Source organism: Streptomyces sp. NPDC048389 (genome assembly GCF_040706335.1).
GTDB lineage: Bacteria > Actinomycetota > Actinomycetes > Streptomycetales > Streptomycetaceae > Streptomyces.
Genome location: NZ_JBEZKP010000044.1, coordinates 1 through 56453, shown reverse-complemented (window position 1 = coordinate 56453; position 56453 = coordinate 1). Strand labels below are relative to the sequence as shown.

The 56453-nt window shown below is 72.0% G+C and carries 51 protein-coding genes and 1 pseudogene (1 of these 52 running past the window's edge); 25 read left to right on the top strand and 27 right to left on the bottom strand.

The features are described from left to right. Window positions 1–336: the 3' portion of a cupin domain-containing protein gene (locus AB0903_RS25550; RefSeq protein WP_366706558.1), read on the top strand. 159 nt of this gene lie to the left of the window's left edge; 336 of the gene's 495 nt are visible here — the last part of the coding sequence; the start codon falls outside the window, past its left edge; it ends in the stop codon at window positions 334–336. Window positions 337–490: 154 nt separating this feature from the next. Then, window positions 491–1771, top strand: coding sequence for a S1 family peptidase (locus tag AB0903_RS25545; protein ID WP_366706556.1), 1281 nt, complete (start codon window positions 491–493; stop codon window positions 1769–1771). A 63-nt stretch (window positions 1772–1834) separates the two neighbouring features. Here the strand turns inward: AB0903_RS25545 and AB0903_RS25540 are convergent, their stop codons facing one another. Genes AB0903_RS25540 through AB0903_RS25530 form a run of 3 tightly spaced genes read right to left on the bottom strand, consistent with a single transcriptional unit; the run spans window position 1835 to window position 5441 of the window. Next, window positions 1835–4159: an FtsX-like permease family protein gene (locus AB0903_RS25540; protein ID WP_366706554.1), complete on the bottom strand. Its 2325-nt coding sequence runs from the start codon at window positions 4157–4159 to the stop codon at window positions 1835–1837. A gap of 2 nt (window positions 4160–4161) precedes the next feature. Further along, window positions 4162–4938, bottom strand: a complete 777-nt coding sequence (locus tag AB0903_RS25535; protein WP_366706552.1) for an ABC transporter ATP-binding protein — start codon at window positions 4936–4938, stop codon at window positions 4162–4164. Beyond that, window positions 4935–5441: a PadR family transcriptional regulator gene (locus tag AB0903_RS25530; protein WP_366706551.1), complete on the bottom strand. Its 507-nt coding sequence runs from the start codon at window positions 5439–5441 to the stop codon at window positions 4935–4937. Before AB0903_RS25530 ends, AB0903_RS25535 begins: the two co-directional genes overlap by 4 nt. Window positions 5442–5608: 167 nt before the next feature. Here AB0903_RS25530 and AB0903_RS25525 point away from each other — a divergent pair, with 167 nt between their 5' ends. From AB0903_RS25525 to AB0903_RS25505, 5 genes are all read left to right on the top strand, one after another. Then, on the top strand, window positions 5609–6883 hold the full coding sequence (locus tag AB0903_RS25525) for an ABC transporter substrate-binding protein (RefSeq protein ID WP_366706549.1): 1275 nt from the start codon (window positions 5609–5611) through the stop codon (window positions 6881–6883). A 216-nt stretch (window positions 6884–7099) separates the two neighbouring features. Further along, window positions 7100–8782: a glycoside hydrolase family 13 protein gene (locus tag AB0903_RS25520; RefSeq protein WP_366706547.1), complete on the top strand. Its 1683-nt coding sequence runs from the start codon at window positions 7100–7102 to the stop codon at window positions 8780–8782. Window positions 8783–8808: 26 nt separating this feature from the next. Continuing rightward, a complete protein-coding gene (locus tag AB0903_RS25515) occupies window positions 8809–10146 on the top strand; it encodes an ABC transporter substrate-binding protein (protein WP_366706545.1) in 1338 nt (445 codons plus the stop codon). A gap of 11 nt (window positions 10147–10157) precedes the next feature. Beyond that, window positions 10158–11519, top strand: a complete 1362-nt coding sequence (locus AB0903_RS25510; RefSeq protein ID WP_366706543.1) for an ABC transporter permease subunit — start codon at window positions 10158–10160, stop codon at window positions 11517–11519. Beyond that, window positions 11516–12448: a carbohydrate ABC transporter permease gene (locus AB0903_RS25505; RefSeq protein WP_366706541.1), complete on the top strand. Its 933-nt coding sequence runs from the start codon at window positions 11516–11518 to the stop codon at window positions 12446–12448. The genes AB0903_RS25510 and AB0903_RS25505 overlap by 4 nt, the downstream gene beginning before the upstream one ends. Before the next feature lie 475 nt (window positions 12449–12923). Here AB0903_RS25505 and AB0903_RS25500 read toward each other — a convergent pair whose 3' ends face one another. After that, window positions 12924–13388, bottom strand: coding sequence for a MarR family transcriptional regulator (locus tag AB0903_RS25500; RefSeq protein ID WP_366706539.1), 465 nt, complete (start codon window positions 13386–13388; stop codon window positions 12924–12926). Between the two features lie 120 nt (window positions 13389–13508). Here AB0903_RS25500 and AB0903_RS25495 point away from each other — a divergent pair, with 120 nt between their 5' ends. Further along, window positions 13509–13925, top strand: a complete 417-nt coding sequence (locus AB0903_RS25495; RefSeq protein ID WP_366706537.1) for an organic hydroperoxide resistance protein — start codon at window positions 13509–13511, stop codon at window positions 13923–13925. A 375-nt stretch (window positions 13926–14300) separates the two neighbouring features. On the opposite strand, the gene AB0903_RS25490 is transcribed toward AB0903_RS25495, so the two are convergent. From AB0903_RS25490 to zapE, 3 genes are all read right to left on the bottom strand, one after another. Then, window positions 14301–15683, bottom strand: coding sequence for an alkaline phosphatase PhoX (locus AB0903_RS25490; protein WP_366706535.1), 1383 nt, complete (start codon window positions 15681–15683; stop codon window positions 14301–14303). A 148-nt stretch (window positions 15684–15831) separates the two neighbouring features. Then, entirely contained in the window at window positions 15832–16260 is a 429-nt protein-coding gene (locus AB0903_RS25485; protein WP_366706533.1) for an OsmC family protein, read from the bottom strand. Window positions 16261–16296: 36 nt separating this feature from the next. After that, window positions 16297–17373: a cell division protein ZapE gene (gene zapE / locus AB0903_RS25480; RefSeq protein ID WP_366706531.1), complete on the bottom strand. Its 1077-nt coding sequence runs from the start codon at window positions 17371–17373 to the stop codon at window positions 16297–16299. A gap of 37 nt (window positions 17374–17410) precedes the next feature. Between zapE and AB0903_RS25475 the strand changes: the two genes are divergently transcribed. The 4 genes from AB0903_RS25475 to msrB all read left to right on the top strand — a co-directional run bounded on the left by AB0903_RS25475 (window position 17411) and on the right by msrB (window position 20871). Then, a complete protein-coding gene (locus tag AB0903_RS25475; protein WP_366706529.1) occupies window positions 17411–18250 on the top strand; it encodes a pyrimidine reductase family protein in 840 nt (279 codons plus the stop codon). A gap of 131 nt (window positions 18251–18381) precedes the next feature. Next, complete coding sequence (locus AB0903_RS25470) at window positions 18382–18852, top strand: indole-3-glycerol phosphate synthase (protein WP_366706527.1); 471 nt, start codon at window positions 18382–18384, stop codon at window positions 18850–18852. Between the two features lie 191 nt (window positions 18853–19043). After that, entirely contained in the window at window positions 19044–20450 is a 1407-nt protein-coding gene (gene murC, locus AB0903_RS25465; protein ID WP_366706525.1) for a UDP-N-acetylmuramate--L-alanine ligase, read from the top strand. A gap of 13 nt (window positions 20451–20463) precedes the next feature. Further along, window positions 20464–20871, top strand: a complete 408-nt coding sequence (gene msrB, locus AB0903_RS25460; RefSeq protein ID WP_366706523.1) for a peptide-methionine (R)-S-oxide reductase MsrB — start codon at window positions 20464–20466, stop codon at window positions 20869–20871. 64 nt (window positions 20872–20935) lie between these two features. Here the strand turns inward: msrB and AB0903_RS25455 are convergent, their stop codons facing one another. Both AB0903_RS25455 and AB0903_RS25450 read right to left on the bottom strand, forming a co-directional pair. After that, window positions 20936–21433 (bottom strand): peptidylprolyl isomerase, encoded by a 498-nt coding sequence (locus AB0903_RS25455; protein WP_366706521.1) that lies wholly within the window; start codon window positions 21431–21433, stop codon window positions 20936–20938. 63 nt (window positions 21434–21496) lie between these two features. Continuing rightward, window positions 21497–21922: pseudogene (locus AB0903_RS25450) on the bottom strand (response regulator transcription factor); the annotation flags it as partial. A 207-nt stretch (window positions 21923–22129) separates the two neighbouring features. Here AB0903_RS25450 and AB0903_RS25445 point away from each other — a divergent pair. After that, window positions 22130–23074: a hypothetical protein gene (locus AB0903_RS25445; protein WP_366706519.1), complete on the top strand. Its 945-nt coding sequence runs from the start codon at window positions 22130–22132 to the stop codon at window positions 23072–23074. A gap of 18 nt (window positions 23075–23092) precedes the next feature. Here the strand turns inward: AB0903_RS25445 and AB0903_RS25440 are convergent, their stop codons facing one another. The 3 genes from AB0903_RS25440 to AB0903_RS25430 all read right to left on the bottom strand — a co-directional run bounded on the left by AB0903_RS25440 (window position 23093) and on the right by AB0903_RS25430 (window position 24626). Then, window positions 23093–23311, bottom strand: coding sequence for a hypothetical protein (locus tag AB0903_RS25440; RefSeq protein WP_366706517.1), 219 nt, complete (start codon window positions 23309–23311; stop codon window positions 23093–23095). 227 nt (window positions 23312–23538) lie between these two features. Next, the gene (locus AB0903_RS25435) at window positions 23539–23793 is read right to left on the bottom strand and encodes a DUF397 domain-containing protein (protein ID WP_366706515.1); all 255 of its coding nucleotides are present in this window, start codon (window positions 23791–23793) and stop codon (window positions 23539–23541) included. Continuing rightward, entirely contained in the window at window positions 23790–24626 is an 837-nt protein-coding gene (locus AB0903_RS25430; protein ID WP_366706513.1) for a helix-turn-helix transcriptional regulator, read from the bottom strand. The genes AB0903_RS25435 and AB0903_RS25430 overlap by 4 nt, the downstream gene beginning before the upstream one ends. Window positions 24627–24789: 163 nt before the next feature. Between AB0903_RS25430 and AB0903_RS25425 the strand changes: the two genes are divergently transcribed. From AB0903_RS25425 to AB0903_RS25415, 3 genes are all read left to right on the top strand, one after another. Further along, the gene (locus AB0903_RS25425; RefSeq protein ID WP_366706511.1) at window positions 24790–25227 is read left to right on the top strand and encodes an ATP-binding protein; all 438 of its coding nucleotides are present in this window, start codon (window positions 24790–24792) and stop codon (window positions 25225–25227) included. A 267-nt stretch (window positions 25228–25494) separates the two neighbouring features. Further along, window positions 25495–26556, top strand: a complete 1062-nt coding sequence (locus AB0903_RS25420) for a MoxR family ATPase (protein ID WP_366706509.1) — start codon at window positions 25495–25497, stop codon at window positions 26554–26556. Next, window positions 26553–28361 carry a hypothetical protein gene (locus tag AB0903_RS25415; protein ID WP_366706507.1) on the top strand — a complete coding sequence of 603 codons (1809 nt, stop codon included), beginning with the start codon at window positions 26553–26555 and terminating at the stop codon, window positions 28359–28361. The genes AB0903_RS25420 and AB0903_RS25415 overlap by 4 nt, the downstream gene beginning before the upstream one ends. A gap of 195 nt (window positions 28362–28556) precedes the next feature. On the opposite strand, the gene AB0903_RS25410 is transcribed toward AB0903_RS25415, so the two are convergent. The 4 genes from AB0903_RS25410 to AB0903_RS25395 form a co-directional block, all read right to left on the bottom strand. After that, a complete protein-coding gene (locus tag AB0903_RS25410) occupies window positions 28557–29732 on the bottom strand; it encodes a GDSL-type esterase/lipase family protein (RefSeq protein WP_366706505.1) in 1176 nt (391 codons plus the stop codon). A gap of 342 nt (window positions 29733–30074) precedes the next feature. Further along, the gene (locus AB0903_RS25405) at window positions 30075–30311 is read right to left on the bottom strand and encodes a DUF6368 family protein (protein WP_366706503.1); all 237 of its coding nucleotides are present in this window, start codon (window positions 30309–30311) and stop codon (window positions 30075–30077) included. Window positions 30312–30367: 56 nt separating this feature from the next. After that, on the bottom strand, window positions 30368–30706 hold the full coding sequence (locus AB0903_RS25400) for a DUF6368 family protein (protein ID WP_366706501.1): 339 nt from the start codon (window positions 30704–30706) through the stop codon (window positions 30368–30370). A gap of 273 nt (window positions 30707–30979) precedes the next feature. Then, on the bottom strand, window positions 30980–31369 hold the full coding sequence (locus AB0903_RS25395; RefSeq protein ID WP_366706499.1) for a VOC family protein: 390 nt from the start codon (window positions 31367–31369) through the stop codon (window positions 30980–30982). 44 nt (window positions 31370–31413) lie between these two features. On the opposite strand from AB0903_RS25395, the gene AB0903_RS25390 reads away from it, so the two are divergent. From AB0903_RS25390 to AB0903_RS25380, 3 genes are all read left to right on the top strand, one after another. Continuing rightward, window positions 31414–32043 (top strand): nucleoside/nucleotide kinase family protein, encoded by a 630-nt coding sequence (locus tag AB0903_RS25390; protein WP_366706497.1) that lies wholly within the window; start codon window positions 31414–31416, stop codon window positions 32041–32043. 210 nt (window positions 32044–32253) lie between these two features. Continuing rightward, window positions 32254–33228, top strand: a complete 975-nt coding sequence (locus tag AB0903_RS25385; RefSeq protein WP_366706495.1) for a hypothetical protein — start codon at window positions 32254–32256, stop codon at window positions 33226–33228. A 238-nt stretch (window positions 33229–33466) separates the two neighbouring features. Next, entirely contained in the window at window positions 33467–33961 is a 495-nt protein-coding gene (locus AB0903_RS25380) for a hypothetical protein (RefSeq protein ID WP_366706493.1), read from the top strand. 153 nt (window positions 33962–34114) lie between these two features. Here the strand turns inward: AB0903_RS25380 and treZ are convergent, their stop codons facing one another. Then, window positions 34115–35860: a malto-oligosyltrehalose trehalohydrolase gene (gene treZ, locus AB0903_RS25375; protein ID WP_366706584.1), complete on the bottom strand. Its 1746-nt coding sequence runs from the start codon at window positions 35858–35860 to the stop codon at window positions 34115–34117. A gap of 109 nt (window positions 35861–35969) precedes the next feature. Between treZ and AB0903_RS25370 the strand changes: the two genes are divergently transcribed. After that, entirely contained in the window at window positions 35970–37340 is a 1371-nt protein-coding gene (locus tag AB0903_RS25370) for a GH1 family beta-glucosidase (RefSeq protein WP_366706491.1), read from the top strand. A 213-nt stretch (window positions 37341–37553) separates the two neighbouring features. On the opposite strand, the gene AB0903_RS25365 is transcribed toward AB0903_RS25370, so the two are convergent. Continuing rightward, window positions 37554–38450, bottom strand: a complete 897-nt coding sequence (locus AB0903_RS25365) for a GNAT family N-acetyltransferase (RefSeq protein ID WP_366706490.1) — start codon at window positions 38448–38450, stop codon at window positions 37554–37556. Window positions 38451–38763: 313 nt separating this feature from the next. Here AB0903_RS25365 and AB0903_RS25360 point away from each other — a divergent pair, with 313 nt between their 5' ends. Further along, the gene (locus AB0903_RS25360; RefSeq protein WP_366706488.1) at window positions 38764–39312 is read left to right on the top strand and encodes a DUF1707 and FHA domain-containing protein; all 549 of its coding nucleotides are present in this window, start codon (window positions 38764–38766) and stop codon (window positions 39310–39312) included. Window positions 39313–39559: 247 nt separating this feature from the next. Here the strand turns inward: AB0903_RS25360 and treY are convergent, their stop codons facing one another. Together treY and glgX are read right to left on the bottom strand one after the other, a co-directional pair. After that, window positions 39560–41914 carry a malto-oligosyltrehalose synthase gene (treY, locus tag AB0903_RS25355; protein ID WP_366706486.1) on the bottom strand — a complete coding sequence of 785 codons (2355 nt, stop codon included), beginning with the start codon at window positions 41912–41914 and terminating at the stop codon, window positions 39560–39562. A gap of 315 nt (window positions 41915–42229) precedes the next feature. Further along, the gene (gene glgX / locus AB0903_RS25350) at window positions 42230–44350 is read right to left on the bottom strand and encodes a glycogen debranching protein GlgX (RefSeq protein ID WP_366706484.1); all 2121 of its coding nucleotides are present in this window, start codon (window positions 44348–44350) and stop codon (window positions 42230–42232) included. A 377-nt stretch (window positions 44351–44727) separates the two neighbouring features. On the opposite strand from glgX, the gene AB0903_RS25345 reads away from it, so the two are divergent. Both AB0903_RS25345 and AB0903_RS25340 read left to right on the top strand, forming a co-directional pair. Then, a complete protein-coding gene (locus tag AB0903_RS25345) occupies window positions 44728–45963 on the top strand; it encodes an SAV2148 family HEPN domain-containing protein (RefSeq protein WP_366706482.1) in 1236 nt (411 codons plus the stop codon). A 110-nt stretch (window positions 45964–46073) separates the two neighbouring features. Further along, on the top strand, window positions 46074–46796 hold the full coding sequence (locus AB0903_RS25340; protein ID WP_366706480.1) for a 3'-5' exonuclease: 723 nt from the start codon (window positions 46074–46076) through the stop codon (window positions 46794–46796). Window positions 46797–46961: 165 nt separating this feature from the next. Here AB0903_RS25340 and AB0903_RS25335 read toward each other — a convergent pair whose 3' ends face one another. Continuing rightward, window positions 46962–47813 carry an aminoglycoside phosphotransferase family protein gene (locus AB0903_RS25335; protein WP_366706478.1) on the bottom strand — a complete coding sequence of 284 codons (852 nt, stop codon included), beginning with the start codon at window positions 47811–47813 and terminating at the stop codon, window positions 46962–46964. 198 nt (window positions 47814–48011) lie between these two features. Here AB0903_RS25335 and mgt point away from each other — a divergent pair, with 198 nt between their 5' ends. Continuing rightward, a complete protein-coding gene (mgt, locus tag AB0903_RS25330) occupies window positions 48012–49211 on the top strand; it encodes a macrolide-inactivating glycosyltransferase (RefSeq protein ID WP_366706476.1) in 1200 nt (399 codons plus the stop codon). A gap of 562 nt (window positions 49212–49773) precedes the next feature. Continuing rightward, a complete protein-coding gene (locus AB0903_RS25325) occupies window positions 49774–50322 on the top strand; it encodes a DUF1697 domain-containing protein (protein ID WP_366706474.1) in 549 nt (182 codons plus the stop codon). A 400-nt stretch (window positions 50323–50722) separates the two neighbouring features. On the opposite strand, the gene AB0903_RS25320 is transcribed toward AB0903_RS25325, so the two are convergent. The 6 genes from AB0903_RS25320 to cysD all read right to left on the bottom strand — a co-directional run. Further along, window positions 50723–51463 carry a sirohydrochlorin chelatase gene (locus AB0903_RS25320; RefSeq protein WP_366706472.1) on the bottom strand — a complete coding sequence of 247 codons (741 nt, stop codon included), beginning with the start codon at window positions 51461–51463 and terminating at the stop codon, window positions 50723–50725. A gap of 4 nt (window positions 51464–51467) precedes the next feature. Beyond that, window positions 51468–52376, bottom strand: a complete 909-nt coding sequence (locus AB0903_RS25315) for an ABC transporter permease (RefSeq protein ID WP_366706470.1) — start codon at window positions 52374–52376, stop codon at window positions 51468–51470. After that, a complete protein-coding gene (locus tag AB0903_RS25310; protein ID WP_366706468.1) occupies window positions 52363–53157 on the bottom strand; it encodes an ABC transporter ATP-binding protein in 795 nt (264 codons plus the stop codon). Before AB0903_RS25310 ends, AB0903_RS25315 begins: the two co-directional genes overlap by 14 nt. Before the next feature lie 35 nt (window positions 53158–53192). Further along, window positions 53193–54302, bottom strand: coding sequence for an aliphatic sulfonate ABC transporter substrate-binding protein (locus AB0903_RS25305; protein WP_366706466.1), 1110 nt, complete (start codon window positions 54300–54302; stop codon window positions 53193–53195). A gap of 226 nt (window positions 54303–54528) precedes the next feature. After that, on the bottom strand, window positions 54529–55875 hold the full coding sequence (locus AB0903_RS25300) for a GTP-binding protein (protein WP_366706464.1): 1347 nt from the start codon (window positions 55873–55875) through the stop codon (window positions 54529–54531). A gap of 2 nt (window positions 55876–55877) precedes the next feature. Next, a partial coding sequence (cysD, locus tag AB0903_RS25295) for a sulfate adenylyltransferase subunit CysD (RefSeq protein WP_366706462.1) occupies window positions 55878–56453 on the bottom strand: 576 nt, incomplete at its 5' end.

The window sequence follows — 56453 nt, the reverse complement described above, 5'->3', positions numbered from 1 at the left end:
GTCGAACCGGACCTGGACGTGCTGGTCTGCGTCGTCGACGGCGGTGGCGAGCTGGCGATCGGCGGTGAGCGGCAGCCGCTGGAACCGGGATGCGTGGCCTGGCTGCCGCACGGCATGGAGCGCGCGCTGTCCGCCGGCCCCGACGGCCTCGCCTACGTCACGGCGCACCGCCGCCGCCCCGGCATGGCCATCGGCAACGCCTCCGCCGTCCGTGCGGCGGCCCAGGCCGGGGAGCCGGCCTGCATGCTCAGCAGTGTCTGCCCCGAGTGCGGCCACCCGGCCGAGGACACCGGGGCGAGGTACTGCAGCCGGTGCGGCGCCCGGCTGCCCGCGTGAACCGTGCGGCGGTGCAGTGCCGTTGACAACCCGTCAAGCACGAATTCCGCAGTGGCGATGAGTACAACTCCCCCCTCTTGCGTATCTACGGTCGGACGCGTCCCCCGGTCTGTCGTCGGCAACCGGATTCCGTATCCCCGCAGGAGGCGGCGAGTTGAGTCACAGGCGAATACCCAAGCGAAAGGCCGTGCTTGCAGGCGCGGGGGCGGTGGGCGTCGCCGCGGCAGCCGTGCTGCTGCCCCACGCCAACGCATCGCAGTCCGGTTCCGGTCCGCAGGTGAAGGCCGAGGCCAGAACCCTGAGCGCCGCGGCGGCCCAGGACCTGGTCTCGCAGCTCGGCCCCGAGCTCGGTGACGCGTATGCCGGTGCGTACTACGACGCACAGAAGCAGCAGGTCATCGTCAACGTCAGCGGCGACAGCAACAACGTGATCGTCCAGGTCAACGAGGCCGGCGCCGTCGCGCGGCCCGTCGAGAACAGCATGAGCGAGCTGAAGTCCGCGGCGGACGACCTGGCCCGGAAGGCCACCGTCCCGGGCACGGCCTGGGCCGTCGACCCCAGGACCAACCTGCTGATGGTCACCGCGGACCGCACGGTCTCAGGTGACCGCTGGAACCGGCTGGAGTCCGCCGTCGCGTCACTCGGCTCCGGCATGGCCCGTATCCAGAAGTCCGCGGGCGAGTTCAGGCCCTTCCTGGAGGGCGGCGACGCCATCTTCGGCGGCGGGTCGCGATGTTCCCTCGGCTTCAACGTCACCACCGGCGACGGGCGGCCGGGCTTCCTCACCGCCGGACACTGCGGCGTCGCCGACGACCAGTGGTCCGAGGAACCGAACGGCGCCCCGATCGGCACGGTCCAGGCGGCGACTTTCCCCGGCGAGGGGGACTTCGCCCTCGTCACGTACGACGACCCCGGCACCGAAGCCTCCGGCACGGTCGACCTCGGCAACGGGCAGACGCTGGACATCGTGCGTGCGGACGACGCGGCGGTCGGCCAGGAGGTGTTCCGCATGGGCAGCACCACCGGTCTGGACAGCGGGCAGGTCACCGGTCTGAACGCCACCGTGAACTACCCGGAGGGCACCGTCACCGGCCTGATCCAGACCGATGTGTGCGCGGAGCCGGGCGACAGCGGCGGTGCGTTGTTCACCCGGGACGGCAGCGCGATCGGGCTGACCTCGGGAGGCAGCGGCGACTGCACGTCGGGCGGTGAGACGTTCTTCCAGCCGGTGACGACGGCGCTGGCGGCGGTCGGTGCGCAGCTCGTCGAGGGCGGCGGCGACCAGGGACAAGGCCAGGGGCAGGGCCAGGGACAAGACCAGGGCCAGGGCGGCCAGGAGCAAGGAGACCAGGAGCAGGGCGGCCAAGGGCAGGGACAGGGGCAGGCAGGCCAGGAGCAGGCCGGCAGGGACCAGGACGGCTTCGGCGGCAGCTGATCCCGTGGCGTTTCCCCCAGCGGTCCGGGGGCGTGCGGCACTCCGCACGCCCCCGGACCGTGCTCAGAGCGTCTCGCTCAGCGAATCCGCCAGCCGCCGCCGCGCCGTCCGCGTCGCCGGCAGCGAGGCCGCCGCCACCGCCCCCGCCACGGCGCCGGCCACCACCCCCACCAGTACCGGCCACGGGGGCAGATGGGCGATGCCCGCTCCCATTCCGCTGGAGCTGCCCTGGGCGTCCACCAGCCACACCCCGGACAGCGCGCCGAGCGCCGTCCCCGCCACGGCCGCCACCAGCGCCGTCAGTGAGGCGCCGGTCACGATGACCGAGCCGATCTGGCGGGGCGTCAGCCCGATCGCCTTCAGCGCGAGCAGGTCCCGGCCCCGGTCGCGCACCCCGGTGCCGATCAGCGTCAGCAGCTCGGTCAGCCCGATCAGCGCCAGTACGGCGATCAGGGCCGCGATCACCCCGCGCGCCGGTTCCAGCCGGTCGGCGGGGTTCGGTGTCTCACGGATCTCCAGAGTGCCGCCCGCCGCCTCGTCGAGTGCGGCCCGTACCGCCCGAGGGTCCGAGTCCTCGGCCAGTACCAGTGCGTGGAAGTCGGGCCGCAGGAGCGGATCGCGGTCCCGCAGGGCGTCGAGGGTCGTCGAGATGATCCGTCCGCCCGACTCGGGTTCGATGCTGCGGCCCACGATGTGCAGGATCTGCGGCCGGCCCTCGACCGTCATCCGCACCCAGTCCCCGACCCGCACGCCCAGCAGGTCGAGCAGCCCCTGTCCGGCGACGGCCTCGTCCGCGCCGCGGGCCGCCCGGCCCTCCGCCACGGCCGACGGATACGGGTCCTCCGCGGTGCCGAGCCCGCGCAGGGTGATGGTGCCGGTCTGCCCGGGGACCAGTGCGGCCATCTCGGCGCCGGGATGGACGGCGGCCACCTCCGGGACCTCGGCCAGGGTCCGCAGCAACTCGTCCTCCGTGGGCCCGCCGGGCTGCTGCGCCCGTACGGTCAGTGCCGCGGGCAGTCCCATCTCGGCGGGACGGCTGCGGAACTGGTCCAGCGTGGACCAGGCGACCAGCGCGACGGTGATCAGCACCAGCGGCAGCGCGAGACGCCCCACGGCGACGGCCGTACGGCCCCGGCGGGAGAAGGCCGAGCGCCAGCCCAGTACCAGGGCCGGCGGCACCCGCATCCCCAGCGCCCGCCGCCCGAGCACGGTCATCGGCGCGGCCGACGGCTGTGCGGCCCGGGCCACCGGGACCGGCGGGACGCGCCCCGCGCGCCAGGCCGCGAGCCCGGTCGCGGCCGCGATCAGCAGGACCGCGCCGCACGGCACACCGGTCATGAGCGCCGCGTATCCCGGCAGGTCCTGCCAGAGAGCGGCCGCATCGCCGATCCGGCCGGGTATCCGCGCCCCGAGGAGGGCGATCGCCGTCGTTCCGAGGGCGACGCCGAGCAGGGCGAAGGCCAGGTGCTGCACCAGGAAGCCGCGCACCACCTGCCCCGGTGTGAAGCCCACGGCCTTGAGCACGGCGATGTCCCGCAGCTGCCCGCGGACCCGGGCGCCGATCGCCCCGGACGCGGCGAGCGCGGCCGCCAGCAGCGCGCCGAGGCCGAAGACGGCGAAGAGCTGGCCGAGCAGGCGGTCGTCGCCACCGGCCTCCGCCCGCGCCTGCTGCCACTTGGTGACCGTCTCGACCCGGTCGGCACCGAGCAGGGTCACCGCCCGCTGGACCATGAAATCGGTGTCGCCGGCGTCGTCCAGCCGAAGCCCGACGCTCTGCCCGGCGCCGCCGGGCGCGACGGCGTCGAGCGAGTCCGGCAGCACCCAGCCGATCCCGGGCCCGCCGCCCGGCCGGTAGGCCGGCTCCGCCGCCTCCGCGACGCCGGTCACACGCAGGGTCCGCGGCGCGCCGTCCTGCCCGGTGACCCGTACGGTGTCACCGGGCTCGGCCCACAGCGCCCGGGCGACGGAGGTCTCCAGTACGACGGTGCCCGCCGTGCCGCCGCCGTCGGGCGGTGAGAGCCAGCTCCCCGAGGTCACGAGCGGCCGCGCCACCTCCGGCGGCCGGGTCCCGGCCGCCCGCAGCGCCAGCGTCGCCCGCGTGCCCTGCGACTCGACGGCGGTGGTGGCGGTCCGGAAGGGGCCGGAGAGCCCGGCGACGCCGTCGAGCTCCGCGAGGGCGGCCGTGTCGGTGCCCGCCCGGGTCTGGAGCCAGACGTGCGCGCCCTGGGACTGGTTGAAGATCCGCTGCCAGGGGTTGGCGGCGTAGCTGAACAGCGCGCCCGCGAGCAGCAGTGAGGCGATGACCCCGGCGCTGGCGAGGACGACGAAGAGGGCCTCGCCGCGGTGTGCGCGGAAATCGGCGTGTGCCCAGCGCAGAGTGGCCCGCACGGTCAGTCCCTCAGTTCGAGCACGCCGGACACCCCGCCGCCCGGGCCGCGGCGTCCGGCGCCGAGCTCGGCGTCGTCCGCGATCCGCCCGTCGAAGAAACTGATGACACGGTCGGCGGCGCTCGCCATCCGGGCGTCGTGGGTGACCATCACGATGGTCTGGCCGCGCTGGTGGAAACGGGAGAGCAGCCGGAGCACCTCCCGGGTCCCCTTGCTGTCGAGGCTGCCGGCGGGTTCGTCGGCGAGCAGCAGGGCCGGGTGGTTGACCAGTGCCCTGGCGAGCGCGACGCGCTGCTGCTCTCCTCCGGAGAGCTCGCCGGGCATGGACTTCTCGCGGCCTTCGAGGCCGAGCTCGGCGAGGAGTTCGGCACGGGAGTCGCGCGCGGCCCTGGGGGAGGCGCCGGCGAGCAGGGCGGGCAGTTCGACGTTGTCGGCGACGGTGAGGTTCGAGACCAGGTTGAAGAACTGGAAGACGACGCCGATGTGGCGCCGCCGCAGCACCGCCCAGCGGGCTTCGCGGTACTCGTCGACCCGTCGGCCGTCGAGCCACAGCCTCCCGCTGTCGGGCCGCTGGAGGCCGCCTATGAGATGCAGCAGCGTCGACTTGCCCGCGCCCGAGGGGCCGGTGACGGCGACGAACTCGCCGGGCCGGACGGTCAGGTCCACACCGCGCACGGCGTGCACCGGGGCGCCTTCGCCGCGGTGCGTCTTGGTCAGGCCCTCGGCACGTACGATCGGCTCGGCGCCGGCTGCGCCCGAAGGGGCCGCTGTGTCGCTCATTCCAGCTCCTCCTGGCAGCGCTCCAGCCAGTCGAGGTCTGCCTGCAGATGCAGCATGGCTCCCTCGATCAGCAGTTGGGAGATCTTGTTGTCACGGTCCTCCGCGGCGGCCAGTCTGGACAGGTCCCGCATGGTGTTGAGGTACTGCCGCCGCTGTTTGTTGATCAGGGCGACCGGGTCGGCGCATCCCGACTGGGGGGCGAGCGCGAGCTTCATGAAGAACTCGTCCCGCACCCGCGGCTCGTCCGTGGTCTCCTCGAACCAGGCCCGCACCGCCTCACGCCCGGCGTCGGTGAGCCGGTACGTGCGCTTGTTGGGCCGGCCCGACTGCTCGACGTCCTCGCCGTCGATCAGACCGCTCTTCTCCAGCCGGCCCAGGGTGACGTAGACCTGGCCGACGTTCGGCTGAGGGTACGCGGCACCGAGGAGCTGTTCAAGGTCCTGCTTCAGCTCGTAGCCGTGCGCGGGGCCACGGGTCAGGAGTGCCAGGAGCGGCAGCCGCACGTGCTCCCCTCCCTCCCGTTGACATGGTTTCCTGTTGCCCCGGCCGCGGCGTGTGTTCTGCGGCACTCGCCTCGTCTGCCTGGACGTCTAGTATCGCCCATGCCTAACGGGTATATATAGGCCACGATGCTCGGCAGCGCAGCCGGATCGTGCCCTGGGAGGAACCTGTGCGGTGGATGCGTGCCGCGGGTAGAGGACTCCTGGTCGCGGCGGTGGTGGTGGCCGGCTATGCCGGTGTGGATGTCGGCGGCCAGGGTGGCGCGGACACTCGGGGACGCGGGCCCATGACGCTCGTGACGGCGGGCGATCTGACCGACTATCTCTCGCCGCTGCTCGACGACTGGAACAGTGCCCACCCCGACGAGCGGGTGACGCTGGTCGAGCTGCCGGACTCGGCGGACGAGACCCGGGCGCAGATGATCAGCGAGCTGCGCTCCGGCAGCGACCGGTTCGACGTGCTGAACATCGATGTGGCGTGGACGTCCGAGTTCGCCGCGGCGGGCTGGATCGCCCCGCTGCAGCGCGACCGCTTCCCCCTGAAGAGCTTCCTGCGGCCGGTCGTCGACACCGCCACCTTCGACGGGCGGCTGTACGCGGTGCCGTACGTCACCAACGCCGGGCTGCTCTACTACCGCAAGGACGTCCTCGAGCGGGAGGGCGAGAAGCCGCCGCGCACCTGGACCGAACTGGCCCGCCAGGCCCGCACGGTCGCCCCCCGGCACGGTCTGGACGGGTACGCCGGCCAGTTCCTGCCGTACGAAGGGCTGACCGTCAACGTCGCGGAAGCCGTGCACTCGGCGGGCGGTTCGATCCTGCGGGACGACGGAGAGCGGGTCACCGTGGACTCCGCCGCGGCCCGAGAGGCGCTGACGTTCCTGGCGGACGGAGTGCGGGAGGGCTGGATCCCCCGCGAGGCGCTCCGGTACAAGGAGGAGGAGTCCCGGCAGGCGTTCCAGGACGGCAGACTGCTCTTCCTCCGCAACTGGCCCTATGTCCACTCGGACGCGAGCGCGAAGGACTCGAAGGTCGCGGGGAAGTTCGGTGTGGTGCCGCTGCCCGGACCGAACGGGCCGGGCACCAGTGTGCTGGGCGGCTCCAACCTGGCGGTGAGCAGCCACTCCCGGCATCCGGCCTCCGCCGCCGACCTGATCGCCTACCTCACCAGCGAGCGCGTCCAGCGCCAGGTGCTCACCGAGGGCTCCCTGCCACCGGTCCGTGCCGATCTGTACGAGGACCCGGAGCTCGTGCGGGCCCATCCCTACCTGCCGACGCTGCGCCAGAGCGTGCTGTCGGCGGTGCCGCGTCCCAAGAGCCCGCGCTACGACCAGGTGAGCCTGGCCGTGCAGGCGGTTGCGCAGGACGTCATGGCGCTCCGGCAGACACCCGCGGATGCGGTGGAGCGGCTCGCGCGCGAGCTCGCCGCGATCTCCCGTGGGAACTGATCCCGTCATCTCGTTCATTCCCGAGAGGTCCCTACCTACATGTTAGGTAGGGACCTCTCCTCTTCAGTTTCTGTATTACGGGACAAAACATCCAACATTATGGCAGTTTCCGGACACACCGTTGACACCGTCCAGTCGCTGCTACTTAACATGCATGCATAACAGCGCACCCGATCCGGGGCGCCCTCGCATCCAGCAGAAACAGGTCGACGCGAGATGCTCAGCACGCTTCCAGCCGCCATCGGCGACCCCTCCCGCCCCGCCACCGCCCCCGACCCCTGGTGGCGTGATGCGGTGATCTACCAGGTCTACGTCCGCAGCTTCCTCGACAGCACGGGGGACGGCATCGGCGACCTGGCAGGCGTACGGGCCGGGCTTCCCTATCTCAGGAAGCTCGGCGTCGACGGCATCTGGCTCAGCCCGTTCTACCCGTCCCCGCAGCACGACCACGGCTACGACGTCGCCGACTACACCGGCGTCGACCCCGTCTACGGCGACCTGGAGGAATTCGACCGGCTGATGGCCGACGCCCGCCGCCTCGGGCTCCGGCTGCTGCTCGACATCGTCCCCAACCACTGTTCCAGCGAGCACCCGTGGTTCCGTGCGGCGCTCGCCGCCGGCCCCGGCGGCGCAGCCCGCTCCCGTTTCCACTTCGCGCCCGGCCGAGGCCCCGGCGGCGACGAGCCGCCCAACAACTGGCGCGCCATGTTCGGCGGCCCCGCCTGGAGCCGCGTCACCGAACCCGACGGCACCCCCGGCGACTGGTACCTCCACCTCTTCACCCCGGAGCAGCCGGACCTCAACTGGCGCGACCCGGCCGTCGGCGACGACTTCGAACGGGTGCTGCGCTTCTGGCTGGACCGCGGTGTCGACGGCTTCCGCATCGACGTCGCCGCCGGGCTCTTCAAACACCCCGGACTGCCCGACTCCGACGATCCGTACGCCGACGAGCGGTCCCGCGACTCGGTCAACCCGCTCGCCTGGAACCAGCCCGAGGTCCACGACGTGTGGCGCCGCTGGCGCTCGGTGTGCGACGAGTACGCCGAACGGGACGGCAGGGACCGCCTCCTCGTCGGCGAGGTCTCCGTGCCGACCGCGCGGGAGCACGCCGAGTATGTCCGACCCGACGAACTGCACCAGGCGTTCTTCTTCGACCTGCTGTCCGCGCCCTGGGACGCGGACGCCTTCCGCTCGACGATCGAGACGGCGATACGCGACATCGCCGGCACCGGGTCGACCGTCACCTGGGTGCTCAACAACCACGACCAGATCCGCACCGTCACCCGGTACGCGGGCGAACCCGGTGTGGAGGGCAGCGGCCTCGGAGCCGCCCGCGCCCGCGCCGCGGCCCTCCTGATGCTCGCCCTCCCCGGCGCCGCCTACGTCTACCAGGGTGAGGAACTCGGCCTCCCCGAGGTCCTCGACCTGCCGGACGAGGTGCTCACCGACCCGATCTTCCACCGCACCGGCAGCCGCAAGCGCATCCGTGACGGCTGCCGCGTCCCACTGCCCTGGTCCGGCCACGCTTCCCCGTTCGGCTTCAGCCAGGGCGCGGCCGGGGCCCGGCCGTGGCTCCCGCAGCCCGAGTGGTTCGCGGAGCACGCCACCGACCGGGCCCTGGCCGACACCCGCTCCTTCTGGCACCTCTACCGCGACGGCCTGCAGCTGCGCCGCAGCCTGCCGCAACTCGGCGAAGGCACCCTGCGCTGGCTGGACGCGCCCCCGCAGGTACTCGCCATGGCCCGCGGCGACGGGCTGATCTGCGCCGTCAACTTCGGCACGGAGCCGGTGCCCTCCCCCGTGACCGGAACCCCTCTGCTCGCCAGCGGCCCCTGCCCCGACGGTGTGCTCCCCGGAGCCACCGCCGCCTGGTGGACCGGCGACCACCCCGCCTCCTGACCCTCACCCCTGGAAGGACCCTCACCATGCGACGCACCGCCAGAAGCACCACCCTGCGCACGACGGCCGCGGCCTCGGCCGTACTCGGCCTCACCCTCGGTGCCACCGCCTGCGGCGGCGGCACCACCGGACCCGCGAGCGGCGGCGAACTCGACGGCAAGACCGTCACCGTCGCCGGCGTCTGGACCGGCAGCGAGCAGAAGAACTTCAAGAAGGTGCTCGACGCCTTCAGCGAGAAGACCGGCGCCAAGACGGTCTTCGTCCCCTCCGGCGACAACGTCTCCACCTTCGTCGGCAGCAAGATCGAGGGCGGCAACGCCCCCGACGTCGTGATGGTGCCCCAGGTGGGCGTCATCCAGCAGTTCGCGAAGGAGGGCTGGCTCAAGCCGCTGTCCGACGAGACCTCCAAGACGGCCGACGCGGGGCTCGCCCCCGTGTGGAAGAACTACGGAACCGTCGACGACACCTACTACGGCCTCTACTTCAAGGCCGCCCACAAGTCCACCGTCTGGTACAGCCCCGAGGCGTTCACCCAGGCCGGCGTCAGCGCGCCCAAGACGTACGAGGACCTCCTCAAGGTCGGCCACACCCTCGCCGACTCCGGCCGCCCCGCCTTCGCGGTGGCCGGCGAGGACGGCTGGACCCTGACCGACTGGTTCGAGAACATCTACCTCTCCCAGGCCGGCCCCGAGAAGTACGACCGGCTCGCCAAGCACGAACTCAAGTGGACGGACGAGAGCGTCGTCACGGCACTGACCACACTGGGCGAACTGTTCAAGGACGACCGGCTGGTCGCGGGCGGCGCGAAGTCCGCGCTGCAGACCGACTTCCCGGCCTCCGTCGAGCAGGTCTTCGGCCCCGAGCCCAAGGCGGGCATGGTCTACGAAGGGGACTTCGTCGGCGGCATAGCCAAGGACGAGTTCGGCCGCAAGCTCGGCGAGGACGCCGACTTCTTCCCGTTCCCCGGGGTCGACGGCGGCAGGGCCCCGGTCGTCAGTGGCGGAGACGCGGCCGTCGTCCTCAAGGACGGCAAGAACAGCGAGGCCGGCATGAAGCTCCTCGAGTTCCTCGCCACCCCGGAGGCCGCGGAGGTCTGGGCCGGTGCCGGCGGGTTCCTGTCACCGAACACCAATGTGAGCTTCGACGCCTACGGCGACGACACCACCCGCTCCACGGCCGAGTCCCTCGTCGCGGCCGGCAACTCCGTCCGCTTCGACATGTCCGACCAGGCGCCGGCGGCGTTCGGTGGCACCAAGGGCGCCGGCGAGTGGAAGCTCCTCCAGGACTTCCTGCGCGACCCGTCCGACCCGAAGGGCACCGCCGCGAAGCTCGAGGCCGCGGCCGCCAAGGCGTACGGGAACTGAGGCAGACCGCCATGGCCGACACTCTCAAGGCGCGGGCCCCCGGGGCCCGCGCCCGCCGGACCGGCGTCGCGGGCAACCCGCGGCGCCGGGCCCAGCGCGGCAAACGCCGCCTCGCGGTCCTGTTCGTCCTGCCGGCGCTGCTGCTCCTCGGGGCGCTCGTCGTCTACCCGGTCGTCTTCTCCGTCGGGCGCAGCCTGTTCGACGCGAGTGGCGAGCAGTTCGTCGGCGCGGCGAACTACACCGAGATCTTCCAGGACCCCGCCACCCTCAAAGCCCTCCGCAACAGCACCATCTGGGTCGTCGTCGCACCGGTCCTGCTGACCGGCCTCGGCCTGATGCTGGCCGTCCTCACGGAGAAGGTGCGCTGGGCGACCGCCTTCAAGCTGGTGCTCTTCCTGCCCATGGCGGTCTCCTTCCTCGCCGCGGGCATCATCTTCCGTCTCGCCTACGAGCAGGACCCCGACCGCGGTGTGATCAACGCGGCCGTGGTCGCCGTCCACGACACCTTCGAGGACCCGGCCGCCTATCCGACGGCCCGCGCCCGCGAGGACCAGGGCCTGGCCGGAGGCGCCGGCGGCCCCTACACCACGACGGAAGCCGTCCGTCCCGGCGGCTCCGTCACCCTCGGCTTCGTCGGCGTGGCACCCGACGCGATCCCGGCGCAGGCACGGGCCGCCGCCGCACCCAGCCCCGGAGCGGACGAGATCGGCGGCGTCGCCTACCTCGACTTCGCACCGGGCGGCGGCGGCACCCAGGGCAAGGTCGACCCGTCGGAGAAGGGCCTGCCCGGCATGACCGTCGAGGCCCTGCGCGACGGTGAGGCGGTCGCGCGTGCGACCACCGCCGCCGACGGCTCGTTCCGCTTCACGGGCCTCGCCGACGGCGAGTACACCCTCCGGCTGCCCGCCTCGAACTTCGCCGCGCCCTACCAGGGCGTGAACTGGCTCGGGCCGGCCCTGGTCACACCGGCCATCATCGGCGCGTATCTGTGGGTGTGGACCGGGTTCGCGATGGTGCTCATCGGCGCCGGGCTCGCCGCGATCCCGCGCGACGCGCTGGAGGCGGCCCGGATGGACGGCGCCTCCGAGGGGCAGATCTTCCGCAAGATCACCGTGCCGCTGCTGGCGCCCGTGCTGACGGTCGTCTTCGTGACGCTGGTCATCAACGTGATGAAGGTCTTCGACCTCGTCTACATCATCGCGCCGGGACCGGTCCAGGAAGAGGCCAACGTACTCGCCACCCGGATGTGGCTGGTCTCCTTCGGCGGCGGCAACGACCAGGGGCTCGGCAGCGCCCTGAGCGTGCTGCTGCTCCTGCTGGTCGTCCCGGCCATGATCTTCAACGTCCGGCGCTTCCGAAGGAGCCGATCATGAGCGGCCGCACCACCGTCGAGCGCCGTCCGGCCGATCGGACCGCCGCCGTCCGGCCCGTCCCCCTGCCGCCGTCCGCCCCCCGTCGCCGCAAGAGCCGTCTCACGGCCTGGCTGAGCAGCGGAGCCGTCCAAGCCGTGCTCGTCCTGGTGGCGCTCGTCTGGATCACACCGCTGGCGGGTCTGTTCCTCTCCTCGATGCGCTCCGAGCGGGACAACGCGTCCGACGGCTGGTGGACGGCGCTGACCGACCCGTCACAACTGTCCCTGGACAACTACACGGCACTCTTCCGGGACTCCGGAATCGGCGAGGCGTTCTGGAACACGGTCCTCATCTCGGTGCCCACGACCCTGCTCGTCGTCGGCATCGCGGCGCTCGCCGGATACGCCTTCGCCTGGCTGGACTTCCCGGGCCGCGACGCGATCTTTCTGGTGGTCGTCGGCCTGCTCGTCGTCCCCGTCCAGATCGGGCTGCTACCGGTCGCCAAACTGTTCGGCACGATCGGTCTGTTCGGCACGGTCGCGGGTGTCGTGCTCTTCCACGTGGCCTACGGACTGCCGTTCGCCGTCTTCCTGCTGCGGAACTACTTCGCCGAGATCCCGAGGGAGATGCTGGAGGCCGCGCGGATGGACGGCGGCTCGGAGTGGCGCATCTTCTCCCGGCTGGTCCTCCCGCTCGGCCGGCCGGCCATCGCGAGCCTGGCGATCTTCCAGTTCCTGTGGGTGTGGAACGACATGCTCGTCGCGCTGCTCTTCGCGGACAGCGAGTCCCAGCCGCTGACGGTGGCTCTCCAGTCCCAGATGCGCCAGTTCGGCAGCAACATCGGCGTCCTGGCGCCGGGGGCGTTCCTGTCCCTCGTCGTCCCGCTGGTGGTGTTCTTCGCCTTCCAGCGGCACTTCGTGCAGGGCGTGATGGCGGGGTCGGTGAAGTAGTGAAGCGGGGGATGGCGGGGCGGGTCCGGGCGGAGCCCGCTGCGCGGAGCCCGTCCCCTCCCCTCCCCGCCCCTCCCCTCCCCGCCCCTTCCCGAACCGGGGCAAGCCCCGACCCCGCCACGCCCTTCGGGAGTGGTCCGGGGCTCCGCCCCGGGCCCGGTACCGCGCGGAGCGCGGTGGCCTCGAACCTCCTACGGCCTGGCGGCCGTGGGAAGTGCCCCCAGCCGGGCCGACGTCGCGCAGCGAGATTCAGCCTCGCCGGCGTTCGAGGGGAAGGGGTCCGGGGCGCAGCCCCCGGAAGTACCGTGCGAGACGCGTTACGGGGGTCCGGGGCGGAGCCTCCGGAGGTACCGCGGGAGATGCGGTACGGGAGTCCACGGCGGAGCCCCGAGGACACCGCGCTCCGCGCGGTGGGCGGGTCCGGGCGGAGCCCGGTTTCGGGAAGGGGCGGGTAGGGGACAGCCCGCCGCAGGCGTTACGCGCTCGTGTCCAGCCTCGTCGTCAGCGCGTCCAGTTCCTCCCGCAGCGCACGGATCCGCTCCAGTGAGAGCCCCGTCGCCTCCGCGATCCGCCGCGGCATGCCGATCGCCCGCTCCCGCAGCGCGCGACCCGCGGCGGTCGGCCGGGCGGCGACCGAGCGTTCGTCCTCCGCGCTGCGCCGGCGCTCCACGTAACCCGCCGCCTCGAGGCGTTTCAGGAGCGGTGACAGCGTCCCCGAGTCCAGCCGCAGGTGTTCGCCGATCTGCTTGACCGGCAGTTCGCCGTGCTCCCAGAGGACCAGCATCACCAGGTACTGGGGGTAGGTGAGCCCCAGCTCCTTGAGCGCGGTGCGGTACACGCCGTTGAAGGCACGCGACGCGGCGTGCAGCGAGAAGCAGATCTGGTGCTCGAGGCGGAGAAAGTCCTCGTCCGGAACGTCCCGCAGTGTCTTCTTCTCCATGGTCTCACCATACCAAGCTGCGCCCCACTAAGTTGTGCACAACTTAATTGTGTGCTTCCATTCATGGAGTCGGTTTCCGATCCGACCACGACCCCGATCGAGATGAAGAGGGATTCACCCATGGACGCGCTGTACACCGCTGTCGCCACCGCCAACGGCCGCGAGGGCCGTGCCGTCAGCTCGGACGGCCAGATCGACCTGCCGCTCGCCTTCCCCGCGCCCCTCGGCGGCAACGGCCTCGGCACCAACCCCGAGCAGCTCTTCGCCGCCGGGTACGCCGCGTGCTTCGCCAGCGCCATGGGCGCGATAGGCCGCCAGGAGAAGATCGACGTCAAGGACGCCTCGGTGACCGCGGAGGTCAGCATCGGCAAGGACGCCGCCGACGGCGGCTTCGCCCTCTCCGTGATCATGCGCGTCGAGCTCCCCGACCACCTCCAGGGCGAGGCGGGCCAGGACCTGCTGAAGAAGACCCACGCGTACTGCCCCTACTCCAAGGCGACCCGCGGCAACCTCCCGGTCGAGATCGTGGTCGAGTAACCGGTGGGCGAGTAGCCGCAGGGCATACGGGGCCGAAACGGCCGCCGGCGAGCCGGCAACGCCGTCCGTGACGGCGCCATGCCGCTGTGGCAAGAGCTCATCCGCGGCCGGACCCGCACCTGTGAGATCCACGGCACCGGTCCCCGCCACGCCAGGACGGCCGACGGGGGTGGGCGAGGACTGTTCCTTCGGCCCGGCTCGCCGGCCAGTGGGGCACCCACTGCGCCGGGGCGGCCGGTCATGCGGATCGAGCGGCCCCTGAAGCTGCCGGACCGGTCGTAACCCGGCGGGTGTACGCGCACCGGCCGGCCAGGGGTGCGCGTACACCCGCCGGCCGCCGGGCGGCCGGTCAGGTGCCGGTCGGACCGGAACCGCTCAGCACCACGGCCCCGTGACCGCGAACGTCGTGCCGGGCGTGTAGCAGTTCACGTACATGGTGCGCCCGTCCGGCGAGAACGCGACGCCGGCGAACTCGCCCCACTCGGGCTCCTCCGGAGTGCCGCCCGCCGCGGCAGCGGCCGATGTCAGAGCCTGCGCGTTCCGTGCCAGGGGGTAGACCTCGCCGCGTTTGGTCAGTCCGTACACGTGCTGTGCGCCGTCGCCGTCCTCGCAGACCATCAGGCCGCCGCTCGGCGCCAGGCAGATGTTGTCCGGGGCCTCGCCGGGCAGTTGGACGTCGGTGTCCGGGCCGAAGACGACGACCAGGGTGAGGCGCCGGCGGTGCGGCTCGTACTTCCACACCTGGCCGTAGTGGTCACCGGCGGAGCCCTGCGAACTGCGGGCGAAGCTGGAGACGAAGTACACCGATCTCCCGCCCCAGTAGCAGCCCTCCAGTTTCTGGGCATGGGTGATGCCCTTCGGCCCGAAGTCCTGGAGTCTGATCGGGGTTTCCTTCGCCTGACCGTCCGGTACGGGCACCCATTCGATCCGGTCGAACGACGCGCCGATGTCCATGATCTCGGACAGGTCCGGCACGCCCGGTACCCGCATCGCCTCCAGCTCGCCGCCCGCGCGCAGTGAACCGGTGCCGCCGAGCGGCTTGTTCGGCAGGAAGCGGTAGAAGAGGCCGAAGGGCCGGTCGAACGCGTCCTCCGTCTCGTACACGATCCCGCTCCTCGGGTCGACGGCGATCGCCTCGTGCTGGAAGCGGCCCATCGCGGTGAGCGGCACGGCTCCGGTGCGGTGCGGGTCGGCGCCGTCGACCTCGAAGACGAAGCCGTGGTCCTTGGTGTAGCCGTTGGTACCGGCCCGGTCCTCGTTCTCCTCGCAGGTGAGCCAGGTGTTCCAAGGGGTGGGACCGCCCGCGCAGTTGACGGCCGTGCCGGCGACGGCGACGCGTTCGCCGAGGACGTTGCCGCGGCCGTCGAGTTCGAGGGCCGTGCAGCCGCCCCTGGCCGCCGGATCGTAGGTCAGGCCCTCGACGGTCGGTACGCCGATCCTGGCGGTGTGGCGGTTCTCGTGGTTGCGGATGAGGCGGACCCGCCCCCGACGGCCGGGGAGGGCGGCCATGCCGTCATGGTTGGACGGGACCGGGCCTTCACCGGAGCGCAGCGGGTCGCCCTCGCGGGACAGGACCCGGTAGCGGAAACCTTTCGGCAGGTCGAGCAGCCCGTCCGGGTCGGGGACGAGCGGGCCGTACCCGCGGTGACCCCGGGCGGCGGCGGTGCCGACGAAGAGTTCGGACAAAGCCCCGGTGAAGGCGATCCCCGCGCCGAGCGCGCCGGTACGGGCGAGTAATTCACGTCGTGTCGCGGTCATGTGAGGCAACTCCCTGTGGGGTACTCCCATGCCCGCGCAGGCCATGGGGGACGGACAGGAGATGTGACCCGCACGGTGTATCACGCGGAGAACGCGGGACGTAACCGCGCGGGCCACTGTGCCTCAAGGTGCCTCAATCGCCTCTGTGCTAGGCGAGCGACGCGCTGAGGGTGATGTTCGTGGCCTTCAGCGCCTGGCTGACCGGGCAGTTCAGCTTGGCCTCCTCGGCCGCCTTGACGAAGGCCGCCTCGTCCAGACCGGGGACCTCGCCGACGACGGTGAGGTGGATGCCGGTGATGCCCTCGCCGGGCTGGAAGGTCACCTCCGCCTTGGTGTCCAGGCGGGCCGGCGGGTTCCCCGCACCGGCGAGCGCGTGCGAGAACGCCATGTTGAAGCAGCTGGAGTGTGCCGCCGCGATCAGTTCCTCCGGGCTGGTCCTGCCGCTCTCGGCGGGCTCGGTCCGAGCCGCCCAGGTGACCGGGTACTCGCCGATGCCGGAGGAGTCGAGGGTGACGACGCCCTTGCCCTCGAGCAGGCTGCCTTCCCAGACGTTGTGGGCCTGGCGGGTGGTGGCCATGATGGTTCCCTTCAGATCGGGTCTACGGCCCCAAACCTACTGCGCCACCAAGGGCTTTGCGTCACGTGCCAGCGCGGTGAGCCGCGAGATCGCCCGGAAGTACTTCTTCCGGTAGCCGCCGTTCAGCATCTCTTCACTGAACAGCCGGTCGAACGGCAGGCCGGAGGCGAGCACCGGCACCTCCCGGTCGTACAGCCGGTCGGCGAGCACGACCAGCCGCAGTGCGGTCGACTGGTCGGGCACCGGCCGGACATCGGTGAGGCACACGGCCCGCACCCCGTCGGTCAGAGCCCCGTAGCGGCTCGGATGCACCTTCGCGAGGTGCTCCAGCAGGTGCGGGAAGTCGTCGAGGGACGCCTCTTCGGTGGCGTACGCGGCCCTGGTGACCTGCTCGTCCGAGTACGGGGGAGGAGCCTCGGGAAGACCGCGGTGGCGGTAGTCCTCGCCGTCGATCCGCAGCGGGCGGAAGTGGGCCGACAGGCCCTGGATCTCGCGCAGGAAGTCGGCGGACGCGAAGCGCCCCTCGCCGAGCTTGCCGGGCAGCGTGTTGGAGGTCGCCGCGAGCGCCACGCCGGCCTCGACCAGCCGGCTCAGCAGCGAGGACACGAGGACGGTGTCACCCGGGTCGTCCAGCTCGAACTCGTCGATGCACAGCAGCCGGTGTCCGCTCAGCGTCTGCACCGTCTGCTGGAAGCCCAGCGCGCCGACCAGGTTCGTCAGCTCCACGAAGGTGCCGAACGCCTTGAGCGACGGGGCCGCGGGGGTGGCGTGCCACAGCGACGCGAGCAGGTGGGTCTTCCCGACGCCGTAACCGCCGTCGAGGTAGACACCGCGGGGGGCCGCGGGGGCCCTGTTCTTGGGGGCTCTGGAGAACCAGCGACGCCGGCCGCTGCCGGTGGCGTGCGCGCCGCCGAGGCCGGAGGCGAAGTCGCTGAGCACCTTGACCGCCTCGACCTGGCTGGGCTGCTGAGGGTCGGGCACGTAGGTGTCGAAGCGGACCGAGTCGAAACGCGGCGGCGGCACCATCTCCGCGACCAGTCGGTCGGCGGGGACGTGCGGCTCGCGGGCGCAGAGCGACAGGGGAGCGGCTTCGGTTATCGGGCTGGTCGGCACAGTACTCCACTGTAAGGGTCGTGCCAGACTGCACCGTATGCGACGCCTGTTCCCTGTGACCGACCAGACAGCGGCAGCCGACGACCGGCAGTGGTCGCTGGACGAGCTGGCCGCGGCCTACGCGTACCCCGAGCGGGGCGCCGCCGCGGGCGGTGAGGCCGGCGCCGGCGGCAGCCCCGGCCACGGGGCGGCCGAGGCCCGCAGCTCGGGCACCGGTGTGTGGCTGCGCGCCAACATGGTCTCCTCGCTCGACGGAGCCGCCCAGCACGACGGCCGCTCGCAGCCGATCTCCTCCGACGCCGACATGCGGATCTTCGGCACCCTGCGGGGCCTGGCCGACGCCGTGGTGGTGGGGGCGGAGACGGTCCGGCTGGAGGGCTACCGGCCCGCCCGGGCCCGCGACGCCTTCGCAGAGCGCAGGGCCGCCGCCGGGCAGGGGCCGGCCCCCGCGATCGCGGTGGTCAGCGCCTCGCTGAACCTGGACTTCTCGCTCCCGCTGTTCACCGAGCCGCTGGTGCCGACCCTGGTGCTGACCGGCGCGGCCGCCTCCCCGGATCGGATCCACGAGGCGGAGAAGGCCGGGGTGGAGGTGGTCGTCGCCGGAGACGGGCCCGGCGTGGAGCCCGCCAGGGCGGTGCACGCGCTCGCGGAGCGCGGACTGGTGCGGCTGCTGACCGAAGGCGGCCCGAGGATGCTGGGTCAGTTCGCGGCCGCCGGGGTACTGGACGAGCTGTGCCTGACCGTGTCGCCGACGATGACCGTGGGGGACGCGCAGCGGATCGCGGGCGGGCCGGGGCTGCCGGATCCGGCGCGCTTCGCCCTGCATTCCGTACTGGAGGAGGCCGGATTCCTGTTCACGCGTTACCGGCGCCTTTGAGAGGCACATCCGGCAATGAGCGGAATTTACCGTTCTGCTTGGCCTGTGGCGGGCACACTTGATTGCGCACGCTCCCCGTGCGGGCACGGGGGAAGGATGGTTTCCGCAGTTTCCCCAGAAGGGCTCCTGAGGTGTTCACAAGCGTATTGATGATCGAGAAGCCCCTGACCGAGGAGGACGTGGACTTCGTCACCACCCTGCACGGCGAGGAGGGCGTCGCCTTCATCGTCCTCATGCAGCCGCGCGGCGACCAGGCCGATGTGCTGCTGCGCGCGATCGACGACGTGGCGGTCGGTGAGCTGAAGGAAGCGGTCCGCGAGGGCGAGGAGCCCGAGGGGACGGAGGCCAAGGCGCCCGCCCAGCGCGCACTGGAGCACTCGCTGGCCGCCCTGCGCGCGGCGGGCTGCGAGGCGGTCGGCCACCTCGTCGAGGACCATCCGCTGAACAAGCTGAAGTCGGTCGTCGACGAGGCGGACGCCGACGAGGTCATCGTCCTGACCGAGCCGCACTACGTCGAGGAGTTCTTCCATCGCGACTGGGCCTCGAGAGCCCGCCACAAGGTCGGCGTGCCAGTCCTGAAGCTCTTCGCGCACAGCGAGTAGGCCCGCAGGCGATACGGCGAGCAGACTCGCAGGCACGCGGGCGAGCGGACCCGCAGGCAGGCGGGCGAGCGGACCCGCAGGCGGACGGGCGAGCGGACCCGCAGGCAGTAGGGCGAGCAGGCCCGCAGGCAATAGGGTGGGCAGCCGCACGCAGTCGTGCAGCACGTAGTCGTACAGCTTGGGGAGAAACCATGGCACCCGCCGTTCCTGCCGGCGTTCCCGGCGCGATGGAGCGCCCGCACTTCATCGGTATCGGCGGAGCCGGCATGTCGGGCATCGCGAAGATCCTCGCCCAGCGCGGCGCGAAGGTCGCCGGCAGCGACGCCAAGGACTCGGAGACCGCCGAGGCCCTTCGCTCCCTCGGCGCCACGGTGCACATCGGACACGCGGCCGAGCACCTGGCCGAGGACGCCACGAGCGTCGTCGTCTCCAGCGCCATCCGCGCCGACAACCCGGAGCTCGTGCGAGCCGCCGAGCTGTCCGTCCCGGTCGTCCACCGCTCCGACGCGCTGGCCACCCTGATGACCGGGCTGCGCTCCATCGCCGTCGCGGGTACGCACGGCAAGACCACGACGACCTCGATGCTGGCCGTCGCCCTGACCGAGCTCGGCCTCGACCCGTCGTACGCGATCGGCGGCGACCTCGACGGGCCGGGCACGAACGCCCGGCACGGCGACGGCGACATCTTCGTCGCCGAGGCGGACGAGAGCGACCGCAGCTTCCAGAAGTACGACCCCGAGGTCGCGATCGTCCTCAACGTGGAGCTGGACCACCACGCCAACTACGCCTCGATGGACGAGATCTACGAGTCCTTCCAGACCTTCGTCGGCAAGGTCGTGCCGGGCGGCACACTGGTGATCTCCGCCGACCAGGCGGGCGCCGCCGAGCTCACCCGCCGGGTGCGCGACGTGTCCTCGGTGAAGGTCGTCACCTACGGCGAGTCGGAGGGGGCCGACGTCCGTGTGCACAAGATCACACCACGCGGACTGACCAGCGAGGTCACCGTCCTGCTGAACGGCAGGCTGCTGACCTTCACGGTGTCCGTCCCCGGCCGCCACTACGCGCTGAACGCCGTCGCCGCGCTGGCCGCCGGTACCGCCCTCGGCATCCCCGCGCACAACCTGGCCTCCGCCATCGGCACGTACACCGGCGTCAAGCGCCGCCTCCAGCTCAAGGGTGAGGCCGCCGGCGTCCAGGTCATCGACTCGTACGCCCACCACCCGACCGAGATGACCGCCGACCTGGAGGCCATGCGCGGCGCGGCGGACGGCTCCCGGCTGCTGGTCGTCTTCCAGCCGCACCTCTTCTCCCGCACGCAGGAGCTGGGCACCGAGATGGGCCAGGCGCTGGCCTTTGCCGACGCTTCGGTCGTCCTCGACATCTACCCGGCCCGCGAGGACCCGGTCCCCGGCGTCACCAGCGAACTGGTCATCGACGCGGCCAGGGCCGCCGGCGCGCAGGTCACGGCCGTCCACGACAAGGCAGCGGTGCCGGACGTGATCGCGGGAATGACGAAGCCCGGTGATTACGTTCTCACCATGGGCGCGGGAGACGTCACGGACCTCGGTCCGCTGATCCTGTCCCGTCTGTCGAACTGAGGGAGGCGCACCGATGGCGTACGACGTGGAGAAGCCGGAGGAGCAGTGGCGGGCGGAGCTGACCCCCGCCGAGTACGCGGTGCTGCGCCAGGCCGGCACGGAGCCCGCCTTCGTCGGCGAGTACACCGACACGAAGACGGCCGGCGTCTACGCGTGCCGGGCGTGCGGGGCCGAACTGTTCCGCTCCGACACCAAGTTCGCGTCCCACTGCGGCTGGCCGTCCTTCTACGACCCGAAGGACAGTGACGCCGTCGAACTGGTCTCCGACACCTCCCACGGCATGGTCCGCACCGAGGTGCGCTGCGCGCGGTGCGGCTCCCACCTGGGCCATGTCTTCGAGGGCGAGGGCTACCCGACCCCGACCGACCAGCGGTACTGCATCAACTCGATTTCGCTGCGGCTGGAGCCGGACGAGACGTGACGTGAACGGCCGAGGGCCCGCCGGCGTGCGCCGGCGGGCCCTCGTGCATATGCGTGGGGGCCGGTCAGCCCTCGACGACGCCCGACTTGGCGATGGTGACCTTCGCCGAAGGGGTGCCGGAGCGCGAGCCCAGACCCTCGATCTTCTTCACGATGTCCATGCCCTCGACGACCTCACCGAAGACGACGTGCTTGTTGTCGAGCCAGTCGGTGACGATGGTCGTGATGAAGAACTGCGAGCCGTTGGTGTTCTTCCCGGCGTTGGCCATCGAGAGCTGGCCCGGCTTGGTGTGCTTGAGCTGGAAGTTCTCGTCGGCGAACTTCTCACCGTAGATGCTGCGGCCACCCGTGCCGTTGCCGGCGGTGAAGTCGCCGCCCTGGAGCATGAAGTCGGGGATGACACGGTGGAACGAGGAGCCCTCGTAGCCGAAGCCGTGCTCGCCGGTGGCCAGCTCGCGGAAGTTCTTCGCGGTCTTGGGGACCACGTCGTCGAAGAGCGTGAAGACGATCCGGCCGGCGGGCTCGTCGTTGATGGTGATGTCGAAGAAGACGTTGTTACTCATTGCCTCATCCTGACATCCGAGGTCACCCGGACGCACATCCGCCCCGTCATCCGGCGGGCCGGTTCACCCCGATACCGACACCAGCCCCGTCTCGTACGCGATGATCACCAGTTGCACCCGGTCCCGGGCGCCGAGCTTGGAGAGCAGCCGCGTGACGTATGTCTTGGCGGTGGCGACGCTGATGAACAGGGTCTCGGCGATCTCCGTGTTCGACAGTCCGCTCCCCACCAGCGTCAGCACCTCGCGTTCCCGGTCGGTGATGCCGGTCAGCTCCCGCCCGGTTCCGGTGCTCGTGGGACGGCCGGCGAACTCGCGGATCAACCGGCGTGTCACGGCGGGCGCGATCAGGCCGTCGCCGGCGGCCACCACCCGTACGGCCGCGAGGATGTCGTCCAGGGCCATGTCCTTGACCAGGAAACCCGCAGCACCGGCGCGCAGCGCGCCGTGGACGTCATCGTCGTCGAACGTCGTCAGGACGATCACCCGCGTACCGCAGAGCCGCTCGGTGATCCGCCGCGTGGGCCCGGGAGGCTGCGGGCGCGTCGCCCACGTCGGGCGTGAGTGCCGGCGTGCTGCGGGCCGGTCCGGCGCCAGCCTGCGGCCGACACGGTCAAGGCGCCGCCTGCCTGTCACCCTTGCGTGTAGTCATATGTCAAAGGCACCGCTGAGGTGTCGACTGTCCCTAGCGTTCCGATCATGGTCACTTCCTCACACGAGGCGTCACACCGGATCTTTCAGGACCGCCCGGAACTCCTGGCGCCGGTCTTCCGGATCCTGGGCGTCCCGCTTCCGGCGCCGGCGACGGTGGAGGTTCTGTCGCCCGACGCCACGGAGATCCGCCCGCTCGAGCGCAGGGTCGACAGTGTGCTCCGCATTCAGTCGGCGGCGGGCAGAGCCGGTGGCTTCCTGCTCGCCATCGAGGCCCAGGGGCGACGGGACAAGGTCAAGCCGCAGAGCTGGGCCTACTATCTCGCCCACCTCGGCGCGAAGTATGAATGCCCCGTTCTGCTGCTCGTGACTTGTCAGGACCAGGCGACGGCGCGCTGGGCCGCAGGCCCCTTCGAGCTGGGGCCGGAGGGGTGGCGAACGGCGCTCGCGGTGCATCCGCTGGTTCTGGGGCCGGAGAACATCCCGGTGATCAAAGACGCCGAGGACGCGGCGCGGGATCTGGCCCTCGCGGCGTTCTCGGCGATGACACACGCCGCGGACCCGAATGTCACTGCAATACTGGAGGCGCTGGCCTCCGCGATCGGATCCGCCGACGGCGCATCCGCCGAGTACTTCACCGAGCTGCTGGAGATCGGCCTGGGTGACAGCCCGGCCCGAACCATCTGGAGGACGTTGATGAGCAGGGGAACCTTCTTTCCCGGCCGGGGCACCATCGTCGAGGAGTCGTACCTCAAGGGCGTCGCAGAGGGCCGCGAAGAGGGACGGGAAGAGGGCCGCGAAGAGGGTCTGGAGGCCGGGCGGGTCGAGGCGCGGGCGCAGATGATCCTCCGCGTTCTCGAGAAGCGTGGGATCCCGTCCCTGCAGGGCACCCGCGACCGCATCACCGGCTGCACCGACCCGGACAGCCTGGACCAGTGGCTGGACCGGGCGCTCACCGTCACCGAGGCCGAGGACCTGTTCGCCGACGATTGAGGGACCGGAAGCCGCAGCTCACCGCACACACCGGAAGGTGAGGGGCTGTCCGGCCGTCAGAACTCGGCAGCCCGCCGCAGTGCCGCTGTTCACGTACGAGTCGACGCTGATCGAGTGACCGGTACCGGTGGTGAGGTCTGGGCGGCTCCCGTGGCCGTCCTCCGCGAGGCGCTCGGCAGTGGGGAAGACGCCCCGCAGGACCATAGCCTCGTTGGCGAAGCACAGGTCGTCGGGCAACGCTGCGGGGTCGGGGTTCTGATCCGGTTGCCGATCATCCCGTCATCGTGCCGCGCGGGTACGACAGCCGGGCCCGGAGATCCGCATCGTCGCGGCGGTGGCGTCCGCCTTCGGCGCTGCCACCCCCGGCGTGTCGTTCACCGCCGCCCGGGCGAGCCCGTCCTCCCTGGACGCCCCTGCCTGTCAAGACGCGTGGATGTGAGCGGGGTCGGGACTCGGGGTGGACATCAGACGACCGCGTCCGAGGCGAGGCGTACGAAGGCCCGCCAGGAACCCGGGGCGAGGGCGAGTCGGGGGCCTTCGGTGACCTTCGAGTCGCGGACGTGGACGGTGGTGGGGCAGGCGGCGACCTCGACGCAGGAGTCGCCGTCGCCGCCGCTGTAGCTGGACTTGTGCCAGGACAGGGCGACTTCGACGCAGGAGTCGCCGGAGCCGCCGCTGTAGCTGCTCTTGAACCAGGCCAGTTCGGTGGTGCCGCTCATACCGCTCCTCGCATCTGCCGCAGCAGGCTCAGGGAGTCCGGAAGGGTGAGAGCCTGCGATCGCATCCTGGCATACCGCATCTGGAGCATGCTGACCACTTTCCGGTCGGTGATGAGCTGCCCGCTCTCCTGCCCCTCGCAGTAGGCCAGCCACCGGTTGTCCGGGGTCTCCAGCAACTGCATGGGCCCGTCCAGGCCCGCGTGGCTCTCCCGGACCAACGGCATGATCTGGAGCTCGATGTTGCGGCGCTCCGCGACATCGATCAGATGGTCCACCAGCTCCCGTGTCGTCCGCGTCCCGTCCAGCTGCCTGCGCAGCAGATGCTCCTCGATGATGAAGCTGTACGCGGTGTTGGGCCGCTCCGTCAGCAGCCGCTGCCGCTCCTGCCGGGCCGTCATCTGCGCCTCGATCTGCTCGTCCCCGAGCGGCGGCAGCTGGTCCCGGAACAGCCGCAGCGCGTACGCCTCGGTCTGCAACAGGCCCGGAATCAGCCTGCATTCGTACGTGTAGAGGCTGATCGCCTCCGCCTCCAGCTGGGCCCAGTGGCGGAACCAGGTCGCCAGCCCCGGCTTGCGCGACAGATGCCGTGCCGCGCCCCGCAGGGTGCCGAACGCGTCGAGCACCTCTTCCGCCCGGTCCACGAAGTCGGCCGGCGGGAAGCGCCTGCCCTGCTCGATCGACGCCACCGTGGGGAGCGAGTACCGCACCAGTGGCGCGAACTGCTCCTGCGTCAGCCGTGCCCGCCTCCGGAAAGCCTTGACGACCTCCCCGAACGACTTCAGGCTCTCCTGCATCTCGGGTTCCCCACCCGATGCGCCCGCTGTCTCCGTCATCTGCGGCCCTCCCGCGTGTCCCGGCGGCCCTGAACAACTGCGGCAACGCGCCCGTGGTCACGCCGGGTTGCCCGTACCGTCCACCCTGCGCACCCGTACGCCGGCTCTGCGTACGGGCTCCTGATCTGGGACGACGCCACCGCCGGCCGCCACGGTGGCCGGTATGCAACCACCGCTCACGCCCCAACAGGCCGGAACCGTACGTGTGTTCATCCAGCGCTTCAGCTCCACCCGGCTCGGCGCCCGGCTCGCCCGCCACCTCGCCCTGCACCAACTCCACGCCTGGGGCCATCCGCACGGCTCCGACACCTCCGACACCGTCGGGCTCCTGGTGGCCGAGCTCGCGGCGAACGCGGTGACGCACGGGCGCGTACCGGGACGGGACTTCGAGCTGCGGCTCACCTGCCAACCGCGGACATCGCGCATCGAGGTCTCCGACACGCGCGGCGAGCGCCGGCCGCCTGCGCGGGCCGCCGTTCCGCCGCCGCTCGCCGACGGCGGTCGCGGTCTGCTGCTCGTCGCGGCGCTGGCCGACCGGTGGTCGGTGCTGGACCGGGTGCCGGTGGGCAAGACCGTGCGCGTGGAGCTGGACCTGAAGTGACGGCGGCCGGGCGGGCTGCGGGGCGCGTGCACATCCGCTGCGGCCGGGCGGGCGTGCGAGATTCGGCTGCGGCCGAGCGGGGTGCGCGAGATTCGGCCGCGCGGGAAGGAGGGCGCGTGAAATCAGTCCTGGGGAGGCGGGCGGGCTGCGGGGCGCGTGCACATCCGCTGCGGCCGGGCGGGCGGGCGAAAATCAGCTGCGCGTGGGCATCGGCCACGCCCACACTGGGCGGGCCCGAACTCCCGAGCCCCGAAGGAACACCTCCGCGTGCAGGCCGCCGTCACCGTCACTCCCGCCCAGATCCCCGAACTGCTCCTGGGGCTCGCCACCGTGCGGCCCGTGTTCCTGTGGGGAGCGCCCGGGATCGGGAAGTCGTCGCTGGTGCGGAGGTTCGCCGAGTCGCTGGGGCTGGAGTGCGTCAGCCTGCTCGGGACGCAGCTCGCGCCCGAGGACCTGATCGGCGTGCCGCAGATCCGCGACGGGCGGTCGGTGTTCTGCCCGCCGGAGGCCATCGCCCGCGACGAGCCGTACTGCCTCTTCCTCGACGAGCTGAACGCCGCCACCCCCGATGTGCAGAAGGCGTTCTACTCACTGATCCTCGACCGGCGGATCGGTTCGTACGAGCTGCCCGCCGGGTCGATCGTCATCGGCGCCGGCAACCGCGCCACGGACAACGCGCTGGCGCGGCCGATCGCGTCCGCGCTGGTCAACCGGCTCACCCATGTCCATCTGCGGGCGTCGGCGGCGGACTGGCTGGTGTGGGCCGGGGAGCACGGCATCCATCCCTGGGTGACGGACTACCTCATCGACCGCCCCGACCACCTCTGGTCGCAGCCGCCGAAGACCGAGGAGCCGTTCTCCACGCCCCGCTCCTGGCACATGCTCTCCGACGCCCTGCACTCCTTCGGGCCCGGCATCGACGAGGCCACTCTGAAGGTGCTCGTGCACGGCACGCTCACGCCCGCGCACGCCGTCTCCTTCTGCGGCTACGCGAAGATCGTGCGTCACACCTTCGGCATCGAGGCGATCCTCAAGGGCGATGCCTCCTGGCCCAACCGGCTCGAGGACCGGGACCTCCTCTACTACCTCGCGGACGCGTTCCGCGGGCGGCTCGTGAAGGACCTGCCGCGGCAGAAGGAGCATGTCTCGCCGTCCCTGCGCCAGACCGTCCACCGCTCCAAGTCGCTGCTCGTGCAGCTCGCGGAGATCTCCGTCGAGGTCGCCCAGACCGTCATCGCCGACGACGCGGACGGGCAGCCGGTGCTGCCCGCCTGGTTCCTGGTCGAGGCCGCACGGGACATGCCCCGGCTGGTCGAGGCCCGCCGGTGAGCACCGCCCGGGGGAAGAAGAAGGGCAAGCCGGACCCGGCAGCGGAGGCTTTCGCGGCGGGCCTCGCGCTGGTCAAACGGAACTCGGCCTTCGCCGCCGTCACGGCCGACTTCTGCCGACAGGCCAAGTGCCCCGCCACCCCGGCCGGGGGACTGGCGGCCGTCGACTCCAACGGCGTCGTCCACGTTCACCCCACCAAGCGGGTCGAGCCGGACCGCTGGGCCTGGGCCCTGGCCCACTGCCTGCTGCATCTCGGCTTCGGCCACGTACCGGCGGCCAAGGACAGACGGCGCGAGCAGCCCGACCGCTTCGACCTCGCGGCCCGCTGCACCGTCGTCAACCGCTTCCTGCTCACCTTCCCCGTGGGCAGCCCTCCCGAGCACCTCCCCGCCACGTATCCGGGAGGCGACGAGGAGCAACTCGCCGCCCGCTGGCGCCGCGACGGCATCCCCGCCGCCTACGCGCACTGCGGCACCGCCGGTGAGCATCCCGACCAGGTGCTGACGACCTGGCACTCCTGGGACACCACCGTGCCCGACTGGGAGACCGCCTTCGCCCACGCCCTGACCCGCAGCATGTCCGCCGCCATGGACGTGGCGGGCGGCCGCCGTGACCGGGTCACCGGTGAGCGCGTGCCGCAGCGGCCCTGGAACCGGGCGCTGAACTGGTTCGTCTCCTCGTACCCACTGCTCGGCGGGCTCGCCGCGGGCCTCACCGTCGTCGCCGACGCCGAACTCGCCCGTGTTCAGGGCATCGCGATCGCCGCCGTGAGCTCCGTCGCCGGTGAGATCTACGTCAATCCGCTGCGTACCTTCACCGACGAGGAATGGCGCTTCATCCTCGCCCACGAGATGCTGCACGCCGCCCTGCGCCACGGCGAACGCGGCGGTGCCCGCGATCCGTACCTGTTCAACGTCGCCGCCGACTACGTCGTCAACGACTGGCTCGTACAGATGCGCGTCGGCGACATGCCCGAGGGGCTGCTGTACGACCCGGAGCTGAAGGACCTGTCCGTCGAGGAGGTGTACGACCGCATCACCACGGACCTGCGGCGGGGGCGGCGGCTCGCGACCCTGCGGGGCAAGGGCGTCGGTGACATCCTCGGTGAGCCGCTGCCCCACGCGGCGGCCCGCCCGTACACCGACCTGGACGACTTCTACCGGCGGGGCCTCGTCCAGGGCTTCGACCTGCACCAGTACGGTGAGCGCGGTCTGCTGCCCGCCGGGCTGGTCCAGGAGATCCGGGCGCTGGCCCATCCGCCCGTGCCGTGGGACGCGCGGCTCGCCCGCTGGTTCGACGAGTACGTGCCCCGTCCCGAGCCCGTACGGACCTACGCCCGCCCCGCGCGCCGGCAGGCGTCCACGCCGGACATCCCGCGCGCGGGCCGCTACTTCCCCGCCGAGGAGACGCCGCGCTGCACCTTCGGCGTCGTCCTCGACACCTCCGGCTCGATGAACAGCGCCCTGCTCGGCAAGGCGCTGGGCGCCATCGCCTCATACGCGCAGGCCCGCGACGTGCCCGCCGCGCGTGTCGTGTTCTGCGACGCGGCGGCGTACGACGCCGGCTATCTGCCGCCGACCGGGATCGCCGGCCGGGTCCGGGTGCGCGGACGCGGCGGGACCGAACTGCAACCGGGGATCGACCTGTTGCAGCGCGCCGACGACTTCCCGGCGACGGCCCCGGTCCTCGTCATCACCGACGGCTGGTGCGACGTCCTGCGCATCCGGCGCGAGCACGCCTTTTTGGTACCTCAGGGCGCCGTGCTGCCCTTCACACCCCGCGGCCCGGTCTTCCGGCTGACCTGACATCGCGGTGCGCCTGCGCGCATCGGTGCGCGGCAACCGGACACGGCAGGCGTCGCGCCACCGGCGGGACCAGGGCGGCCCGGCCGCCTCTCAGCAGTCCCAGCGGCGCGGCGGCGACCGCTCCGGTGGGCGGTGGGCGGTGGGCGGCGCTGGTCGGCCACGGCAGCCCCGCGCGTGCGCCGTCTCTGCCGGGATTCATCCCGTGTGCGTACTGCGCAGTACACACGACGCCCCACCGTGCGAGGCGAGGAAGTCGGCGAAACGTGTGCCCATCCGCAGACAGGCCGCCGCGTCCGGGTGCAGCCCGTCGTGCAGGTCCGACGTCTCGTCGGGTGTCAGCAGTGTCCGTCCGTCGAGGTGGACCAGGGCGGGATCGGTGCGCTGCCGCTCCCGGACGAGACGGGCGAGGAGGTCCCGCGCGGCGGAGAGGGTGAGCGCGCCGAGCGCGATGTCCTGCGGATCGCCCACGGCGCGGACCCTCCCGGTGACCGGGTCGACGGCGAGCGGGCCCGGACGCTCCTCCAGGGCCGGGCACGGAATGGGGGAGAGGACCACCACCGGCACGTCGGGATGCTTCTCCCGGATCGTGTCGAGGAAGCCGTGGACGGCAGGCCAGAAGGTCCGCCGCCGCATCGCCGCCGCACCGACGACGTTGACGCCGATCTCCAGGCTGATCAGGTCGGCGGGCAGGTCCCGGATCGTGCGTGCCACGCAGGGGTCCAGCATCGCGTTGCCGGAGAGTCCGAGGTTCGTGAGGTGGAGGCCGCGGGCGGTCGCCGCGACGGCGGGCCACATGCCCGTGGGGCCCTCGGCCTCCGCGCAGTGGCTGATGGAGGAGCCGTGGTGGACCCAGCGCGGAAGGGCCGCGGCCTGCGGGGACGGCATGACCGGCCGGTCGCTGCGCAGCGCCACCAGATCGCAGACGGCGGTGTGCGGCAGCCAGATCCGGACCTCCTTCCGCCCCTCGGGCAGGCCGGTGAAGCGGACGGTCTCCGGCCGTCCGGGGACGAGTACCGCGTCGCTCTCCGCCGTGGCGGGCAGCATCAGGTCCCCGCCGGTGAGCGGCTCACGGCGCAGGAGGCGGCCGTCGGCGACCAGGTCGACCACGGCGGGCGCCGGGTTCCCGTCGGGGCCCGGCACACGGACGGCGTGCAGGGTGAGCTCCAGAGAGGTGGCCTCGGTGCTCAGCGCGAGCCGTGCACCGGCGGACAGTTCGGCCTCCAGCTCGAAGAACGGGTCGAGCACCTGCTGCCGCGTCCATTCGGGCAGCCGTGCGGCCCGCAGCCCGCGCCCGGTCCTGCGCAGACCGGGGGCGCCCTCGACGAGGGCGTGTGCGCCGGGGAAGGCGGTCTCGTGGCGGAGTGTGGTCATTCGGGTCGGCCTTTCGCTGTCCGTGTCGTCGTACCGGGTACCCGGCGGCTCGCCGCCGCAGTCCGGGCGGTGGGCGCCGGGGGGCCGGGGCGCCGTCGCACGAACCGCGCAGGCGACCCCTGCCGCACCGTCTGCCCTACGCTGCACGGCCATGGGCACGGGCACGAGTGAGGACAGGGGCATGCGGCGCACGCCGGCGCACCCCGCCCGGCGTCGGTTCCTCACCGGGCCGACGGCGAGGAACCGGAGACCGCCGGCGAGCGGCTGGTGCTCGTCGGCAGCGCGGGGGAGCGCGTCGCACTTCCGGGTCACAGCGCCACTTTCGCCGCGGATCTGTCCGGGCTACTTGACCGGCCGGAAGGCGGGGTGCCCGGTCCAGGCCCGCAGGCACTCCGCCGTTCCCAGCGCCGTCCGGTCGTCGTCCGCGATCCCCAACAGCCCCGGAAGGCCGGCGACGACCGACAGCTGTCCGTCCAGCAGCTCGGCCTTGGCCACGCCCCCGATGACGTCCATGACAGCGGCGGTCAGCAGGGGGCGTGGACAGGTGGTCGATGTCGCGATTGCAGCCGGCGCTGACATTGACGGCGTGGGTCGGCCTGAAGCCGAGGACGGCCTCCACCGGCTCGTCCGAGTGCTCAGCCTCGAAGACGTCCTCGTCGCCGACATCCGGGCCCCATCAAGTAGACCAGGAAGGGCCGACGCCGGTCCTCGCGCCGCGGATTGAAGCCCACGAGGGCCGTGAGTTCATCGTCCGCGGAGGTGCTGCCGAGGAGTGGAAGCGGGAACGGCTTTCGCCAGTCCTCCTCCCGGCTGTCCTCGACACCCAGTCGCTCTGCGGGCACGTTGACGTCGAAGAACCCGGGCCGCTTCTCATCGAAGTGGGAGGAGAGCCCCACCATCAACGCGCGGAACTCCCGCAGCAGAGCCGGGGAGAGCGGCTCCGCCAACTCGATCACCAACATGGGACCAGACATGCCGGGAGCTTGGTTTGATCGACTCCGCCACCGCTCAGAATGTTTCCACACCGAGTGCAGCCAGTCCGAGTACCGACGCCGCCGGCCCGGCGAGCCTGTGCGGTCACAGCACGAGTCGGCCCGGCGCGGCTTGGGCGTCCCGGCCGGTTGCGCGTGTGCGTCGGCCGGCCGGGGCCGTCGGGATGCGCCGCGACCGCCCACCTGTGGCGGGCGGAGGGCACTCGGAAAGCGGTTGAGCAGCCCCCGAGCACCCGATCCGTCGTACGCCGGACACTACTTCGGCTCCAGCAGATCCCACCGGTTGCCGTAGAGGTCCTCGAAGACCGCCACCGAGCCGTACGTCTCGTGCCTCGGCTCCTCCAGGAAGCGGACGCCCGCCGCTGTCATCCGGGTGTGGTCGCGGGCGAAGTCGTCGGTGTGGAGGAAGAAGCCGACCCGGCCGCCGGTCTGCGCACCCACACTCGCGCGCTGCTCCTCGTCCTTGGCGCGGGCCAGGAGGAGGCCCGTCCCAGGGGCGGAGCCGGGCGGGCGGACCACCACCCAGCGGCTGCCGTCGCCGCGGTCGGTGTCCTCGACCAGGTCGAAGCCGAGGGTTTCGGTGTAGAAGGCGATGGCCTCGTCGTAGTCGCGGACGACGAGCGTGACCAGGGCGATGAAGGACATGCTCGGCACGTTATACGTAGTACGCGGGTGCGACAATGCTCGGCATGTCCGTCCCTGGCCCTGACCACCTGATCGAGCGCGCCCGCCGTCTCGCCGCGCCCGGGCACCGCCGCATCCTCGGAATCGCCGGAGCCCCCGGGGCCGGGAAGTCCACGCTCGCGGAGGGTCTCGTGGAAGCGCTGGACGGCCTTGCCGTCCTCGTCCCCATGGACGGATTCCACCTTGCCCAGCGGGAACTGAACCGCCTCGGGCGGGCCGGGCGGAAGGGAGCGCCCGACACCTTCGACGCCGCCGGATACGCCGCCCTGCTGACCCGGCTGCGCGACCCCGACCCGACGGTCACCGTCTACGCGCCCGCCTTCGACCGGGCGCTGGAGGAACCGGTCGCCGGAAGTGTCCCGGTCGCGCCCGGCGTGCCGCTCGTCGTCACCGAGGGGAACTACCTGCTGCACGACGAGGGGGAGTGGGCCCGTGTCCGGCCGCTCCTCGACGAGACGTGGTTCCTGGAACCCGACCGGGAGGCGCGGGTGCGCCGGCTCATCGACCGGCATGTGCGGTACGGCAAGGAACGGTCCTTCGCCGAGCGCTGGGTCCGTGACTCGGACGAGGCGAACGCGCGGCTGGTCGAACGCGGGCGGCACCGGGCCGACCTCGTGGTCGAGCCGACGACCTGAGGCGGGCCGGGCGAGGAACGGTCCTTCGCCGAGCGCTGGGTCCGTGACTCGGACGAGGCGAACGCGCGGCTGGTCGAACGCGGGCGGCACCGGGCCGACCTCGTGGTCGAGCCGACGACCTGAGGCGGGCCGGGCGAGGGGCGGGCGCCGCCGTTCACCTCGGATCGGTACGCTCGAATCACTGACACGTTCGAGCGGAGGGCGGTTGACGTGGGGTTGTTCCGGCGAGGGCCGAAGCGCGACGGACGCGATGCGCCCCGGGACCCCGAGTTCTCCTTCTTCTCCACCGACGAAGGCACCCGGTTCCGCTCCCAGGTCCGCGAGGCGTTCGCCGAGAAGGGCCTCGAGGTGACCGTCTACGCCGACATGGTCTCCGACAGCGCGGGCCGTCAGTTCGGACTCGGCAACCTCGCCGCCGTGTGCCACAACGACGAACGGGGCCCCCGCGTCTGGCCCGAACTGGTCCGCCAGCACGTCGGCATGGTGCTGCGCACCATGGACGCGCCGTCCGCCCTGGAAACCCTGCCCGCCGAACAGATCCGCGCCCAGCTCTACCCGCGCGTCGTCGGCGCGGAGGGCCTCGATCCACGCAACTTCGCCTACGCACGCGCCGTCGCCCCCGGTCTGTACGAGATCCTCGCGCTCGACCTTCCGGAGAGCGTCATGATGCTCACGGACGATGCCCTCGAACCACTCGGCGACCTGCCGTACCTGCGTGAGCAGGCGCTCTACAACCTCCGTGGCCTGCCGGTCGAGGCCCACGAGACCATCGAGGACTCCGAGGGCATGCGCTTCGAGGTGGTACTCGGCGACTCCTTCTACACGGCCAGCCGGGTCCTGGCGCTGGAGACGCTCGTACGGCAGGTCACCGGTGAGGAGTTGACGGCCGACGGCGCACTGGTGGCGATGCCGTTCCGGCACCAGATCGCGTTCCACGCCATCCACGACACCGGCATCCTTCCCGCTCTCAACGGGATGGCGGCCTTCGCGGCCACCGGCTACGAGGACACGCCCGGGGCCATCAGCCCGTTCGTCTACTGGTGGCACGGCGGCAGGCTCACCCAGCTCAGTGACCGTGTCGAGGACGGCGACGGCCTGCAGATCATGATCGGGGAGGAGTTCCAGGCGCTGCTGGAACGCCTGGTCGCCGAGGACGACCGGCGTCCCGGCGACGACCAGGGCTGAACGGTCCCGGGCGGGTGTTCCGGGCCGGGGCGCGTGGTGTTGGGGCGCGTGGCGGGCCGAGCGGCGGTCCGAGTGCGTGGGCTCGGGATGCGCGGTGGGCCGGGGCGCGTGGGTCGGGGGGCGTGGCGGTGCCGACCGGGCGGTCCCGGGTGGCGCGCGGTTGACCCACGTCACTCTTGTCGGTGGTTACGCGGCCGTCGGTGCAGGTCGGAGGCGCCGTCTGCGGCAGGCTGGGCGGATGCGTACTCCCCGGACCGTGACCCTCGCCGCTCTGCTCCTGCTCGGTGTGACCGGCTGCGTGTCCGTCCCCTCGACGCCGGGGCCCGTGCCGGTACCGAGCCTGGCCCCCGCGGAGGACCGCTCGCCGTCGCCCGTCGAAACCAGTCGCGCCGTCCAGCCGTCTCCGCGCCAGACGCTCGCACCCACCGGGCCCGAGGATCGGCCGAGGGAGGGACCCGAGGCGAAGGAGAAGGCGCTTCCCGAGGAGCCCGCCGCGAAGCGCAGGAGCGGGCCCGTCCGGCAGCAGCGTCCCGCGGTGGCCCCGCCCGTCCGCCGGGTGGTCCCGGAACCGGAGCGCGGGGTGCACCGGCCCCGCCCCCGGCCGCAGCAGCCGCACTCGCCGCAGCACCGTGCGGGTCACGACATGCGCGGCCTGTGCGAGGCGTCCGACGGCCTGACGAACCCGGACATCACCGCGATGTGCCGCGCCACCTACGGCTCCGGACGCCGCTGACCCGCCGCCTGCGGCTCCGGCGCGGATTCCCGCTGATCCGATCCCGGGCGGTCCGGGCGGGTGGATGCCGTCGACCCGCCTTGCGGCCTCAGCGCGCAGATGCCGCCGGCCCGCCGCCTGCGGTCTCGGTCCCGGTTTCCGGACCCGTGCGCGTCAGGAGTCCGCGAGGACCGCACAGCTCTGCGGCGGCAGCCGCAGCACCCCGTCCCGGTCCGGCGGCGCGACCTCGCCCCACGCCGCTGCGACCCGTCCGCCGCCGCCCAGCGCGATCTCGGCAGGCTCCTTGGCGAGGTTGACCGCCATCCGCAGATCACCGCGCCGGTACGCCAGCCAGCGGGCCTGCTCGTCGAAGGCGACCTTCACGGCCGCCAGGTCCGGGTCCGACAGGTCCGGCAGTGCGCGGCGCAGCGCGATCAGTTCGCGATGCCACGCCAGGAGCCCGGCGTGCGGCTCGCGCTCCCGCTCCGACCGGTCCAGGCACGAACGCTCCCGGGTCGCCGGGTCCTGCGGGTCGGGCACCTGCTCCTCGGACCAGCCGTGCGCGGTGAACTCCCGGCGCCGGCCGGCCCGTACCGCCTCCGCGAGGTCCGGGTCGGTGTGGTCGGTGAAGTACTGCCAGGGGGTGCCGGCGCCCCACTCCTCACCCATGAAGAGCATCGGCGTGTACGGGCCGGTGAGCACGAGCATCGCGGCGCACGCCAGCAGGCCGGGGGAGAGGGTGGCGCAGAGCCGGTCGCCGAGCGCCCGGTTGCCGATCTGGTCGTGGGTCTGGGCATAGCCGAGGAACCGGTGCGCGGGGGTGTTCGCCACGTCGACGGGGCGGCCGTGGGTCCGGCCGCGGAAGGCCGAGTACGTGCCGTCGTGGAAGAAGCCGCGGGTCAGCGTCTTGGCCAGCGCCGCCATCGGGGCGCGGGCGAAATCCTCGTAGTACCCCTGCGACTCGCCGGTCAGGGCGGTGTGCAGGGCGTGATGGAAGTCGTCGTTCCACTGGGCGTGCAGGCCGATGCCGCCCTGCTCACGGGGGGTCGTCGTCCGAGGGTCGCACCGGTCCGACTCGGCGATCAGGAACAGCGGGCGGCCCAGGTCCCCGGCGAGGGAGTCGACGGCGGCCGCCAACTCCTCCAGGAACGTCAGCGCTCGGTTGTCCACCAGCGCGTGCACCGCGTCCAGCCGCAACCCGTCGAGCCGGTAGTCGCGCAGCCAGGCCAGCGCGCTGTCGATCAGATAGGCGCGCACCTCGTCGGAGCCGGGGGTGTCGAGATTGACCGCGGAGCCCCACGGTGTCTGGTGCGTGTCGGTGAAGTACGGCCCGTACGCGGGCAGGTGGTTGCCGGACGGCCCCAGGTGGTTGTGGACCACGTCGAGCACCACGCCCAGGCCGTGCCCGTGCGCCGCGTCGACGAAGCGCTTCAGTGCCGCCGGGCCGCCGTACGGCTCGTGCACCGACCAGGGGGACACCCCGTCGTAACCCCAGCCGTGCACCCCGGGGAAGGAGCAGAGCGGCATCAGCTCCACATGGGTGATGCCGAGCTCCGCCAGCTCGCCCAGCCGCGCCGCCGCCGCGTCGAGCGTGCCCTGTGCGGTGTACGTGCCGATGTGGAGCTCGTACAGCACGGCGCCCTTCATGCCGCGGCCCGGCCAGTCCTGCCGCCAGGTGTAGAGGTCCTGGTCGACGACGGCACTCGTGCCGTCGGGGCCGTCCGGCTGGCGGCGCGAGCGCGGGTCCGGCCGTACCGGGCCGCCGTCCAGGGCGAAGCCGTACCGCGCGCCGTCCTCGGCCGGCGCCTCGGTGACCCACCACCCGTCCCGGCCCTGCGCCCGTTCCATCGGATGCTCGGCACCCTCGAGCCACAGGGTGACCCGCTCCTCGGCGTTCGGCGCCCACACCTCGAACAGCAGCACTGGCGTCCCCTCGTCGTCGATGCCCCATCCACCCATGTTCTGTCCACACATCCTGGCAACAACGCGGTCTTCAGGCGGGGCGCTTGGGCCATTAAGGTCACGGAGCATGTCGACGCCGCCGCCCCCGCTGCCCGCCTTCCCGCCCGGCTTCCTGTGGGGAGCGTCCGCCTCCGCCTTCCAGACCGAGGGAGCGGCCGCCGCCGAGGGCAAGGGGCCGTCCGGCTGGGACGCCTTCGCCGCCCGGGGCCGTATCAAGGACGGCGCCGACGCCGCGCGGGGCACCGGCTTCCACGAGCGCTACCGCGAGGACGTGGCGCTGCTCGCGGGGCTCGGCGCGGACGCGTTCCGCTTCTCCGTCAGCTGGCCGCGGGTCGTGCCCGGCGGCAGCGGCCCGGTCAACGCCCGCGGTCTCGACTTCTACGACCGGCTCGTCGACGAACTGTGCGCCCACGGCATCACGCCCGCGCCGACCCTCTACCACTGGGACACCCCGCTCGCGCTGGACGAGGCCGGCGGCTGGCTGCGCCGCGAGACGGCACTGCGGTTCGCCGAGTACGCCGCCGTCGTCGCGGAACGGCTCACCGACCGGGTCCCGATGTGGATGACCGTCAACGAGCCGGCCGAGGTCACCCTCCTCGGCTACGCGCTCGGGGAACACGCCCCCGGCCGCCGACTGCTTTTCGACGCGCTGCCGGCCGCCCACCACCAGCTGCTCGCCCACGGCCTCGCAGTCCAGGCCCTGCGGGCGGCCGGCGCCGAGCGGGTGGGACTCGCCGTCTCCCACTCGCCGGTGTGGACGGCCGGGGACGGCGAAGAGGACCGGTTCGCCGCGGAGCTGTACGACACGCTCACCAACCGGCTGTTCGCCGACCCGTTGCTCACCGGCGCCTACCCGGACGAGAATGTCGCCGCGCTGATGCCCGGCCCCGTCGCCGACGACCTGGCGGTCATCTCCCAGCCGCTCGACTTCTACGGCGTGAACTACTACCACCCCATGCTGGTCGGTGCCCCCGCGAAGGACGCGCTCGACGGCTTCGCCGGAGTCGGCATGCCCGACGGACTGCCGTTCGGCCTGCGGCAGATCGAAGCCGCCGAACGCACCGACTTCGGCTGGCCCGTCGTCCCCGACGGACTGCGCGAACTGCTCGGCTCGCTCGGCCGGCGGTACGGCGACCGGCTGCCGCCCGTCGTCATCACCGAGAACGGCTGCTCGTACGACGGTCTCGACGACCGGCGCCGCATCGACTTCCTCGACTCGCATCTGCGCTCCCTGCACCGCGCGATCGGTGAAGGCGCCGACGTCCGCGGCTACTTCACCTGGTCGCTCACCGACAACATCGAATGGGCCGAGGGCGCATCCCAGCGCTTCGGCCTCGTCCACGTCGACTACGACACGCTCCGGCGCACACCCAAAGCCTCGTACGCCTGGTACCGGGACGTGATCGCCGCGCAGAAGCGGTCAGCAGCCGGGACATGACCGAGGGCGCCCGCGGTACGGACGCCCCGGCTCCTCGAGTCAGTGCTGCGAAGGCTTCAGCGCCGTCGCTTGGTCAGTGCCGCCACCGGGCCGGTGCCGTGACTTGGCCAGTCCCGTGGCCGGGCCGGTGCCGAGGCTTGGCCAGTGCCGCGATCGGGCCAGTTCCGTGGCCGGGCCGGGCCGGTCCCGCGACGGGGCCGGTGCCGTGACGCGTCAGTGCCGTGACGGCGGCAGGAAGTGGACGCGCTCCTGGACGACCGGGTGACCGGCCTTGGCGAAGTTCGCGGCCATGGGGAAGTTCCCCTGGTCGGTGGCGCCCGCGATGAACTCGGCGCCCTGCTCGGCCAGATGGTGCGTGCACTCCGCCAGCAGGTCGTACGCGTACCCCCGGCCGCGCTGCTCCGGGACGACACCGATGAAGCCGACGCACGGGCCCGACGGGTTGTGCGCCGGGATGTGGATGCCGACCAGCTCACCGTCCGGCGTGTGGGCGACCTGCCACCAGCCGCGCGGCGACGGGCACCAGTTGAAGAAGTCCAGCTCCTCCTGGGCGGCCTGGTCGAGACCACCCTCGGCGACGGCCCGGAGCACGTGCGCGTCCAGGGTCACGGAGTGGATGCGGCGCAGCGCGTCGAAGAAGACGGCATCGTCGGGCTCCGGCCGGAACACCAGCCGTCCCGGCCGCTCGGGCAGCCCGCGGTCGGGCGTCCACCGGTACTGGTAGCGCTCGACCAGCACTTCCATACCGGCCGCCTTCGCCGCCCGCACACGGGCCTCACCCGCCGCCAGGGCGCGGGGGTCCTCCCGCCGGCCGGCGGGCAGGATCAGCTCGTACTCGACCTGGAAGGGAGAGGTGCGCAGCAGCTGGGCGCCCGCGTCCTCCTCGCCCTCGGCGACGTCGAACCAGTTGACGTTGACGGGAGCCTCGTCGTCGGGGCCGCCCCACCAGGCGGCCCGGGCGACGACCCTGTCGTCGCGCAGCGCCACCCGCTTCCAGTCGGGGCGGTGTGTGGTACGGGCCAGGGCGCGGCCCACGCCGAGCGGGTCGGGCAGAGAGTCGAAAAGGTGCGCGTCGCTCGCGTCGAGCGCGCGGATGACCAGATCGGTCATGAGGATGTCCTCCGGGAGGAAACGTGTGGTGCGCTCCCGGTCAGACTGCGGACGCCGGGCGGACGGGGCGGGAGCGCGGGAACGGTGTGGTGTACACGGCGCTCGCCTCCTTCCGTCGTCTCGGGCGTGGTGCTCACACCAGACGGCCGGACCGCGGGTCGTCCATCGCCGTTTCGACCCAGGGGCCGCCACGGCGGGCGGCCCTCCAGTCGGGGCCAAGTGGGGCGGAATCCATGCTTCCGTGCAGGTCAGTGCAGGCGACGGAGCCGCCCCGTCTGGACACCCCGCCCCATTCGGCCCGACAATCTGGAGCGTGACGTCCCCCTACGAGTTCAACACGTATCCCGCGCGGCTGTCCGACGCCGAGCGCGAGCGTGTCCTCGACGTGCTGAAAGAGGGCGCGGCCCAGGGCAAACTCTCGCACGAGACCTTTGTGCACCGGATGGAACTGGTCCTCGCCGCACGCCGCTCGGAGGAGCTGGCGGCGCTCACCGCCGACCTGGTCGGCGAGGGCCGCTGGACGCGCCGGGTCTACGGCGCCGTCGGCCGGATGTCCGCCTTCTCGGTGCGCCTGCGCAGGGCCTGGCAGGCGGAGAAGCTGCCGCCGCTGCTCCTGCCCGAGCCCGGGCCGCACCCCCTCCGCATCGGCCGCGACCCGGCCAACGGCCTGCGGCTCAGCCACGACACCGTCTCCCGTACGCACGCCGAGCTGAGCCACCACGGTCGGCTGTGGGTGCTGCGCGACCTCGGCTCGACCAACGGCACGACGGTCAACGGCCGCAGGGTGACGGGCTCGATCGTCGTCGCCGACGGCGACATGGTCGGCTTCGGCAGCATGAACTTCCGCCTCACCGCCCGCTGACGTCACCGGGTTCGGTCACGCGCCCCGAACCCGGCTCCATCCGCCCCGAAACCGCGCGCGGAGCGCGCCGCGTGTCGGCACACCAGCCCGGCCGGTGTCCGAGGCCATCGCGCGAAGCGCGGTACCGGGGCCGGGCAGGGGGCACGGGGCGGAACCCGGACCGCGCGGCACGGGGCCGGGGCCTGCCCGGTTCGGGAAGGGGCGGGGATGGCTCGCGCCCCGCTCAGCGCCCCCCTCAGCGCCCCCCTCACGCCCTCCCGGCCCGCACCAGCAGCGCCACCGGCCTTCGTGCGAACAGCTCCGCCACCCGCACGCGACCCCCGTCGAACTCCCGCCCCGGGGACAGCGCGTCCGCCCACCGGCCCGTCGGCAGCCGCAGTTCCGTGTCGCGCCAGCCGCCCCCGCGTTCCAGCCGCAGCGACAACCGCGTCACGGCCGTGACGACCTCCCCGGAGCGGCAGAAGGCCACGCAGTGGCCGGCCGCCGGGCCGGACACCGCGAGCGGCGTGTACGGGGCGGCCGCGCCGAACAGCTCCGGCGCCGCACGGCGTAGCCGTAGCGCGGCGCTGGTCAGCGCCTCCTTCTCCGCACTCAGCCCCTCCGCGGGGGCTGCGGCGAAGGAGACCGGCCGCCGGTTGTCCGGGTCGACCAGCGCCAGGAACTCCCGCTCACAGCCCTGGTACACGTCCGGCACCCCCGGCATCGTCAGCTGGAGCAGCGTCGCGCCGAGCACGTTGGCCCGCGCGTACGGGGCCAGTTCGTGGGCGAACCGCGCCACCGAGTGCTGCGGCGGCCCCGCCGGACCGGCGTCGACGAACGCCGACACCGCCTTCTCGTACGCCGCGTCCGGCTCGGTCCAGCTCGTGCGCAGCCCCGCCTCCCGTACGGCCTTGAGAAGCGCGGTGTCCAGCCGTCCCGCGTCCGCCGGGCCGAAGCCGACCGCCGTCTGCCAGACGGTCCACGCGACCTGTGGGTCGGGCGCGGTGCCGCCGGGCACGTTCTCCGCCTCCTCGGTGATCTCCGAGAGGAAGGCCGCCCAGCGCTCCGGGCATTCGGAGAGCACCGCGATCCGTGCCCGCACGTCCGCGCTGCGTTTGGTGTCGTGCGTGGTCAGTACGGTTCCCGTCAGGGGCCAGTCGCGTGCGAGCCGGGCGCAGTACGCGTGGAACGCCTCCGGGGTGACGGCCGGTTCGCCCGGCTCGCCGCCGACCTCGTTGGCGGCGATCAGCGGCGCGTACCGGTAGAACGCCTTGTCCTCCACGGACTTGGCGCGCAGCGCGGACGCGGTCTGGGCGAAGCGGACGCGGAACGCCTCGTGGTCCGGCCCGGTGCCGAGCCGTCCGAGCGCCAGGTCACGGACCACGTCGACGGCGGCCGACTCGGCGGGCACAGTGAAGGTCTCCTTCGCCCGGCGTGCGGCCTCCTCGGGCAGCGCCGTCTCGTCGCACGCCCGGTAGGGGCGGTAGACGGGGACGCGGACCAGCAGTTCCCGCAGGGCGGCCCGCAGCGCCCACGGCGCATGGTCGCGCAGCCGCGGGTCGGCGGCGCAGACCCGCTCTGCGAGCCGGACGAGTGCTGTCCTCTCCGCGGCCAGTTCGCGGGTCACCACCTCGTACGCGGCGTGCCGCCGCGTCTCCTCCCAGCGGCCGCCCAGCTCCTCCGCCGCCTCGGTGAACCGACGGTGGTCGGCGTCGAGTTCCGCCGCTCCGGCGGGGTCGGTGAACAGGCCGTCGATTCGGTGCAGAGCGTCGTACCCGGTGGTGCCGGCGACGGGCCAGCCGTCCGGCAGCGGCTCCTCACCGGTGAGGATCTTCTCCACGACGATCCAGCAGTCCCCGCCGGTCGCCTCGTCGAGCCGGCGCAGATAGCCCTCGGGGTCGGCCACCCCGTCCGGGTGGTCCACCCGCAGGCCCTCGACGACTCCGTCCCGTATCAGCTCGAGAATCTTGGCGTGGGTCGCGTCGAAGACCTCGGGGTCCTCGACGCGCAGACCTATCAGCTCGGAGACGGTGAAGAACCGGCGGTAGTTCAGTTCGGTGCGGGCCAGCCGCCACCAGCAGAGGCGGTACCACTGGGCGTCCAGCAGCTCGGCCATCGGCAGGCCCGCTGTCGAGCCGCGCAGGGGGAAGCGCTGCTCGCCGTAGTGCAGGACGTCTCCCTCGACATGCATCGTGTCCGTCTCGTCGCCGACGCGTCCGGCGAGTACCGGCATGAGGATCTTCCCGTCGCCGGCCTCCCAGTCGATGTCGAACCAGCGGGCGTACGGCGAGTGCGGCCCCTCGCGCAGCACCTCCCACAGGGCGCGGTTGTGGCGCGGTACCGCGGCCATGTGGTTGGGGACGATGTCGAGCACCAGCCCCATGCCGTGTTCCCGGGCCGTACGGGACAGCTCCCGAAGTCCGTCCTCGCCGCCGAGCTCCTCGCGGACGCGGCCGTGGTCCACCACGTCGTAGCCGTGCGTCGAACCGGGGACCGCCTCGAGCACCGGTGACAGATGCAGATGGGAGACGCCGAGCGCGGCTGTGTGCGGCACGGCGGCGGCTGCGGCCGCGAAGGGGAAGCCGGGCTGGAGCTGGAGCCGGTATGTGGAGGTGGGCGTCATGCGAACATACGTACCCGGCCGGTGAGGTTCCTGCGCCCGGCCCCGGGGTGGCATCCGCCGATCGGGTGAACCGGGGGCACGTGCGGCTGTGCCCCCTGGCGGGGGACGGCCCGATGTGCATCGAGCCGACCGCCAGGAGCCCGCGCCGTTCGGCTTCGGTCACGTCGGCTGTCATCGTGTCGGCAGCCGTCCGGTCGCTGCCGACAAGCCGGCTGTCGTCGGGTCTGCCGCGGTCCCGCCGTCGGGGTGGCCGGCGTCGGGTCGGCCGCCGTCCGGTCGGCCCACGAGAAGTCGGCTGCCCTCGACGGGCGGGTGCTATGCGGGACGTCGCAGCACCGTCATGCTGCGGCCCACCAGCCGCAGCTCGTCCCCGGCCGACACCATCGGACCCCGGCCCGGCGGGACGCCTTCCTTGCAGGCCGTGTCCACGACCACCTGCCACTCCTCGCCGTGACTCACCGGAACGGTGAACTCCAGCTCCAGCGCGCTCGCGTTGAACATGAGCAGGAACGAGTCGTCCGAGATGCGCTCACCCCGAGGTCCCGGCTCGGAGATCGCGTGCCCGTTGAGGAAGACCGACAGCGCCTTGGCGTGCGCGGCCTGCCAGTCCCTGGCGACCATCTCGTCACCCTGGGGGGTGAACCAGGCGATGTCCGTCAGCTCGTCGTGCGTCCCTTCCACCGGTCGGCCGTGGAAGAACCGCCGCCGCCTGAAGACGGGGTGGTCGCGCCGCAGCCACACCATCGTCTTGGTGAACGCCAGGAGCGAACCCTCCTCGTCGTCGTCGGGGTCGGGCCAGTGCACCCAGGCGATCTCGTTGTCCTGGCAGTACGCGTTGTTGTTGCCGCCCTGGGTACGGCCGAACTCGTCGCCGTGGCTGAGCATCGGCACGCCCTGCGAGAGCATCAGCGTCGCGATGAAGTTGCGCATCTGGCGCTCGCGCAGCTCCAGCACGCCCTCGTCGTCGGTGTCGCCCTCCGCGCCGCAGTTCCACGAGCGGTTGTGGCTCTCGCCGTCGCGGTTGTTCTCGCCGTTGGCCTCGTTGTGCTTGTCGTTGTAGGAGACGAGGTCGTGCAGGGTGAAGCCGTCGTGGCAGGTGGTGAAGTTGATCGAGGCCAGCGGGCGGCGGCCGTCGTCCTGGTACAGGTCGGAGGAGCCGGTCAGCCGGGACGCGAACTCGGCGAGGGTGCGCGGCTCGCCCCGCCACAGGTCCCGTACGCAGTCGCGGTACTTCCCGTTCCACTCGGTCCACAGCGGCGGGAAGTTGCCCACCTGGTAGCCGCCCTCACCCACGTCCCACGGCTCCGCGATCAGCTTGACCTGGCTGACCACCGGGTCCTGTTGCACCAGGTCGAAGAAGGACGACAGCCGGTCCACCTCGTGGAACTGGCGGGCGAGCGTCGCGGCGAGGTCGAAGCGGAATCCGTCGACGTGCATCTCGGTCACCCAGTAGCGCAGCGAGTCCATGATCAGCTGGAGCACGTGGGGGCTGCGCATCAGGAGGGAGTTCCCGGTGCCGGTGGTGTCCATGTAGTACCGGCGGTCCTCGGTGAGCCGGTAGTACGACTCGTTGTCCAGGCCGCGGAAGGAGAGGGTGGGGCCGAGGTGGTTCCCCTCCGCGGTGTGGTTGTAGACCACGTCGAGGATGACCTCGATGCCCGCCTGGTGCAGGGCCCGCACCGCCTGCTTGAACTCGAGCACCTGCTCGCCGCGGTCGCCCCAGGAGGCGTAGGAGTTGTGTGGTGCGAAGAAGCCGATGGTGTTGTAGCCCCAGTAGTTGTTCAGACCCGCGTCGACCAGCCGGTGGTCGTTGACGAATTGGTGAACCGGCATCAGTTCGAGGGCGGTGACCCCCAGTTCCGTCAGATGGGAGATGACGGCGGGGTGGGCCAGCCCGGCGTAGGTGCCGCGGAGCTCGGGCGGCAGTTCCGGGTGGAGCATGGTCAGGCCCTTCACATGGGCCTCGTAGATCACCGTGCGGTGGTAGTCGGTGCGCGGCAACCGGTCGTCGCCCCAGTCGAAGTAGGGGTTGACGACCACCGACGTCATGGTGTGCGGTGCGGAGTCCAGGTCGTTACGGGAGTCCGGTCTGCCGAAGTGGTAGCCGTAGACCGACTCGTTCCACTCGATCGAGCCACTGATCGCACGTGCGTACGGGTCGAGCAGCAGCTTCGCGGAATTGCAGCGCTGCCCGCGGGCGGGCTCGTACGGGCCGTGGACTCGGAAGCCGTAGCGCTGGCCGGGCATGACGCCCGGCAGATAGGCGTGCCGCACGAACGCGTCGGTCTCGCGCAGCTCCACCGCTGTCTCCGAGCCGTCGTCGTGGAGCAGACACAGCTCGATCCGGTGTGCGGCCTCCGAATGCACCGCGAAGTTGGTGCCGGCGCCGTCGTACGTGGCGCCGAGGGGGTACGCCTGTCCCGGCCAGACCTGCATAGATTCGACTCTTCCATTCTGATCCGGGTAATGGGAGCTACTCGGACAAGATCCTCCCCCAAATTGGTGCGACCTCCTAGCACTTCGCGCCGTCCTACCGGGTGACTGCGCCGGAGCCGACCGCGCGGGTGCACGGATCGGCGCGGAGCGCCGGGTGCGCGACGCCGGCACCGTGTCCGGATCCGAGGGCCCGAGACGCCGTCAATGCTATGAATCCCCTCACTCCGGAAAGGCGGCTGCCGTCGGAACGGAGCGCATCATCAGGCGAGTTGGATAGATTCCCCGAACGATCCTGGTGCATCGCCTCCCGCAGCCGGAGTACCCTTCCTTGATCGTTGGAGACGGGCGTCAGATACGCGGAAGAAGGCGGTGCGCGGGTGAGCTCGGGAGGGCTGGAGCTACCCCCCGGTGACACGGGTCACGAGGGAGGAGACTCCACCGAGGTCCCGCCAGGAGCGGTCTCGCTCGCGCGGCCGATGGAGATAGGGGCGGAGCTGGACTGGGGCGCGGACGCCTGGAGCGAGGTGCGTACGCGCGCCCAGCGGGCCGGCCGCGCCTACATCTGGCTGAATCTGGTCGAACAGCGGCTGCGGGCGGTCGTGGCCGCCGTGCTCCGCCCGGTCTACGAGCCGGTGCACGGCGACGACTGGGTGGTCGCCGCCGCGGGACCGGCCGGCCAGGAGTGGGTGCAGCGGGCCGTCGCGGTACGGGAGGTCTCCCGCCGCAAGGGCTATCTGCTGGACCCGGCGGACGACAACGTCCTCTCCTTCCTGACGCTGCCGCAGCTGCGCGAGCTGATGGTCCAGCACTGGCCCTGCTTCGAGCCGTACTTCGACGACCGGCGGGACGTGGAGCTGGCACTGGACGAACTCGAGGTCGCCAGGAACGTGGTCTCCCGCAACCGCGCCCTCAACGAGGCGGTGCTCGCCCAGGCCGAGCGGGCCTCGTCACGTCTGCTGGAGATACTCGGCAACGGCGCCGGCGTCCCCTCGGCCGGCCGGCTCCGTGTCGACGCGGTGGAGGACCTGGTCGGCGACCGGTACGCGGACGTCGTGTCCGTCCACCCCGACCGCGTCAGGCTGCAGCGCCAGCTGCCCGCCGAAGACCTCTTCGGTGGCGCCCGGCGCCTCGACGCGATCGGCATAGGACTGAACCTGTTGGTCCAGAACTTCTCCGGCCGCAGGCTCGTCCGCCTCGCCGAGTCGGGATGCCGGGTCCGGCTGCTCTTCCTGAATCCGGCGAGCAGCGCCGTCAAGCGCCGTGAGCGGGAACTCGGCCTCAAAAAGGGTGAGTTGAGCCGCACCGTGGAGATGAACATCCTCCATATGCGCCGTGTCAGATCCCGGCTGCGCGACCCGGGTGCCTTCGAGATCCAGGTCTTCGACGAGACCCCCCGCTTCACCGCCTACCTCGTGGACGGCGACGGCCCCGACGGCCTCGCCGTCATCCAGTCCTATCTCCGCCGGGCCCGCGGCATGGAGGCGCCCGTGCTGGTGCTGCGGGGCGGCGGGCGCTCCGTGGTGCGGGCGGGGCAGGACGGCGAGACAGGGCTTTTCCAGACATATCGCGAGGAGTTCGAGTCGGTCTGGACCGATTCGCGCCCAGTGTCCTGAGTCCCCTGGGTGTCCCTGCGGTGTCCGCCCCCGAACCCGCTGTCAGTGGCGCGTGCGAGAGTGGTCGTCAACTGGGGGAAGCACCACCGCACCACCAAGAAGGGGGCATCATGTCCTGGCACCGCGAGCTGCTGGTCGGCTTCGATCTGGAGACGACGGGGACCGATCCGCTCGACGCACGCATCGTGACGGCCGCCGTCGTCGAACTGCGCGCGGGTGAGCCGGTGCGGAGCCACGGGTGGATGGCGGATCCGGGGATAAGCATCCCGGCGCAGGCCGCGGCCATCCACGGCATCAGCAACGAGCGGGCGTCGGCGGAGGGCCGGCCCCCGCGCGAGGTGGCCGACGAGATCGCCGACACTCTGTGCGGGCACTGGCGGCAGGGCGTCCCGGTCGTGGCGTACAACGCGGCCTTCGACCTGACGCTGCTGGCGGCCGAGTTGCAGCGGCACGGCCTGCCCTCGCTGACGGAGCGGCTGGACGGCCGGCCGGTCGGTCCCGTCATCGACCCGTACACGATCGACCGGGCTGTCGACCGCTACCGCAAGGGCAAGCGCACCCTGGAAGCGGTCTGCGTCGAGTACGGCGTGGTGCTCGCCAGTGCCCACCACGCCGACGCGGACGCCCGCGCCGCGGTCCTGGTGGCCTGCGCGATAGCCGAGCGGCACGCCATGGTGGCCTCCCTCGCCGTGGCGGAGCTGCACGACCGGCAGGTGGAGTGGTACGCCCGGTGGGCGGCGGACTTCCAGAGCTTCCTGCGCCGCAAGGGCACCGCGGACGCGGTCGTCGACACGTCCTGGCCGATGCGGGAACTGGCACCCGTCGCGGGCTGAGAAGCGGCTCGGGACCGGGAGCGTCCGGCACGGCCCGCCGGCGGGCACCGACGCCCGGGGCGCCGCTGTCCGGCGACACCTGCGCGGTACTCCTGCCGCCCCGGGCGTGGTCGCTGCCGGCGCGGGCCCGCGGCTCGTGCGTCGGGCGGGGGTCGGGGCCGGTGGTCAGAAGGGGTACCAGCGGACCTCGGGGTCGTCGTCGCGCAGCGAGGCCACTCTGCGGCGGAATTCGGCAAGCGCCCCGGGGTTGGACGGCGCGTGCTGGGCGACCCACGCGCAGCCGGCCGTCTCGCGGGCGCCGCGCAGGACCGCGCAGCCGTCCCACTCGCGCACGTCCCAGCCGTAGGTGTCGGCGAACGTGTCGTACGACTGAGGACCGAGGCCGTAGCGGTCCCGGGAGAGGGCCATGACCACCAGATCGTGCTCGCGCAGATCCGACGAGACGGTCTCCAGGTCGACCAGGACGGGGCCGTCCGGGCCCACGTGCACGTTGCGGGGGAGCGCATCCCCGTGGATCGGACCCGGCGGGAGGTGCGGAGTGAGGTCGGCGGCAGCCGTCGCGAAACCGTCGCGGCGGGCTCGCAGATAGTCGGCGTCGGCAGGGTCGATCGCGTCGCCGGCAAGCCGCAGCCAGCGTTCGACGCCGCCGAGCAGTTCCCGGCGGGGCAGGCCGAAGGAAGGAGGGGCGAGAGCGTGGACAAGACGCAGCAGCTGCGCCAGGTCGGCGGGCAGCGCCGGGCGTACGGCATCCGGCAGCCGGTGCCACACGGTCACCGGGTGGCCGTCGACCAGCCGGGCACCGGTCCCGGCGGCCCGTACCGCAGGCACGCCGACGGCCTCCAGCCAGCCGGCGACCGCCAGTTCCCGCTCCGCACGCGCCAGCAGGCCGGCGTCCCTGCCGACCTTCACCACCACCCCGTCCGTCCCGAACACGGCGTTCTCGCCGAGCGCCAGCAGCGCCGCTCCCCTCGGGAAACCGGCCGCCGCCAGCACTTCGCGTGCGCGTGTCTCGTCCATCGCCTACTCCCGGCACCGTTGTGAACCCGACAGAGTTTCGCATCCACGCAGGTGGTCCCGGCGAAGTGCGTTCGGCCTATGAGAGGTGAGCAGGTTTCGAAACTTTCGAATCGATGAGTCATGTGAGTCGTATGACTGATGTGACTGATGTGGTGCGACTGATTACACGAGACGTCTCGTCTCGCCTATCCTCGGCTCATGACTAACCCGCAGCGTGCCCACATCGCCGTGTTCTCCATCGCGGCCACGGGGCATGTGAACCCGAGCCTCGAGGTGATCCGCGAGCTCGTCGCCCGCGGACACCGCGTCAGCTACGCGATCCCCGAGTCGTTCGTCGATCGGATCGCCGAGACGGGCGCGGAGCCGGTCGTCTACAAGTCGACACTGCCCACAGAGGGCGAGCCCGAAGCCTGGGGCACGGAACTGATCGACAACATAGAGCCGTTCCTCAATGACGCCGTGCAGGTGCTGCCTCAGCTCGCAGAGGCGTTCAAGGGCGACGAGCCGGACCTCGTCGTCCACGACATCACCTCCTACCCTGCGGTGGTTCTCGCCCACCGCTGGGGCGTCCCCGCCGTCTCCCTCTCGCCCAATCTCGTCGCCTGGGAGGGCTACGAGGAAGAGGTCGCCGAGCCGATGACGGCCGAGCTCAAGGCATCCGAGCGCGGCAAGGCGTACTACGCCCGCTTCGCCGACTGGCTCGCGGAGAACGGAATCACGACGCACCCCGACCGGTTCGTCGGGCGGCCCCGCCGCAGCATCGTCCTCATCCCCAGGGCCCTGCAGCCCCACGCCGACCGGGTGGACGAGTCGGTCCACTCCTTCGTGGGAGCGTGCCAGGGTGACCGGGCGAGCCAGGGGCAGTGGCAGCGGCCGGCGGACGCCGAGAGGGTGCTGCTCGTGTCGCTGGGCTCCACGTACACCAGGCAGCCCGGCTTCTACCGGGAGTGCGTGAAGGCATTCGGGGACCTGCCCGGCTGGCACGTGGTCCTCCAGATCGGGAGGTACGTGGCGGAGTCCGAGCTGGGCCCGCTGCCCGGCAACATCGAAGTGCGTTCCTGGGTGCCGCAGTTGGCGATCCTCGAGCAGGCCGACGCGTTCATCACCCACGCGGGCGCGGGCGGCAGCCAGGAGGGCCTGGCCACCGCCACCCCCATGGTGGCCGTGCCGCAGGCGGTCGACCAGTTCGGCAACGCGGACATGCTCGTGGGGCTCGGGGTGGCACGACGCGTCGACACGGACGCGCCGGCGGAGGTACTGCGCGAGGCGGTGCTGTCCGTCGCTGATGACCCGGCGGTGAGGGAACGCCTGGCGTCCATCCGGGCGGGGATGTCCGGCGAGGGGGGCACGGGGCGAGCCGCGGACCTGATCGAGGCGGAGTTGCGCAAGGCGGCGTAGCCGGGGCCGTTCCCCTGCCCGGCCCTCCCCGGACCCGGGCAAGCCCCGGACCCGGCCCTCCCCGGACCCGGGCAAGCCCCGGACCCGGCCCTCCCCGGACCCGGGCAAGCCCCGGACCCGCACGGCCTTCAGCCGTGCCCCCGACCGCCGCGCGTGCCGCATACCCGGCCCAGCCGGCGATCGAGGCGCGGGGGTGCGGGGTTGCGGGGGCGCGCGCGGGCGGAGCCCGGCCACGGGAAGGGGGCGGTAACGGTCGTCCCGGTTCCGGAACGTGCGCGGACGCGAGCGAGTTGCGTGCACGCGCGCGCGTAGGCGTGGTCCGCAGATGGGGCGTGTGTGCGCGGTGTCCGCGAACGGCCCCTTCGCCTGCTTCGAAGCCATGGGTGTATTCCGGCCGTCTCGTCCTGCCGTACGGCGACTCGGGCTGCGGCCGCTCCCTCTTCAAGGCGGTGCGCATCCCCGATGCAAGGAATCGAAGCCCTTTGCAGCCAAGAGCGCTGGAGGTCCCGCCCGACTTGGAAGGCGATGCCCGTATGGCGAGGTGACCGCCTATCGTTCGGGCATGACGACGAAGTACGCGGCACTCCTGCGAGGGATCAACGTCGGCGGCGGCAAGAAGGTCCCCATGGCGGAACTCCGCGCCGTCCTCGGCGCTCTGGGCCACGCGGACGTCGCCACCTACCTGCAGAGCGGCAACGCGGTGTTCAGCAGCGACGAGAAGGACGCGAACGTCCTCGCCGCCGAACTGGAGCAGGCGATCGAGGAGGCGTTCGGCTTCCGCGTCGACACTCTGGTGCGCGACGCGGAGTATCTGCGCGCCGTCGCCGAAGCCTGCCCCTTCCCCGCGTCCTCGCTCGAGGCCAGGCAACTGCACGTCACGTACTTCTCCGAGCCCGTCACCGCCGACCGGTTCGCGTCCGTCGACGCGGCGGCCCATCTGCCGGAGGAGTTCCGGCTCGGCGACCGCGCCCTGTACCTGTACGCGCCGGACGGCCTCGGCCGCTCGAAGCTCGCCGTCGCACTCTCCCGGCCCGCTGTGGTCAAGGGGGCCGTCGCCACCAGCCGCAACTGGAACACCGTCGTCAAACTCGTCGAGATGACCCGCGACTGAAACGGAAGTGGACCAGCAGGCCCGCTCGTGAATGGCCCAGAAGGGCATGCCACTTGCCGACTAGGGTCGTGACCATGACCACCACGGACACCCGCCGCGCCACCACGTGCCCGCACCGGCAGCCTGGCCTTCGACTGAACCCGGCTTTCCGTCCACCCGAAAGCGTCCCCGAGCACGCCCGCATCGCAAGGCGTTCGGTACCGCTGGACTCACCGGGCGACTTCCTGCGGCCAGGCACCGGCCCCAGGAGTTCCGCGTCACCGAGGCGACCGGCGCGCCGGTCTGGCCGCGGTCGGGAGTGCCGCCCGCAAGACGGCTTCGCCCGGCCTTCGCGGTGCCGATGCCGCGACGTCCTTCGAACCGGCGCCTGCGGACTCGGGCGCAACTCCGGCCCGGGTCGTTACGCGCCGGCCGCCAGGAGGTGTTCCGCCCGCGCCTCGTCGTAGCGGCACAGCAGGAGCCGTGCCAACTCCGGCGAGGCGCCGAGCACGCTCGCCACGACGTCCGCCTCGCCGGCGCCCTCCGTGATGCGGTCGGGGAGGCGGCCCGGGGCGATCACGTACGGGGCCACGGCGACGCGTGAGAAGCCGTCGGTGCGCAGGGCGCGGACGGCGTCCTCGGTACGCGGAAGGGATGCGGAGGCGAACGCAGGCCGCACGGCGCACCAACCGGTGTGCCGCAGCTCCCGCGCTGTCTGGGCGATCACTGCGATCGCCTCCGGGTCTGTGGAGCCCGCGGCGGCCAGTACCAGGCCCGTCGAGCTCTTGTCCGCGGGCGTGAGGCCCGCCTCGTACAGTCGCCGCTCGACCGCGGCGAGCAGCAGCGGCGACGGGCCGAGAACCTCGGCCTGCCGGATCCGCAGCACCCGAGGCGCCTGTCGCAGCACGGCCGGGATGTCCGCCTTGGCGTGGAAGGCGCGGGTCAGCAGCAGCGGAAGCGCCACCACGTCCCGTACGCCGTCGGCCGCGAGCCGTCCGAGGACCCGCGGCACCGAGGGGACGTTGAAGTCGAGGAACGCGGTCTCGACGCGCATCCCCGGACGCAGCGACCGCACATGGCGGGCCAGGGCGTGGACGGTCGCGGCGTGCCGCGGGTCGCGGCTGCCGTGCGCTACGACGAGGAGGACCGGGCTGTGCGTCATCGACTCAGCTCCGCACGAGCAGACCGCGGCTGCGCAGCACCCACCGCTCCAGTGGACTGAAGATCAGCAGGTCGATCGCGATGCCGACGATCAGGATCAGGAGGATGGCGAGGAACACCCCGGGCATGTCGGCGTTGTTGCGGCCGTTCTCCAGCAACTGGCCGAGGCCGAGGCCCAGGTCGGGCGAGGAGGCGATGATCTCCGCGGCCATCAGCGAACGCCACGAGAACGCCCAGCCCTGCTTCAGCCCCGCCACATAGCCGGGCAGCGCCGCCGGCAGCACGATGTGCCAGGCGCCCCGCAGGCCGGTGGCGCCCAGCGTGCGGCCGGCCCGCAGGAACAGCGGCGGCACCTGGTCGACGCCGGACACCAGGCCGTTCGCGATCGAGGGGACCGCGCCCAGCAGGATCACGGCGAACATCATCTTGTCGTTCAGTCCGAGCCAGATCACGGCCGGCGGTACCCAGGCGACGGACGGCAGCGACTGCAGACCGGAGAGGATCGGTCCGATCGCGGCACGGACGAACTTCACCCGGGCCACCAGCAGTCCGAGCGGGGTGCCGATGGCGAGGGCCAGCAGGAAGCCGAGCAGACCGCGGGAGACGCTGGTCCAGATGACCTCGAACAGCGTGCCCTGCAGCCACATGCCGGACACGCTGTCCCACACCGCGGACGGTGCGGGCAGTTTGTAGTCCTCGGTGACCTCCGCCCACACCAGCAGCTGCCAGGCGAGGAGTACCAGTGCCACGGCCGTGAGCGGCGGCAGCACCTTCTTCAGCAGTACCTCGCGCACCGGCGTGCGGCTCACCTGCACCGCGTCCAGCGCGTCGAGCCCCGCCTCCAGACCCGCCAGGTCGTCGGCCTTGCCCGCGCCCTTCCCGGTGGCGGCCGGGGTCGTGTCAGTGCTGGCCATGTCGGCGGATCTCCCCACGCAGTTCTTCGGTGATCTCGACGGACAGCTCCGCCACCTCGGTGTCCTCGATACGCCGCGGCTGCTCGATGTCGACGGTCCACTCACGGGCCACCCGCCCCGGCCGTGACGACAGCAGCACCACCCGCTGCGCGAGCCGCACCGCCTCACGGACGTTGTGCGTGACGAACAGGACGGAGACGTTCGTCTCCCGCCAGATCCGGGTCAGCTCGTCGTGCAGCACGTCCCGGGTGATGGCGTCGAGCGCCGCGAACGGCTCGTCCATGAGCAGCAGCTGACTGTCCTGCGCCAGCGCGCGGGCCATGGCGACCCGCTGCCGCATCCCGCCCGACAGCTCGTGCACCCGCTTGCGGTACGCGCCGCCGAGCCGCACCAGCTCCAGCAGCCGCTCCGCCTCGCCGCGCCGCACGCCCTTGGGTACGCCCCGCAGCCTGAGTGCCAGTTCGATGTTCTTGCCCGCGGTCAGCCACGGGAACAGGGCGTGCTCCTGGAACATCAGGGCGGGCCGACCGCCGGGCGTCTCGATGGACCCCGCGGTCGGCCGGTCGAGCCCCGCGACCAGGTTCAGCAGCGTCGACTTGCCGCAGCCGGAGGCCCCCAGCAGGGTGACGAACTCGCCCGGCGCGACATCGAGCGTGATGTCGTCCAGCACGAGCTGCGGCCCGGCGGGCCCGTTGAAGGACTTGGAGACATGCCCGATACGGGCCGCGTACGCCTGCTCGGCACTTACGCGGTCCTCGGCCTTGGCGATGGCAGTGGCCATGGTCGTCACCTCCTGGGGAACTCGGCTGCTACGGATTACTTGACGCCGAGTCCGGCGTCGGAGAGCTCGGGTGCGCCTTCGGCACCGAGGACCTTGTTCAGTGGCTTCAGGTCGTAGATCCCGGCGAGGTCCGGCTGCTCGAGCAGGCCCGCCCGCACCGCGTGGTCCGCCTGGGTCCCGAGCGTCGCCGCCAGCGGGTCGTCGGTGAACCGGAGGGACTTCCAGGCCGGCTCGATCACCTCCGGCGGCAGCGGCTTGCCGGTCAGCTCCTCGAGCTTGGCGTTGGCCGAGGCCCTGGCCTTGCCGGGGTTGGCGTTGATCCACTCGTTGGTCCTCACCGTGCCGCGCAGCACCGCCTCGACGACGGCCGGGTGCTCCTTCAGGAACTTCTGCGACACGACGATGTTCGTGATCACGAACTTCCCGTCCGGCCACAGGTCCGCCTCGTCGAGCAGCACCTTCGCTCCCGCGGCCACCAGCCTGGAGGCGGCGGGCTCCGGCATCCAGGCCCCGTCGACAGCTCCTGACCGATAGGCGCCCGGCGTCACCTTGGGCTGCATCCGGACCACAGAGACGTCGCCCTTGCCGCTTTGGGGGTCGACCTTCCACCCCTGCTCCGCGGCCCAGTTGAGGAACGCCACGTCCTGGGTGTTGCCGAGCTGCGGGGTGGCGATCCTCTTGCCCCTGACGTCGGCCAGGGACTTGATCTTCTGCGGGTTCACGACGAGCCTCACGCCACCGGACGCGGAACCGCCGATGATCCGCAGGCTCTTGCCCTCGGACTTCACATGGGCGTTGACGGCGGGGGAGGGACCGATGAACGCGATGTCGATCGAGCCCGCGTTCAGGGCCTCGATCTCCGAGGGTCCGGCGTTGAAGCTCGCGGCCGACACCTTGGTCCCGCCCAGCTCCCGCTGGAGGATGCCTTCCCGGTCGCCCACGAGGGCCGTGGCGTGGGTGAGGTTGGGGAAGTACCCGATCCGTACGGTGTCCAGACCACCGACCTTCGGGCCCTTGGCCGCGTGGGCGACCGGGGCCTTCGCGGCCTGGGAGCCGTAGCCGCAGGCCGTGAGGACCACGGCGAGGAGCGGCAGGGCGGCTGCGGCGGCGAGGCCGCGGCCCAGGAAGCTACGGGTGGCTGGCACGGGAGGTCTTCCTCTCGTAGGCCCGGTCCTACGTCATGTCGGACGCGGCCGGGTCGTCGGCGGGCAGTCAGGTCTTCGGCGGTGCGGGACGCCGGAGGCGCGCTCGCGCAGCGCCCCCGGTACTCCGGTCATCGCGCACATCGCGCCACCCCGCCCGTGCCCGCGCCGAGAGCCCCGCTGCCCACGCGGCCGCCCTCCTTGGCGAAGGTCGAGAAGACGTCGGTCATCAGAAGTCCCACGCCGCGTCGTCGGCGGACTGCTCGTCGGCGGCGGTCTCGGCGGCGAAGGCGTCGCCCGCCATGCCCGCGGCGAGCGTCGTGCCGTCGGCGGGATCGATGAGCAGGAACGACCCGGTGCGGCGCGAATGGGCGTACGAGTCGAGCGCCAGCGGCTCGGCGGTGCGCACCTTGACGCGGCCGATGTCGTTGGCGACGAGCCGGCCGGGGGCCGGGTGCTGGGAGAGGTCGTCGAGGGTGAGCCGCGAGGGGATCTCCTTGACGATCGCCTTCACCGTGCGGGTGGTGTGCTTGAGCAGTACCCGCTGGCCGACCGTGAGCGGCTGGTCCGCGACGTGGCAGACGGTCGCCTCGACGTCCTGCGTGGTCGGAGGGGCGTCGTCGGTCGGCACGATGAGGTCGCCGCGGGAGACGTCGATGTCGTCCTCCAGCAGCAGCGTGACCGACTGCGGCGTCCAGGCCACGTCCACCGGCTCGCCCAGCAGGTCGATGCCGGAGACCTTCGAGGTGCGGCCGGAGGGCAGGACGGTGACGGACTCGCCGACGCGGAAGGCTCCGGCGGCGATCTGTCCGGCGTAGCCGCGGTAGTCGGGGTGCTCGGCGGTCTGCGGCCGGATCACGTACTGGACGGGCAGCCGGGCGTGGCAGGTGGCCAGGTCGTGGCTGACGGGCACGGTTTCGAGGTGTTCGAGGACGGTGGGGCCCGCGTACCAGTCCATGTTCGCCGAGACGTCCACGACGTTGTCGCCGGCGAGCGCCGAGATCGGGATCGCGGTGATCTCCGGGACGCCGAGCGAGGCGGCGTACGCGGTGAACTCCTCGGCGATCTTCGCGAAGACGGGCTCCGCGTAGTCGACGAGGTCCATCTTGTTCACCGCGAGGACGACGTGCGGGACGCGGAGCAGGGCGGCGACCGCGGCGTGCCGGCGGGTCTGCTCGACGACGCCGTTGCGGGCGTCGACGAGGACGACGGCGAGCTCGGCGGTGGAGGCGCCGGTGACCATGTTGCGGGTGTACTGCACGTGGCCGGGGGTGTCGGCGAGGATGAAGCGGCGCCGGGGCGTGGCGAAGTAGCGGTAGGCCACGTCGATGGTGATGCCCTGCTCGCGCTCGGCCCGCAGGCCGTCGGTGAGCAGCGCCAGGTCGGGGGTCTCCTGGCCGCGGCTGCGGGAGGCATGCTCCACGGCCTCCAGCTGGTCGGCGAGGACCGACTTGGAGTCGTGCAGGAGACGGCCCACGAGGGTGGACTTGCCGTCGTCGACGGACCCGGCGGTGGCGAAGCGCAGCAGGGTGGTGGCCGAGACCTGCTCGGCCAGCTGCTCGGTGGGGGTGGTCATCTCTAGAAGTACCCTTCGCGCTTGCGGTCTTCCATCGCGGCTTCCGACATCTTGTCGTCGGCCCGGGTGGCGCCGCGCTCGGTGAGGCGGGAGGCGGCGATCTCGGTGATCACGGCTTCGAGTGTGGTGGCGTCGGAGTCGACGGCGCCGGTGCAGGACATGTCGCCGACGGTGCGGTAGCGGACCAGCCGCTTCTCCGGCGTCTCGGTGTCCTTGGGCCCGCCCCACTCGCCGGCGGTCAGCCACATGCCGGAGCGCTTGAACACCTCACGCTCGTGCGCGAAGTAGATCTCGGGGAGTTCGATCCTCTCGCGCTGGATGTACTGCCACACGTCCAGCTCGGTCCAGTTGGAGAGCGGGAAGACCCGCACGTGCTCACCGGGGGCGTGGCGGCCGTTGTAGAGCTGCCACAGCTCGGGCCGCTGACGGCGCGGGTCCCACTGCGAGAACTCGTCACGCAGGCTGAACACCCGCTCCTTGGCGCGGGCCTTCTCCTCGTCGCGGCGGCCGCCGCCGAACACCGCGTCGAAACGGTGCTCCTGGATGGCCTCGGTCAGCGGCACGGTCTGCAGCGGGTT

Coding starts and splice junctions, on each gene's coding strand:
- AB0903_RS25535 (WP_366706552.1), bottom strand. CDS start 4,938: ATGAGCGACACAGCGGCCCCTTCGGGCGCAGCCGGCGCCGAGCCGATC.
- AB0903_RS25520 (WP_366706547.1), top strand. CDS start 7,100: ATGCTCAGCACGCTTCCAGCCGCCATCGGCGACCCCTCCCGCCCCGCC.
- AB0903_RS25515 (WP_366706545.1), top strand. CDS start 8,809: ATGCGACGCACCGCCAGAAGCACCACCCTGCGCACGACGGCCGCGGCC.
- AB0903_RS25510 (WP_366706543.1), top strand. CDS start 10,158: ATGGCCGACACTCTCAAGGCGCGGGCCCCCGGGGCCCGCGCCCGCCGG.
- AB0903_RS25505 (WP_366706541.1), top strand. CDS start 11,516: ATGAGCGGCCGCACCACCGTCGAGCGCCGTCCGGCCGATCGGACCGCC.
- AB0903_RS25500 (WP_366706539.1), bottom strand. CDS start 13,388: ATGGAGAAGAAGACACTGCGGGACGTTCCGGACGAGGACTTTCTCCGC.
- AB0903_RS25495 (WP_366706537.1), top strand. CDS start 13,509: ATGGACGCGCTGTACACCGCTGTCGCCACCGCCAACGGCCGCGAGGGC.
- AB0903_RS25490 (WP_366706535.1), bottom strand. CDS start 15,683: ATGACCGCGACACGACGTGAATTACTCGCCCGTACCGGCGCGCTCGGC.
- AB0903_RS25485 (WP_366706533.1), bottom strand. CDS start 16,260: ATGGCCACCACCCGCCAGGCCCACAACGTCTGGGAAGGCAGCCTGCTC.
- AB0903_RS25475 (WP_366706529.1), top strand. CDS start 17,411: ATGCGACGCCTGTTCCCTGTGACCGACCAGACAGCGGCAGCCGACGAC.
- murC (WP_366706525.1), top strand. CDS start 19,044: ATGGCACCCGCCGTTCCTGCCGGCGTTCCCGGCGCGATGGAGCGCCCG.
- msrB (WP_366706523.1), top strand. CDS start 20,464: ATGGCGTACGACGTGGAGAAGCCGGAGGAGCAGTGGCGGGCGGAGCTG.
- AB0903_RS25455 (WP_366706521.1), bottom strand. CDS start 21,433: ATGAGTAACAACGTCTTCTTCGACATCACCATCAACGACGAGCCCGCC.
- AB0903_RS25445 (WP_366706519.1), top strand. CDS start 22,130: ATGGTCACTTCCTCACACGAGGCGTCACACCGGATCTTTCAGGACCGC.
- AB0903_RS25435 (WP_366706515.1), bottom strand. CDS start 23,793: ATGAGCGGCACCACCGAACTGGCCTGGTTCAAGAGCAGCTACAGCGGC.
- AB0903_RS25430 (WP_366706513.1), bottom strand. CDS start 24,626: ATGACGGAGACAGCGGGCGCATCGGGTGGGGAACCCGAGATGCAGGAG.
- AB0903_RS25425 (WP_366706511.1), top strand. CDS start 24,790: ATGCAACCACCGCTCACGCCCCAACAGGCCGGAACCGTACGTGTGTTC.
- AB0903_RS25410 (WP_366706505.1), bottom strand. CDS start 29,732: ATGACCACACTCCGCCACGAGACCGCCTTCCCCGGCGCACACGCCCTC.
- AB0903_RS25405 (WP_366706503.1), bottom strand. CDS start 30,311: ATGTCAGCGCCGGCTGCAATCGCGACATCGACCACCTGTCCACGCCCC.
- AB0903_RS25400 (WP_366706501.1), bottom strand. CDS start 30,706: ATGTCTGGTCCCATGTTGGTGATCGAGTTGGCGGAGCCGCTCTCCCCG.
- AB0903_RS25395 (WP_366706499.1), bottom strand. CDS start 31,369: ATGTCCTTCATCGCCCTGGTCACGCTCGTCGTCCGCGACTACGACGAG.
- AB0903_RS25390 (WP_366706497.1), top strand. CDS start 31,414: ATGTCCGTCCCTGGCCCTGACCACCTGATCGAGCGCGCCCGCCGTCTC.
- AB0903_RS25380 (WP_366706493.1), top strand. CDS start 33,467: ATGCGTACTCCCCGGACCGTGACCCTCGCCGCTCTGCTCCTGCTCGGT.
- AB0903_RS25370 (WP_366706491.1), top strand. CDS start 35,970: ATGTCGACGCCGCCGCCCCCGCTGCCCGCCTTCCCGCCCGGCTTCCTG.
- AB0903_RS25365 (WP_366706490.1), bottom strand. CDS start 38,450: ATGACCGATCTGGTCATCCGCGCGCTCGACGCGAGCGACGCGCACCTT.
- treY (WP_366706486.1), bottom strand. CDS start 41,914: ATGACGCCCACCTCCACATACCGGCTCCAGCTCCAGCCCGGCTTCCCC.
- glgX (WP_366706484.1), bottom strand. CDS start 44,350: ATGCAGGTCTGGCCGGGACAGGCGTACCCCCTCGGCGCCACGTACGAC.
- AB0903_RS25340 (WP_366706480.1), top strand. CDS start 46,074: ATGTCCTGGCACCGCGAGCTGCTGGTCGGCTTCGATCTGGAGACGACG.
- AB0903_RS25335 (WP_366706478.1), bottom strand. CDS start 47,813: ATGGACGAGACACGCGCACGCGAAGTGCTGGCGGCGGCCGGTTTCCCG.
- mgt (WP_366706476.1), top strand. CDS start 48,012: ATGACTAACCCGCAGCGTGCCCACATCGCCGTGTTCTCCATCGCGGCC.
- AB0903_RS25325 (WP_366706474.1), top strand. CDS start 49,774: ATGACGACGAAGTACGCGGCACTCCTGCGAGGGATCAACGTCGGCGGC.
- AB0903_RS25320 (WP_366706472.1), bottom strand. CDS start 51,463: ATGACGCACAGCCCGGTCCTCCTCGTCGTAGCGCACGGCAGCCGCGAC.
- AB0903_RS25315 (WP_366706470.1), bottom strand. CDS start 52,376: ATGGCCAGCACTGACACGACCCCGGCCGCCACCGGGAAGGGCGCGGGC.
- AB0903_RS25310 (WP_366706468.1), bottom strand. CDS start 53,157: ATGGCCACTGCCATCGCCAAGGCCGAGGACCGCGTAAGTGCCGAGCAG.
- AB0903_RS25300 (WP_366706464.1), bottom strand. CDS start 55,875: ATGACCACCCCCACCGAGCAGCTGGCCGAGCAGGTCTCGGCCACCACC.